This is a genomic window from uncultured Clostridium sp., from assembly GCF_937920395.1.
GTDB lineage: Bacteria > Bacillota > Clostridia > Clostridiales > Clostridiaceae > Clostridium_AD.
Genome location: NZ_CALEVF010000039.1, coordinates 1 through 57,671, shown reverse-complemented (window position 1 = coordinate 57,671; position 57,671 = coordinate 1). Strand labels below are relative to the sequence as shown.

Sequence of the window (57,671 nt, the reverse complement as noted above, 5' to 3'; positions counted from 1 at the left end):
TTTATAATTTGAATCTTTAATTAGCAACTTTAACCATACTATGTCTTAATACTTTATCTTCTTTTTTATATCCCTTTTGTAATACTTCTACAATTTGATTTACCCCATATTGTTCATCTTCTACATGCATTACTGCATTGTGTAAGTTAGGATCAAAGTCACCTGTTGAGGACAATTCTTCAATGCCTAGTTTTTTAAATGCAGCATTAAATAATTTAACTGTATTTTCTACACCGGTTCTTAGCTCATCCCCACCACCTTCAATGGAAAGTGCTCTTTCTAAGTTATCAAGTACTGGTAGAATTTCTTTTAAAACATCCCCACAAGCATCTGTGTATATGTTTTGTTTTTCCTTTGTTGTTCTTTTCCTAAAATTTTCATACTCTGCAGTTGTCCTTAAAAGTTTATCCTTAAAAGAATCAACATTATCTTGTAAAGTTTTGTTTTCGGCTTCTAATTTCTTTTTACTTTTTCTCATATCTTTCTCTTTATCACTTTCTAAAAGTTCTTCAACTTCTTCATCTTCATCTACTATTTCAGGTTGTTCTAATACTTCATTTTCTTCTTGCGTTTCATTTTCTTCTGTTGTTTCATTTGAGTTGTCCTCAGTCTTTTTTTTGTTTTCTTGAACTTCGTTAGTTTCATCAACTGAACTTGGACTTTCATTTGAAACCTCTGTATTTTGTTCGTCTAGCATTTCTTCATTATTCGTATTCACTCAATCATTCCTCCAAATCTTGCTCAAAACAAATTTCTTAATTTAAAATTTTATCTATGGTCATTATAAATTTGAGCTATATTATCATTCAATTCTTTAACTACTCCAGTTAATACTGAGATAACTTTCCCATAGGGAATTCTTGTTGGCCCTATGACACCAATGGATCCAAGTGGAACTCCAGAAGCACTATAAACTGCTGTTATAATACTGCACTCCCTTGCACACTCAACAAAATTTTCACCACCGATTTTAATTGTAATCTTAGAAGTATTATCATTAGTACCTAGTAAACTATTTATGCTTTCTTTATTATCTACCAAGACTAAGAACTCTCGAGCTTTGGTTATATCGTTATACTCAGGGTAATTAAATATATTAGCAGCGCCTTGAATATAAACTTCTGAAGATTCAACGCCAGATAAACTATCATATAAGGCAGGAATAATACCTGCAAATATTTCTTCATAAGAAGCTAAATCACTTTTAAGATTATTGATAACTTCTAAATTTATCTGTTCAATTGTAAGTTTTCCTAATCTAAAATTAAGTATATTGGTAAGTTTTTCTATAGTAGCATTGCCAATTGGCTTACTAACCTTTATAACATTATTTTTGATAATACCACTGTCTGTAATAATTACAAACAAAATACTTATAGAATCCAAATTCATTAGCTGAATATATTTTATACAGCTTTTTTGAACAGAAGGCGCTTTTACTATAGATGTAAGGTTTGTAAGAAGAGAAAGCATTTGTGTTGCTTGCTTAACAATTTTATCAACTTCATACAGTGCGGCATTAATAAGATGATTTTTAATCATATATTCTTCCTCAGAAGATAATTTTGTAAGTTCCATAAGTCTATCAACATATAATCTATAACCTTTATCTGATGGTTTTCTACCAGATGAGGTATGTATATGTTCGATATAACCCATTTCTTCGAGGTCTGACATTTCATTTCTTATTGTAGCTGAACTAATACCTAAATCATACTTTTTAGCTATGGTTCTGGACCCTACAGGCTCACCATTATTTATATAATCTGTTATTATAGCCTGAAGTATTTTAATTTTTCTTTCATCCATTTCCATAATATCACCTCTTTTATTAGCACTCGCTTCCGTTGAGTGCTAACGGGTATACATTTAAAGTATCATTTATTATGGATTTTGTCAATAACCTTGTTTTTTCACTACAGCTATTTTTTATCTTTTATTTCAAACTAAGTCTTAAATACTCTATTTATCTCCCATTTTCTACTTAACACGTTTAAAAGACAAGTTTTGTTTTCAAGATTAATATAATTTATAATAAAAAATCCGCCATAATCACATTTGATACCTCAATACCATCGAAGGTTAAAAAAATACTATCAGGAGTTTCTGTCATAAAACCAGTGTTTGTATATTTATCAATTACATCAGAGTAAACTTCATCCATATCTTTATCAAATCTTTTCTTAAATTCGTTTTTATTAACACCTTCAGTTTTTCTAAGTCCCATGAACATAAACTCTTCCATATTATCTTTAAAAGAATTTTTTGTTTTTTCAACTATAGCACCATTATCATGATTCATTTTTTCAATATATTTTTCTATATTACCTTCATTTCTATACCGATAGCCTCCACTATACGAATGAGAAGAAGAACCGCACCCAATATATTCATCCAATTCCCAATATACTAGATTATGTCTACATTTCTTATTGTTTTTCGAAAAATTAGAGATTTCATATTGTATATATCCCTTTTCGCTTAAAAATTTTATTGTTTTAGCATACATACTTCTATCCATTTCCTCATCTGGGAGATTCAATGTACCTTTTTCAAATCTTTTATAAAACTCTGTACCCTCTTCTACTATTAAATTATAGCAAGATAAATGCTCTGGATTAAGCTTAGTTACATTCTGCAGGGTTTCTTTCCATTGCTTGATAGTTTGAGATGGAAGTCCAAACATCAAATCTACATTTATGTTATCAAAACCTAATTTTCTAGCCATTTCAAAGCTTTGTTTAAAATCTTCTATAGTATGAATTCTTCCGAGTTCTTTTAAAAGTTAATCCTGCCAGGCTTGAAGTCCGATACTAAGTCTATTTACTCCCATTTCTTTTAGGAAGTTCAATTTTTCTTTTGTAAATGTTCCTGGATTACCCTCCACTGTAAACTCTAAATCATCACATATATCTAATGCATCAATACTTTTTTTTATTATTTTCCAGCCCGCTAAAGATAAATAGGTGGGAGTTCCCCCACCTATAAAAATAGTTTTTATTTTTTTATCCTTTATATTATCTATTTCCTTTGCAAGTGCTGCAGAATAATCAAGCATACAATCCTCTTTGCCAGCTAGTGATGGAAAATCACAATATAAACACTTCTGCTTGCAAAAAGGAATATGAATATATAAAGCAACTTTCTTCATATTTTATCCTCACTTTAATTATCTTTTTCAAATCTATATTTTTAATCTACTTTAAGTATAGCCATGAATGCTTCTTGTGGAACTTCTACACTTCCAACTTGTCTCATTCTCTTTTTACCTTCTTTTTGCTTTGATAATAATTTTTTCTTTCTTGAAATATCTCCACCATAACATTTAGCTAAAACATCTTTTCGAAGTGCTTTTACAGTTTCTCTTGCAATTACCTTTGCATTTATAGATGCTTGTATTGGTATTTCAAACATTTGTCTTGGTATATGTTCTTTTAATTTTTCAGCCATAATTCTTCCTCTATGAGCAGCTGATTCCTCTGGAACAATCATAGACAGAGCATCAACTTTTTCTCCCTTAAGTAAAATATCTAACTTTACAAGATTAGCTGTTACATATCCCTTTAATTCATAATCAAAGGATGCATAACCTTTTGTTCTTGATTTTAATGCATCAAAAAAGTCATATACTATTTCATTAAGCGGCAAATTGTAATTTAACACAACTCTAGTAGTTTCTATATATTTCATATCAATGTATACGCCTCTTTTTTGTTGGCATAACTCCATAACCGATCCAAGATACTCCGATGGTGTTATGATAGACGCTTTAACTATTGGTTCTTCCATATAACTAATTTCTGTAGGTTCTGGAAGATTTGTAGGATTTGTTATCTCTATTAATTCTCCACTAGTTTTCATTACTTTATATATAACTGATGGTGCTGTAGTTATGATATCTAAATTAAATTCTCGCTCTATTCTTTCTTGTATTATTTCCATATGAAGAAGACCTAAGAATCCACATCTAAATCCAAAACCTAGCGCAATAGATGTTTCTGGTTCAAACCCTAATGCTGCATCATTTAACTGAAGTCTTTCTAATGCCTCTTTTAATTCTCCATACCTTGCACCATCTATAGGATAAATACCACTAAACACCATTGGAATCGCTGGTTTATATCCCTTAAGTGCATTTAATGCCGGTCTATCCGCTTCTGTTACAGTATCACCAACACGTGCATCCCTAACATTTTTTATAGATGCAGTTATATATCCAACATCACCAGCACTTAACATTGCTACTGGAAGATAATTTGGAACAAACACTCCAACTTCTACTACCTCATATACCTTATTAGTATTCATAAGTTTAATCTTTGTTCCTGGTTTAACTTTACCGTCTTTAATTCTTACATAACATACAACTCCTTTATAACTATCATAAAAAGAGTCAAAAATCAAAGCTTTAAGTGGTGCTTCTTCATCCCCACTAGGTGGTGAAATCTTGTTTACTACTGCTTCTAAAACATCTTCTATATTAAGTCCAGTTTTCGCCGAAATTCGTGGAGCATCAAGGGCTTCAATACCTATTACATCCTCGATTTCCTTAATTACTTCATCTGGCCTTGCACTAGGAAGATCTATTTTATTAATAACTGGTGCAATATCAAGATCATTATCTAGTGCCAAATAACAGTTTGCTAAAGTTTGAGCTTGAATCCCTTGTGACGCATCCACTACAAGTACTGCGCCCTCACAAGCAGCTAAACTCCTTGAAACCTCATAATTAAAATCTACGTGACCTGGAGTATCTATAAGATTGAATATATATTCTTCTCCATCTTCTCTTTTATAAACGAGCCTTGCCGGTTGAGATTTTATGGTGATTCCTCTTTCTCTTTCTAAATCCATATTATCAAGTACTTGCTCTTCCATTTCTCTTTTAGTTAAAGTACCTGTCTTTTCTAGTAATCTATCTGCAAGAGTAGACTTACCGTGATCAATATGTGCAACTATCGCAAAGTTTCTTATGTGTTTTTGTCTATTGCTCTGCATTAATTTTTACCCCCATTGTACTATATGTTAAATATTTTTTTGATTCTAAGCATCTAGTTGAATTATATCATAATTATATCTATTTTTGTCAATGCATTGTGATTTTACACTATACTTTATTTAACTACGTAAATTCCTCTTATATTATATGTTTAAAATTTCTTCAAAACATCATTATAAGTATCAATACATTTTTCTTTCATATTAAAGAACAATTTACCATTTACGTAAAAAACATATCCCTTAGTCTCTATTCTAAAATCTAGAGGGTTTGATTTTATGCTTATTATAAATCTCGACTTTTCCTTTACTAATTCAGACTTATTAATATTAACTTCAATAAATCCATAAATAAATATAGAAAAACAAATAACCAGTATAAATATATGTTTAATAATGTTTTTTTTAAACATAAAAAATGCCCCCTAAGTTTTTCTTAAACAGATAATAATTAATTATTATCTTCTCCTTAGTAAGGATGCACTTTTTATAATAAATTATTCACTTTTTACCATTTAATTGCTCTGCGATTATTCTTGATAGATATTTACCAGTATTTTTTACTTCTTGAATACTATTAGTATATGTGCCTACTTCAATTAAGAGTGCATTATTGCTCCTGTTTTGATTGTAAAATCCCATTCCCCAGTGATAAACCCAAATTGGATTAGTTCTTATAATCCCTGGGTATAATCTATTTGATATTGACATCATAGAATTTATTAGTTTCTTTTGCTGAGTATATCTAGGATTCTTATCTGTTACAACGAACATAAATTGTGCTACATCTTCACCATTTAATTTTGTAAGCACTGCCTTCTTGTTAACTATACTGTCTCTATGTAAATCAATAATTAAATCAAATTTTTCGTATAGCTTTAAGTACTTATCTAATGTAACTCCAGACTTTTTATAAGCGTTATTGTAATCTCCTGTATCATTTACATTTTTATCATGTATAACCGAAATTCCATAGTTTTTTTCTAATTCTTCAGTTATTACATCTCCTACAGCAACAACATTACGTGATTGATCTGGACTGGCAGTAGTTGTTGATGTGTCCTTGTTTGAGGTGCGGTAGGCTTCAGATGTATGAGAATGATATATAAGAACCCGTGGCTTTGCTTTATTTAATATACCTTTCAAACTAGGATTATAAAGTTTTGCTACCACATTAGTAACATTGACCTTAGATTTACTTACCTGCTTATCATCTAAGTTAAAAGGGTTAAGAGTAAATGTTTTTGAATTGTCTACATCTGTACTAACTTCATTTTTATCTAAATAAGCAATTTCTTTTATTACTATTGATATAGGATTCGAAATATCTACTCCTAAAAATGACAAAACTGCTGAACCATCCATATTTTCGCTATTTGTATCTTGCCTCTCTACATTAGAGGACTTAATTACAGATAAAGCATTATTAATAACACTAACGTAAAAATTGTTTCCGTAATTTTCTTCACTATCTGCCTTCGCACTTCTAGGTATCATTACGCCTAATAAAAAAATAATTAGCAATGTGAAGCCGCAAAAAAACACTTTCACATTACTAGTTTTCTTTAAAAAACATATAATAAAATTAATTTTTTTACTTGGCATAATTCTATTTTTGCCTTTAAAATTTTCACCTCTGTATTTCATTTTCATCCCCCCTGTTTATAAAATATATATGAGGGAATTCAAATAGTTATTACTAATTTAAGTACTTATTTATATCCTCTAAATCTAACGCCGGTTGCAATGCTATATTAATTCCATTAGCTATTATTTTAGAAACAGAATTTATTACCATATCTATTTCTTTTGGTGTAACAACAAGATTGCCTACATAAGGATTTAATATCTCAGCAATCATCTTTTGTTTTTCTGCTTTATCAATTGATTTTAACATATTGTAAAATTCTTTGCCTTCGTTTGCAGATTTAATCATCTCGTCAAGTACCAAATCAATAGTATCATTTGCAAGAGTTGCTGCATCTACTACTGTCGGAATACCAATTGCAATAACTGGTACACCTAAGGTCTTCTCACTTATTTCCATTCTTCTGTTTCCAATTCCTGCTCCTGGAGAAATTCCAGATGTCCCTATCTGAATAGTTCTATTCACCCTATTCATTTTTCTAGAAGCTAATGCATCAATACAAATTACTAAATTCGGTTTAATCCGTTCTACAATACCACGAATGATTTCGCCAGTCTCCATACCTGTTATTCCAAGAACTCCTGGAGATATTGCACATACTGGACGTATGCCTTCATCTATTGAATCTGGTACTAATTCTTTTAAATGTCTAGTAACCATTATCTTAGAAACAACCTTTGGTCCTACTGCATCTGGAGTAACATTCCAGTTCCCAAGTCCAACTACTAGGGCCGTCATACTATCATCTAATTTTATTAGTGGTGATAGAACTTCTCCCATTACCATACTTACTCTTTCCATAGCCTCACCATCATAGTGAACAAATTCAGGGATATCAATTGTTATATATGTACCTTTTGGTTTTCCCATCATTTTTTCTCCAATATCACTTACGATCTTTACATTAGTAATTTTAATATCTCCCTCGCTATACTCCTCCACATCAACACCAGGTATTTCACCATTGTTTTTTTCTTTGTATATTTCTTTTGCCTCCACAGCTAAGTCTGTTCTTATACTTATCATAATTTCACCTCAACTACATTTTTATTATTATCCTTTCCTAATAGTCTTTTCTTATTCTTAAAAAAGTTTATTTTAGCCTTTCTACCTCATTTAAATAAGTCTTATACTAAAATTTATGTATCTAGATTAATTTACCCTTGAAGTGCTTATATTTTAATGCTATAATACTAGTTGATTAATTAAATAGACTCGTATGCAGTTTCCCCAAAACTGCTGACACGTTATTAAATACAAAGGGGGGTGAAAATTAATGGCAAATATTAAATCAGCAAAAAAAAGAATTAAAATTACTGCAGTTAAAACAGAAAGAAATACAATGATTAAAACTGCTTTAAAAACTAAGGTTAAAAAATTTGAAACAGCTCTAGTTACTGGTGATGTTGCAGAAGCTAAAGTTACATACGCAAGTGTGGTTAAAGCTTTAGATATGGCTGTAACTAAAGGAATACTTCACATCAATAAAGCAGCAAGAAGAAAGTCAAGACTTGCAGCAAGATTAAACGCTTTAAATTTAGCAGCATAATAAAAAAACCGGTGATTTACACCGGTTTTTTTAATTTTTTGTTTATATTGTAATTTGAATTTAATATTAAAAACATAATTAACCTTACATTACAGTCTTTATCATAAAGACTTCAATATTTATCTTATCATCTGTTGAAGTACTTTTTAAAACTTTCTCTGTTTCAAGACAGAGTCCAATATTCCTTTTCAACCTTTTTATAGTAAATTTATTGCTCTGCGAAATCATTTTTTCACAAACGTATGGATGAAGCCTTAATTCACTCGCCAAAAGCTCCTTTGTTTTTCCACTTTCAGTTCCTAATTTAATATTAAATAAAAGGTTAAACTGCCTTGTTAGCATAAATAATATAAATGGTATTTTCTCTCCCCTGTATATAAGTTCATTCAAAATATCTAGTGCCTTCTTAATATTTTTTTGAGACAAATAATCAACTAAATTAAAAATGTCGTTTTCACTCTTTTGAGGCATCATTGCCAAAATATCTTTTTTAGTAATCTCTCTTCCATTTGCAAATGACACTAGTTTTTCTACTTCATTTAATACGATATTCATGTTATTGTCTACCTGAGAACAAAATAAAACAAGTTCTGATTTCCCAATTATTGCTCCGGCACCTTCAAATAAATTTTTACATATTTTCTGTAGAGATTCACCCTTTAGTTTATCAACTTTTATCACGCATGCTTTTTTATCTAGTTTTTTAATTTTATTACTTGGTTTTTCCCTATCACTTAGAAATGTATAATATATAATCAAAATACATTGAGGTGGTGGATTTTTTAAATATTCATTTAGCATAGCAAAATTTTTATTCTTTAAATCATTAGAATTCTTAGCACCAGGATTATCCTCTAAAAATGTTGCCCTATATACAACCACTACCTTTTTATCACTCATAAATGGCATAGTTTCACAAGCATCACTAATTGTCTCAAAATCTATTTTACTACCATCAAATTTTGAATAATTTAGATCAATAAAATTTTTGTCAAGCACACTATTAATTATATATTCAACATGATCTTTTATTAATTTTTCATCTGAACCACAAAATATATAGCAATTATCTAATTCATTTTTTTTAATTTTTTTTTCAAGCTCTGCATAATTAATCAATTATTTCCTCCAACCCTTGTGAAAATTTTAAAACTTTGTTTCCTATGATTATGTATTTATTAATAATTGTTCCTGATGGCACATACGTTTCATCATTTTTTAATTTTACTGTATCTTTAAACGGTGTAATTTTCTCAGTTTTATTTTCAAGTAATAACATGTTCTGCTTTTTACTTGTCTTTTGCGTAAAACATGCTAAAGCTTCTAATTCATCACCATTCCGTGTCAATTTAACAGCATAACTTTGAGAAATGTTTATAATTGACTCACCAGTATAATTCTCAAAAATTCTATCTACTTTAACAGGCACTTTTAAATCTTTCCCCTTAATATTTCCAGTGGTAACTGCAACTGTTGTCCTTTTATATTGTATTAAAACGACGTCATTCTTATTAGCACTTATATAACTAATCTCTGGAAAAACTTTATAACTTTGAAACATTAAAACAAAAATAATACATATTGGAACATACTTAAATTGCATATAGCCCTTTTTAATTGCAAGATAACATAGATATAATCCGAATACAACTAGACTTTCAATATAAGAAAAGTAAAGCATTTCTGGTAATAATGCTACAAGCACCTTTTGAATAAATTCTATTATCATTAAGACAGTAAACATTCCATAATTTATCAAATCAAATAATTGGTAAACTGTACTAAATATAAGAGACATATTTCCAAGTACCACAACTACTGTATATAGTGGTAATAACAATAAATTACTAAGAAATGCCCCTAAACTAAAAGTCTTAAGAGCTACAACTGCATAAGGTGTAGAAAATATTTGAGAACTTATACTTAAACTGAAAGATTCATTTAAAGCAGAAGGTAATTTATATAGCACCTTCCTGATTTTTTTATTAAATACTATAATACCAAGAACACAAAGAAAAGAAAGCATAAATCCTATATCAAGAATGTAAAAAGGTCTAAACACTAATATTATAATTGCAGCCAAACTAACCGATGAAAGACTATCATATTTTTTATATACTTTGCTTGCCACTTTCAATATGAAAATCATTATAAAAGCTCTTATTGTTGATGATTGCCCTCCTGTAAATATCATGTATCCAAAAGAGAATAATAAAGCTATTTTATAACCTACAACAGTTTCTAAAACCTGATACACTATTGACATATGAAGACCTGATACACTTATAACATGACTTATACCCAGTTTTTTAAAATCTTCCTTTTGTTCTTTTTCTATGTATCCACTATCCCCAAAACATACGCCCATAACTAAGGCTGCTTTTTCTTTTCCTAAACCTTCTGAAAATTTTTCATATAAACCTTTTCTAAAAGCTTCAATTTTTGATATTATATCTTCATCACAAATCTCATAACTTTTAACTGTATATGTTCCAACCGTACCCTTTTCATATACTGCTTCCTTTTTAAAATTACCTTTTATCCACACGTTTCTTCCTTCGCTGAATTCAAATATATTGCCTTTCAAATCAATCTTCTTATCATTATATCTTGCCGAGCAATAATATGTACTTTTATCTGATATTCTCACTTTAATCTTTACATCACTTGGTAAATTAACATTAAAATAAGAATAATAATTGATATTACTAATAATAAAAAAACAAAATACTAGATAAAAAAACTTTTTATCTATAGTAAAATACATAATAGACAAAAAAAGTGCAGTTATAATTGCTCCTACAATAGGGTTGTTTGTTAAAATTAGACAAGTGATACATCCCATAAATATCGTTACTGCATAATACACTAAAGGTCTAGCCATAATAAAATATTATACTTGGAAAATCATTTATGCAAAAGAACATATAAATTTGCTATCTTTTACTATTATAACATAATCATTGTTTTAAATATATTTTCAAGTATTATATACCTCCATAGCCTTATTTTATCCAATAAATATTTAAAATAATCAGCATGTCTTATTTACTTATGATTCTTATTTTAAATATTATTATAACATTTGTATGTTAGTTATTTTAATTTAATCAACATAAACTGTACTAATATATTAAAAGCCACTAAAGTATACGCTACTTTATTTTCCAGAAAATGTTTCTCATATAAAAGAGATAAACAAAATACACTTTCAAGCATTACAAACATAATAAATATAACATCGTCAACATTTATAATAACAAATTTATGACCAAGAGCAATAATGAAAATATATATGATGCCAATAATACATGAGTTTCTTATACAAATACTTTTTATATAATCATAATTAATATTTTTTAATATTATATCAGTATTTGTATTTTGTAATAGTATTGCAAAACAACAAAAAGGTAACAATATAAAATTCAAAGACAAACTACATATAATCGTAAATGGCATTGTGCCTCTAATAATTATGCTTAATAATATTACTAATATTTCACTTATCGCTAAGGTGTTTATAAACAAAACTACTCTGCTTATATAACTTATGATTTTTTTACTATGCTGTATTAAATTTACTATTTCTCCAAAATCATTTTCCTTCAAGAATATATTTGAAAGTTTTTTTACTACATTACTACATTCAACCCCCACTGAAATAGATATATCAGAATTATTAAGATACTCTAAATCAGTCAATGTATCTCCTACTGATGCAATAGAATATCCTTTATCATTTAAGACATTAACAATTTTGCTTTTATGTTTGGGTGAAATTTTAGAAAAAACACTAATGTTCTCAATGCCTTTTTCAATTTCTTCTTCGCTCATATAATCCATCTCTATCCCTGATAGAATTTGCTCCTTTTTGCTAGTAATTCCTATTGATTTTCCAAATGCAAAAGAAGCTAATTTATTGTCTTCTTGATCTATGATAACTCTAATATTGATTTTTCTACATGTATTCACAGCTATGTATGAACTTTCTTTTATTGGATTTTCAAAACCTATTAACCCTACAAATACTAAATTACTTTCAATATTTTCATCTATACTAGGTTTATAGCTAAAATTTCTATAACCATAACCTATAACATTATATGATTTATTAGACATATCTATATGAACATTTATAATATTCGCAATATCATCCTCATTAATTTCTTTCTCTATACCATTAACTAAAATATGAGTACATCTACTTAATATACTATCAAGCACACCTTTTACATTAGCTCTATATTTATCCTCTATTCTATTTACAACTGTTTTAATCCTTTTATCAGCGTCATATGCAATCTTAAATATTCTCCTGTATTTTGTCTCAAAATGACTATTTTTCGCAAAATTTTCATCCCAAAACTCAATTATTTCACGTTCTTCCAAACTTTCAATAGAATTACGGTCTCTTAAATGAGTAGAATTCTCATTGAAAAATTTAGCATCATTACAAATTAGTGCTATGCTAATTATTCTTTCTATAACATCTTCAATATCAAAATTATGAATTTTCATATTTATAAGTCTTCCGTCACAATAAATTTCACTAAGAATAAGTTTATTCTCCGAAACAGCCCCAATTTTTTTCATAAATATTGTAGAAATATTCGTAAGTGCATAAATGGTGGCAATACTTTTAACATATATATTTTTCTCGTTGAATTTTCTAAATATAATATAAAAAAATAAATACAATATTATAATAAACATTGAAGAATTAAACGTCATAGAAATATAAATAAGTGAATTTATAGCCTCATGAAGTCCATTACTTTTGAAACTTATAAAAATTAAAGTAATTATACCCGATATTAGTGTAATTACAGTACTTCTATTTGCAATATCTATCAAATCATTACTAAAAGAACTGCTCTCATTTTTAGACTCAAGTAATACTTTTATAATTCTTCCAATTTGTGTATTCATGCCAGTAGCAATAATTATTCCCATGCCTGAACCCTCAGTAATAAGTGAAGATTTATAAACAATGTTTTTTATCTCAGATAGATTTATAACTTCTTCCTCTATCTTCATAGAGTATTTTTCAACTTCATACTTTTCACCCGTTACTGAAACTTCTACTACCTTTAAGTCTTCACATTCGAGTATTCTAATATCCGCCTGGGCATATCTACCTTTTTCGAGAAAAACGATATCGCCAACTACCATTTCTTCACAACTTATTCTAATTATCTTTCCACAGCGCTTTACATTGGAATACTGTGTATTTAGATTATCAATTGCAATTAAACTTTTCTTTCCTTTATAATCTTCATTTATTAAAAGCATTACACTAAATACCATTATCAGTGTTACAAAACAACCTATAGTAAAAAACCTATTATAAAATAGCATAGCGATGCAACCTATAGCTACAAGAATCCATAACTGTTTTATTTGATTAACCACAACAGTTAAAAGACTTTCAGTTTTAGGTTTCAATATGGTATTTTCACCATATTTTTCTCTCATATATTTAATTTTCTCTTCATCTAACCCCAAATTAATGTCAGAATTCAGCATCCCCACTACTCTTATCATCGTTTTCCCATACCATTTCTTCATATAGCCCAACCTATCCTTTTCGTTTAGTTCCTATTATAATAATCGTATAATAAATAGGAGACTTTAGCCTAAGCAGCTAAAGTCTCCCTAATTCTAAAGACTTAATTATATATTTATATAATTAATAATCTAATTATATTAATCTTCATAATTACATTTATGACATTTCTTTTTATTACATTTCTTTTTTCTATTTATGATTATAGTATTTGTACAACCACAATCATTACTACGACAGCCATTGTTGCCACCAAATCCATCATCTTCAACTAGTAGCAATAATACTAACCACCAACACCACATACATATTCCCCTCCTTTCTGAAGGCAAATATTTCTTATATCTTTTATCATAAGTTTGTCCCTCTTTTACTTTCTTTTGTTGGTATATATTATTACACTTAGTAAGAAAATGTTACCACTAAGTAAGAAAATGTTACCACTAAGAATTTGGCATAAAAAAATAACAGAATTATTCATCTGCTATTTTAATAAAACAATTTTTTATTTTTTCATTTCAATCCTTCCATCTAAATAAACATACATACCTTGCCCTACTCTTTGATCATTTTCCCACTGTCCTATATATCTCTCACCGCTACAATAAGTATGAACGCCAATACCATGACTGAGTCCATCTTTAAAGTCTCCTACATATACATCTCCAGCAGGCCAAATACATATACCTTGTCCACTTTTTTCACCATTATCCCACTGCCCTATATATTTTTCACCGTCCGGCCAAGTATATATTCCATATCCATTTTTTTCATCATTAGCCCATTCGCCTATATATTCCTCTCCACTCGCAAAAGTAATAGTCCCTTGGCCATTCATTTCGTCATTACTCCAATGTCCCACATATTTACTTCCATCCCCATAAAGGAACGTTCCAATCCCTTGTTTCATACCGTCCGTTCTTTCCCCTACATATTTACCACCATGAACATGATGTGTTATAGGATCTATATCATTGTTTTTAATAAAATTAGCATTATTCAGTTTGATTTTATTAAAGATAGATTTACTTATTTTTATATTCTTCATATTAATCCCTCCCATTACTTAATTTTACAGCTTATTCATTTTATTCCTAAGTATACTATAACACATTTTCTAGAAATATGTTGTAAATTTGGACAAAATAAAACCCATAGGAATAAATTCCTATGGGTAATTTTTCTAAATTATATTATCTTTGAAATCCTCTGTTGTTCTGTTGTTTCTTAGCTCTTCTACAATCAGGACATCTTTGTGGTTCATTTTCGAATCCTTTTTCTTTATAAAATTCCTGTTCACCCTCAGTGAATACGAATTCTTGTGAACAATCTTTACATACTATAGTCTTATCAGCCATTTTAAACATTTCTCCTTTTTATTTATATTAAGATTTAAGATCTGATTTACTTTATATGCCTAAAAAGGTAATGTTTTAATCATATCAAATCTTGTTGTTGTTGATTTTGCAATCCCAACTCACTTAGAATAACATAGATAGTGTTATTATGCAATACCTTATTCAAAATACTTTCGGAGGGAACCAACGATCTATTGTTTACACTGCCTTGCTATCTGTAAGTTTATAGTCCCTTTAACAAGATCAATAGCTTGTAGTTTACTATATCCCTTGTGTTTTATCTGTTCTTCCTCCTTTCTTGCAATTGCTTTATATGGATATTGTTTCTCATTATTCTCTACAACTTCTATTACGTAACCCCTGTATTCTTCCATACTCCACCTCTTATTATTTATTTAAAATTTTGTTCATAATTATATATTCTACATATATTATTTAAAACCAAACTGTAATTTAACCTAAATTTTACATACATCATCGTCTTGTTTACTACCTCTAAAACTAAACATCTTTTTCTTTCTTATCCTCCTCTATTAAAGCCATTATATCACGTTTATAATAGTTTGAATATTCTTTTATCAAAATTAAGCAGAAAAATTAATCGTTTTCATTTTTTTTAATATAATATGATTTTACATATGATTTTTATATTTATTCTATACCACTTTTTTCTGAAATTTATAGAATAAATATTTACCTTTTTATTCACTAATGCATGTAGTATAATTGTATATTATGATGAAATATACTAATGAAGGAGGATATTTATGAAAGATAATATAATAGAAACTGAACATAATGTATTAAAATATCTTTATGAAAATAAAACATTATCACCACAAAGTATATCAAAAATAAAGCTTGCAATTAACTTAGGTAATGGTAAAGGCAATATTCGAGTATTAAAAGCTTCTCTTGAATCTTTAATGAAGAAAAGGTTCATAACAAAACAAGCAGTAAGAGGTAATTATAAAATTGAGACAAGTGGAATAGAGCATATTGAAAAAGACTCTTCCGATACTACTAATGAGAGTACCCAAGAAAATGCTTTAAATGATATTCAAGAAGACTAAAAAAAGAGCTAAAAGCTCTTTTTTTATGAAATAAAATAAAAAGCGGCTCAGATAACATAAAACTATGTATCTAAGCCGCAATATGTCTATTTAATTATCATAAATACGAGTGAATTAAAGTAACTACTTACCCCTTAATCACTATGTTCAGTGTAACATATAAAACATTTGTATTCAATAGCAATATGCAGAATTTTGTCGAATTATTCAGTTCTATCCAAAATTATTTTATTTTTTCTTACTCATTTGTATATTCTATCCTATAATCATATAAAAATACAACTATTCCACATAATTTAAAATAAATTATTTTATATCTATCTTATCCACAAATTTAGCTAGTGTCTTTTCTCCAATGCCACCTACTTTGGTAAGTTCATCGACTGACTTAAATCCTCCATTTTGCTCTCTATATTCAATTATAACATCTGCTTTAGCCTCGCCTATACCTGTAAGCGTCATTAATTCTTCTTTACTTGCAGTATTTATATTGATGATAGCATCTTTCCCTTTATTATCAGAACTTGAAACAGGAGAATTTTGAGTACTATTCTGAGTCATTTGTGTTTTATTAGCCTCGCCCTTTTTACTAATTATAATACAATCTTCATCATTCAACTTTTTGGATAGATTTGTAGCCTCAAGGTCTGCCTCTTTCGTACCCCCACCTGCAAGTTTTATAAGATCAGTTACCCTACTTTCCTTTTTTATTTCATAAACGCCAGGGCTTTTTACAGCGCCCTTTATATCCACTTTAATAATAGTATCTTCAGATTTTACATTACTACCTCCTACTTTATTTGATAAAGTTGAATTAACTTCTCCAGAATCGGTTTTCTGTGAAGTTTTATCTGTTTCAACAAATACATCTTTATAATCCGAAGTAGTTGTATTTGTTTTTGGTCCTGACAGAACATAACCAATAATTATAAAAACAATGCTTATGCATAAAATAGCTATTGAACCAATTATCTTGTCTTTCTTTTTCATAATTCCTCCTTGTAATCGTCCCCTTTAATTAGAAATGTTTATTTCCTGTTTTTCCCTTACATATAGAATTATTGACAACTTTACGCAAATACTATCGCTAAGACAAGATTTTTTTGATATACTGTAAATATTGAAAACTTGGAGGTACCTATGAAGAAGTTAATTGCAACGCTACTTACGTCACTTTTTTTATTCTTAAATATATCAACAACAGTACAAGCAATAGTAAAATCTCCCCCAGCAGGAATTTCCGCCGACAGCGTAGTTTTACTTGATGCCACTACGGGTAAGCTACTATATGAGAAAAACAAAGATACTGCTTACCCTCCGGCATCCACTACTAAGATAATGACTATACTTTTAGTCTTAGAAAACTGTAATTTAAACGATGTTGTAACAGTAAGTAAAAATGCATCACTTACCGATGGTTCTAGGATATACCTAGTTGCTGGTGAGAAACTAACTGTAAAAGAATTGTTATATGGATTAATATTAGCTTCAGCCAATGACTGCGCCGTAGCTCTAGCTGAACATGTAAGTGGTACAACAGAAAAATTTGCTAAACTTATGAACTCTAGAGCTGATGCTTTAGGTTGCAAAAATACGAATTTTGTAAATCCTAATGGATTATATAATGTTAAACATAAAACTTCAGCCTACGCTTTATCATTGATTATGCAAGAACTTACGAAACATCCTGAGTTCAAGGTTATTGCAACAACTCCATCCTATAAAATGTTGGCGACAAATAAATCAAAGATAAGACGTCCTCTTTGGAATGAAAATAGATTAATACATAAAAATGACCCTAACTATTATTCAGGTTTAGAAGGTGGAAAAACTGGTTATACTACTGAATCTAAACATTCTTATATTGCCGTAGCTACAAGAAACGGTCAAAAACTTATAGTCGCTCTTGTACACGATTCCAAAAAAACTTTTTTCCCAGATAGCCGTAAACTGCTGGATTATGGATTTAATAATTTTGAACTAGTAAAACAATTCAGTAAAAACGATGTTGTATCAAAATTAACATTAGATGATGGAACAGTGCTTCCACTACTTGCCTCAAAGGATTTATATATTGTTAAAGCCAAAAACTCAACTTTAACAGCAACTACTAAAATTGTGCAAAATAAAATAGATCCTTCATCTATAAAGATAGGCGAATTAGTAAATACAGCCGTAATTTCTTTTGGTGAGAATACCTATACTCTAAATTTAATTAGTGGAATTAACTATACTAAAAGAGATGTGTCTCCTAAGGATAATATTTTAAATATTGTTTCACCAAGTCCTAAAACACTTTCGGTTTTTATAAACATATCAAAATATGTTTTTGTTACCTTAATAGCATTAATATTTTTTTTAAGAATAAGGGTTGTTAATTTAAGAAAAAGAAGGAAAAGAATAAATAAATTTATGTATAATCGAAGAAAAAGAAAGTGGTAAAAAAAGCATCAGATGTAAACTAACTTAATAGTTCTCATCTGGTGCTTTTTTATATCTTAATTTCAACTTTATATTTCAGATTTTAGTTTATCTATTAAGTTGCTTATATCTTCTGGTATCTTTGACTCAATTGTAAGTCTCTCACCAGTTCTAGGATGTGGTATAATTAACTTATAAGCATGTAATGCCTGCCTGTCAATATACTCGCTTTCAGCTGTTCCATAAAGGCTATCCCCATAAAGTGGATGACCAATATGACTTAGATGAACACGAATTTGATGTGTTCTACCAGTTTCCAAAGTAACTTTTAATAAATCACCATTTTTAAAAGATTCAATAACTTCATAGTGGGTTATACTTCTTTGTCCCTCATCACAAACTTCTCTCCTTGCACTATCCTGATTAGGATTTCCAATAGGCAAATCAATAGTTCCAGACTTGTTTTCCATATTCCCATGTACTACAGCTATATAACTCTTCTCAAAAGTTTTTTTATTTAACTCTTTATCATTTGAATCTTTACTATTAACATCTTTGCTCTGCATATCTCTCGCAAGCGCCATATGTGAATATTGGTTTTTTGCAATTATTATAAGACCTGAAGTATCCATATCTAGTCTACTAACTAGTCTAACAATACATTTTTCATTTCTTTCTTTAAAATAATATAGTACTCCATTAGCAAGCGTTCCATAAGGATACCCACGAGTTGGATGAACAACTATACCTGGCCTCTTATTTACAATAATAAGATCTATATCCTCATATGCTACATCTATATCCATCTTCTCTGGTTCAATGTTCTGATGCTCATCTGTCTTCATATCAATATCTATTACATCATTCGTACTTATTCTATGATTTAACCTTGCCACGTTATTGTTAACCCTTATTTTTCCGGTGAGACCTGAACTTTTTACAAACCTACCTGATAGTTTCTCCGTATGCTTTAAATAATCCCTCAGCTTTGCATCTTTGACATTTTCGCGAACTATATAAGTTAACTTATTATCAAGCAATTGCAATTACTTCTATTTCTACTAACGCATCTTTAGGAAGTTTTCCTGCTTGAACGCAAGATCTAGCTGGCGGATTTGTTATAAAGTATTTTGAATATATCTCATTCATTGAATCAAAGTCATTCATATCTTTTAAGAAAACTAAAGTTTTTACTACTTTGTCTAAACTAGACCCTGCTTGTTCTAATATAGCTTTTATATTATCTAAAGATTGTGCTGTAGCCTTTTTTATATCATCGTTTATAAATTCGCCAGTAGCTACATTTATTGCTAATTGCCCTGAAGTATACAAGATATTGCCTACCTTAACTGCCTGAGAATATGGTCCAAGGGCTGCTGGTGCTTTTTTTGTGTTAATTATAAGTTTTTCCATCTTTTCTCCTCCTAATAATAATTTCATAATATTAATGCATTAGTTCGTGGTCATCCCCTAAAATAACTACTACATCAAAAGTTTTATCACTTGACGTTAAAAATTCAATATTATCTATTTTAAAATCTGTTTGTAAATCAGCCTTCATATCTTCGCTACCATTGTACACGGTGATCTTACTTTTAGAAGTAGCTTCACCTGTTTCTGTTTTTGCTTCATTATAACCTTTTTCGGTAAGATAAGTGGAAAAATCCTTGGCTAAGCCTGTTTTTTTGGTGCCATTTATCACCTTTATCTTAAGCTTTGACTTATCAACAGCTGAGGCTTTATTGTCACTTAACTCTGAAATAACCTTTTGATTCATTGCTTCTTCATAAACTACATATGATATATTATTTACATACTTTTCAGCGCCTTGAAGAGTTTCCATAGAAATTTTTTCACTATTAATTGTTGCAAATATAAATCCATACTTAAATAACTCATTCGCATCCATATTAGTTTCTATAGCACTCTTAACTGCTGTCAAAATACTTGAAATCTTAAATATTACAAGTGGGCTTTTTACTTTTTCCATAACTTTTGTGATAAATATATGTTGATTCTCTATTCTTCCTAAATCACCATTTGCAAGACCTGAACCATCAGAATTTTTTCTCCACCTAAAAAACTCTTCAGCTTTTTTACCATCCAAATGAACTAGCCCTTTATTGAAATGAATACTCAAATCTTGCGTAGGGTCATCATAATCCATTTTTCTCGTTATGTTAATGTCAACACCGCCGATAGCATCAATCAATTCATCAAAGCCTTTATAGTTGATTTTAGCGTAGTAGTCAATTTTAACACCTACTAGCTTTTCTACAGCAGCTACTGCATAATTCACTCCGCCAATAGCATGTGCAGCATTAATCTTCTGATTTCTACCATTTACAACTGCTAAAGTATCTCTAGGAACAGAAATCAAGCTTACCTTTTTATCAACTGCATTATAATGTACTAATATCATTGTATCTGTTCTCTTAGGATCATTGACATTTGTAGAACCAGCGGTCCCTACATCTACACCCATAATCAATATATTACGTGATTTGCTATCTGATTGAATCTTTACATCATCACTACTTAGACCTGATGATAATGATACTGCAGTATTATTAAACCCAGTTAGATATAAATAAATTCCTCCAAAAACTAAAACAATAATTGCCACCAAAAAAGCAGCTATTTTAATGGCAAATTTCTTATAATTAATTATTTTTCTTTGTTTTTTATTATTACTCATTTTTTCTCCTACTATTTTCACTTAACAAATAATTTCTTGCGTAAATTGTATCTATATGCAATAACTGTTTTTTGCATATAACATATCTTATAGTATTCTCCAAACACATCATTACCGCACCATCCAAATTTACTCTGCTTAAATCTCTTACTTCTTCTTTACCTTTAAATGTTCTTAATGGCTCAATATAATCTGATATAAATATTATCTTTTCTAAAATACTCATATTTTTTCTGCCAGTAGTATGGTACCTAATAGAATTTAAAATATCCTCATCATCAATTTTCATTACATCTCTCGCTATTATACTTCCTACTAACCCATGAATAATTTGTGGACTTTCTTTGCTTACATCATCAAGTTCTATTTTATGTTCTGTCGTTATTTTTATAAGTTGATCATTTGTCAAATTCTTAGCACAATCATGAACTAATCCTGCAATTCGTGCTTTTTCTATGTTTTGTCCATATACCGTTGCGAGTTTTATTGCAGTTTCACTAACACTTACACTATGCTTAAATCTACTTTCTTTTAAATTTTTCTTTATATAATCAAACATTTCCTTTTCATTCCACATTTAAGCCCCACCCCCTAGTATTACTTTAACACAGAAAATAAAATTATGTACCTATTTTATTTGTATAATTTACTTTTTTTGTAAAATAAAAATTCATTTATACAACTTAAGTTTCTCAACAATCTTTCCCACACCTCTAGGTAGCAGATAATTAATATTTCTACCTTCTTTTATACTTTTTCTAATCCCTGTTGAGGATATATCTATAATTGGCATATCAAGGAAAATTATTTTGTTATTATATTTACACTCTAGATATTTTTTCTGTTCAAGTATTTTTTTTAAAGCAAATCCTGACCTATTATAAACCACTAATCTACAACTATTCAAAATTCTATCTACATTCTTCCAATTATCTAGATCTATTAAACTATCAGCTCCAAGCAAGAAATACCATTCAGTGTTAGATTGTACCTTACTAAATAATTCGATAGTTTCATATGTATAACTATTTTCTTTTTTATTTATTTCATAATCACTTATTTCAAAGCTTTCTTCACCCTCTATTGCCTTGTTAACTAAATCATATCTTATTTTAGCATCTGTAATTTGTTTGTTCAGCTTATTTGGTGGATTTCCTGCTGGCATAAATAAAATCTTGTCTAGCTTTAAATTGTATAATGCTTCATAGGCAATATGAATGTGACCTATGTGAATTGGATCAAAAGTACCTCCAAAAATGGCCTTTTTCACTGTAACACCTTCTTTATATTATAATAGGTCTATTTAAATAAAAAAATAAAAAGGTTCCAACTTTGTATAGAAGAAAAAGCATGTAACATTACACGCTTTTATGGTAATTCTATTATAGGTTTTTTTATAGATCTTTTGTATAATACACATTTGCTACCGATACTTTGAACTGCCTCAGCACCTATCGATTCGCAAATTATATCTGAAGCTTCTCTAGCAGTTATTCCACTATTATTTAAAACTTTAATTTTAATGATTTCCCTAGCTTCTAATGCTTCTTCTACTTGCTTTAAAAAATTTTGTTCTACTCCTGCTTTTCCAAGCTGAAATAAAGGTTGCAATTTATTACCAAAAGTTCTTAAATAACTTCTTTGCTTACTTGTGATCATAATATCCTCCTACATGCCTTCTTAAAAAATAATAACTATCTTTTATACTAAATATTCAAATTCAAAATTTTGTAATCTTACTGTATCGCCATCTTTAATTCCTTTTTCAACTAATGTATCAAAAACGCCCTTATTCTTTAAAACCTTATGGAAATATCTAAGAGAATCCGGCTCATTTACATTAACTGCACTAAGTAATCTATCAACAAAACTTCCTTCAACAACAAAAGTACCTTGAGAATCCACTTCAACAGTGTACGTAAATCTCTTTTCTTCTATTACGAATTTTTCCTCATCATTTATTACTAGTTCTGTAACTGGAATAGTAGATAACATCCTAGCGGCTTCTTTCATCAAAGCTTCTACACCTTGATTTGTAGCTGCAGATATTTTGAATATCTTACTATCATCATAACCTAATTCATTTAATCTTTTCTTAAAGTTTTCAAACACTTCATCATCGAAGAGTAAATCACTTTTATTTGCAGCTATTATTTGAGGTCTATCCCACAATTTAACACTATATTTACGAAGTTCTTCATTTATTTTTATAAAGTCTTCTACTGGATCTCTACCTTCTATTCCTGAAATATCAACCACATGGATAAGCATTCTAGTCCTCTCAATATGTCTTAAGAATCCTATTCCAAGACCTACTCCTTCAGCTGCACCTTCAATTATACCTGGAATATCTGCCATAACAAAATGTTGTGCACCCTTAACACTTACAACTCCTAAATTTGGTTTTAAAGTTGTAAAATGATAGTTAGCAATTTTAGGTCTTGCTTTTGAGACTACTGATAATAACGTAGATTTCCCTACATTGGGGAATCCTAATAACCCAACATCAGCTAAAATCTTAAGTTCAAGTTTAATCCATCGTTCTTCCCCTGGCATTCCTGGTTCAGCAAAATTAGGTGCTTGCCTTGTAGGTGTACAAAACTTAACATTACCTTTTCCGCCTTTTCCAGCTTTACAAACTCGATAAGTTTCACCATCATGAGCTAAATCATACATTATTTTATTTGTTTCCATATCACGTACAATAGTTCCCATTGGAACTTTAACAAACAGATCTTCTCCAGCTTTTCCATAACACTTAGAGCCAGAACCGCCCATTCCATTTTTAGCTACAAATTTTCTTGCATACGAGAAATCTAATAAAGTAGTCATATTTGCATCAACTACAAATGTTACATCTCCACCATCTCCACCGTCTCCACCATCTGGTCCACCGAGAGGTATATATTTCTCTGTTCTAAACGAAACAGATCCGTTACCACCATTTCCTGATTTTACAAAAATCCTTGCTGTATCAATAAACATATATTTCACCTTACCTTAGCGCATTTTCTATTTTTTAAATCTTTTTAAATCTTAATTAAAGTTTTATTATATAAAATTTATTATTATCAAAATAGCATATATAAATTCCAACATTTTATATTTATATATTGCCATTTATCTCTGTTTTCTATGTAAAATTATATTTATACTTCATTAATTTATATTCTCCAAAAGAGAATTTTAAAAAAGCACCCTTTAAGGGTGCCTTAAATTACTCAGCAATAGATATTTCTTCATCAACAGGATAAACGCTTGCTTTTTTCTTCATCTTTCCCATTCTTTCGAATTTTACTATTCCACTAATTTTAGCGAAAAGAGTATCATCTCCACCTATTCCAACATTGTTTCCTGGATGGATTTTTGTTCCTCTTTGTCTTACTAAAATATTACCTGCAAGAACGAATTGTCCATCTGCACGTTTAGCTCCAAGTCTCTTAGATTCACTGTCTCTACCATTTCTTGTACTACCTACTCCTTTTTTATGAGCAAATAACTGTAGATTCATAACTAACATAGTCTTACACCTCCTCTATTTCCACTTCTATATATTTTCCATAAGTAATTTCTACGCTTTTAAGTCCAAGTATCATTGTTTCAAGTAAAACTTGACATCTTTCGATATCTTCTAGAGTTTGATTTTCTAAATTTAAATTTAAAAATCCATCATCTATATCATACTTTGCTTTAATTTTTAAAACTTCCTCAATCCCAATAATCGTAGTTTGAGAAATTGCTGAAATAGCACTACAAATTAAATCCACATCCAACTGTTTTTCTTTAGGCTCTGCATGACCTTTTATTTTAAAAGAAACTATATTACCTAGACTTCGAACAAATCCAACTTTAACCATAACTAAGCTTCTATCTTCTCGATTTGAATTTTAGTATATGATTGTCTATGTCCTTGTTTCTTTCTATAATCTAACTTTCTCTTAAATTTGAAAACTATAATCTTTTTAGCTTTTCCTTGTGCTAATACTTTAGCAACAACTTTAGCTCCTTCAACTACAGGTTTTCCAACTACCAATCCATCTTCCTTGCCTACTGCAAGAACTTCATTTAACTCAATTGTTGTTTCAACTTCAGCATTCAATTTTTCAACGAATAAAACGTCTCCTTCTTGAACTCTGTATTGTTTTCCACCAGTTACTACAACTGCGTACATAAAATACACCTCCTTGATCCAGTCTCGCCATCCCAGGTACACGCTTTATATAGTTCTTAATAATAAGCATGTTTATAACCTTACGTGTGCGGTCTACAAATGACATTTTAACATACACAGACATGTTTGTAAAGCATATTTACTCATATATCTTATATGCTTGCAAATTTCTTATTTGATTTGCAAAAATTAGCGATTCTACTTTGAATTTCTCTAAATGAGGAATAAAATTGACATAAACTTTATTATCTATAGCCCCTATTTGACGTACAAATTCTAAAACATTGTCCATGATATCCTTTTTATAAACTTCACCAATTTCTATATAGATATCTAATAAAACCTGTTCACTGTTAATCTTAAAAATTTCACTTCTAATTAAAAATTGGATATAAGACAATTTAACCCTACTACTCTTACCACCGCATAACGTACAAGGTTCCTCAATATATTCATATATTGACTTACCTCGCCTTCTCCTTGCAATTTGAACTAAATTAAGCTGTGTAAATGGATAAATCACGGTCTTATTTTTATCGTCCTCAAATCCTTCTTTTAGAGCATTTAATATGCTTTTTCTAACGCCCAGATCCTCAACATCAATAAAATCTATTATAATGATTCCGCTTAAATTTCGAAGTCTTATCTGCCTAGCTATTTCTGTTGCTGCTTCAATATTAGTAGTTTGTGCAGTCTTTTGAAGTGAACGGCTTTTTATATTCTTCCCAGAATTTATATCAATTACGTACATTGCCTCCGTTTTATCAATGACAATATTCCCACCACATTTTAACGTAATTCTGTGATTACGTAGACTTAGTAACTCTTTTTCAATCCCATAATAATCAAATAACATCCTACTCTCATTATGAAGTTCAACTTTAACGTCAATATCAGACCTTGTTTGCGTGTTTTTTTTAGTATACTCAAAATCGCTTTCATTATTCAATACTATTTTGAAAGTATTTTTATCTAAAATATCTCGTAAGGTTCTATTTAAAGCACCAGCATTACTAAATAACAAAATGGGATTTCTTGAATATTCACCTCGGTTAATAACATTCTTATATATCTCATACAGTGCTTCAACCTCATCATTCAGAGTATTAATATCAACCTGAACAGCATTAGTCCTAATCATTACCCCAATATCCTTTGGTTTAATTAATGATCTCTCAACCAAAGTCTCAAAAGCTTTGTTGTTTATTTTTTTTGAAAAGCTAATATTTTTATTCATATTAACAACCACGCAATAAGTACCTGGAATACCAAAAGCGCTAGTAACTTTTGCCCCTTTTTTATCTATTGCCTCTTTTAAAACTTCAACAATAAGTTCATCGCCTTTTTTTACCTTGGTATTATGAAACTTTTCATCAAGATACATATAACAATCTTTATTATGACCAATATCTATAAAAGCACACTTAATCGCTGGAACAATATTTTTTACAACACCTTTATATATTTCTCCTGGAACTGGTCCGCTATTCTCTTCTTCTATAAAACATTCCTTTAGTTTGTTATTTTCCTTTATTGCTATTCTAAGTATTTCTTCTTGCCTTTCAATATATATTTCTTTCATTTCAACCCACTCCTATTTTACTATTTTAGAAAAACTCGCTAAGAGTGACTAATTTTTCATCTTTATATGCATACATTTCCTCGCGAGTTATATCAATAAAAGTCTCTTTATTAATAAACTCTAAGTTTTGCTCCATATATTCACATAGTAGACTAGCAGATAAATTATCACGACTACCACAAGAAATAAGGACTTTAATACACATAACAAAATCATCTACGCTATAATCGAACTCATGAATAAATTGTTTTATATTAATCAACTTTTCTCCACTTTTTTTACTGGTTTTAATAATATTCCATTTGTCTATTGCATCTAGTTCATCCATTTTTTCTTTAATACCTTCTATATTAGTACATTTAAATTTAATAGTGTATCTAGCTGCATCAATAATTGCCATAGCCTGTTTTATCTTTGTTCCCTCAACAGGAATTACTTTAACAACATCTAAAATTTCAATTCCACGTGGTGTGTTCTCGTTCATTTTATTCATAATATATTCTTCGTTAATATCTTCATTAAGTACCACATCCATATATTCACCATTTGAATGTACCCCCACTGACAATGGTTGCGCAATTGATACTGCCATGTGAGGATTAAATCCTTTTGAATACCCTATTGGAAGTTCTGACCTTTTAATTATCTTTTGGATAGTTCTCATTAAATCTAAGTGAGCAACAAATTTAATCTCACTTTTCTTACTATACTTGATTAAATAACGCACCTTTAAAACACGTCCCTTCTTTAAAGTTAACATTAACTCCACAATGTGTGCAGCCCTCTTTACAGTTTTGAGTTAATTCTACTTTTTTAGCCTTTTCATTTTCATTTATTAAATACTCTTTATTAACACCAATATCTATGAAATCCCAAGGAAGTACTTCATCGTAACTTCTTTCCCTATAAGCATAGAAATCTCCTGAAACATTACATTCCTCCATTGCTTCCTTCCATATTTGAAAATTAAAATATTCGCCCCAACCATCAAATTTTGCACCTTTTTCAAATGCCCTTATTATAACATCACAAATTCTTCTGTCTCCTCTAGCCATAACTGCCTCTAAATATGAAACTATCGATTCATGATAATTGTATGTAACTGCCTTACTTTTGATTGCATACTTAACTGCTTTTATTTTTTCTACTACATCCTCCATTCTGCTTTGAGGTACCCATTGAAATGGAGTAAATGGTTTAGGTACAAATATAGCTGTACTTGTAGTAACTCTTAATCCTCTTTTTCGTGTTTCCTTTGGAATTTTAAAGTATTCACCTGCAACTTTATCTGAAAGCTCTGCAATGCCTTGTACATCCTCTAATGTCTCATAAGGAAGCCCCACCATAAAGTAAAGTTTTATAGTTGACCAACCTGAAGCAAATACACTACTAACTGCTTCTAATACTTGTTCTACTGTTACGCCTTTATTTATAATATCTCGCATTCTTTGTGTTCCTGCTTCAGGTGCAAAAGTTATACCAGTTTTTTTCACCTTTTGTATTTCCTTAATTAAGTCCACTGAGAAAGAATTTATCCTAATAGATGGCAAAGATACACTAACATGATCTGCCTTGTTTTTCTCTATAAGTGTAGTTACAAGGTTTTTAATATCAGAATAATCACAAATGCTCAGTGAACTTAAAGATATTTCTCTATATCCAGTACTCTTTAATAATTTATCTGCTTCATCAATAAGAGTCGCAGTGCTTTTTTCTCTAACAGGTCTATATATCATACCTGCTTGGCAAAATCTGCATCCATTTGTACATCCTCTAAATGTCTCAAGGATTACCCTATCATGTACTATTTCAGTATATGGAACTACTATTTTCTCTGGGTAAGCAACTTTATCAAAATCTACTACAAATCTTTTCTTAACACTACTTGGAACATCATCATATTTAGGTTTAAATTCGCAAATTGTGTTATCATCATTATAAGATACGTCATATAATGAAGGAACATATACTCCCCTTATTTTAGATATTTCTCTTAAAAATTCTTTTTTTGTGCCTTTATGATTTTTATAAACATCCAATACTTCATTCATTATTTCCTCACCATCACCAAGTTCAAAGAAATCAACTATATCGTATAAAGGTTCAGGGTTATAGGCGCAGGGACCACCAGCCATAATTATAGGCTCATCCTCGCCTCTCTTAGATGCTCTTATAGTAATGCCTGACATATCAAGCATATTAAGAATATTTGTGTAACTCATCTCATACTGAAGCGTAAATCCTAAAAAATCAAATTTGTTTAAAGGATCCTTACTCTCTAGTGCATACAAAGCTATATCGTTATCTCTCATTTGTTTTTCCATATCTGGCCAAGGTGCAAAAGCTCTTTCACAATAAGTATCAACTCTTTCATTCAATACATGATAAAGTATTCTACTTCCTAAATGTGACATGCCCACTTCGTACACATCTGGAAAACAAAAAGCAAATCTTATATCAATTTTATCTATATCTTTATAACAACAATTTAGTTCTCCACCTATATATCTAGCGGGTTTTTCAACCTTAAATAAGATATCATCGGAAATTTTATTCATAGAAACCACTCCTCGTTTTTTCATCTAAAGTAAATAATAGTTTACGTTCATTACATTATTTTATTTTAACACATGAGTCTTAAATCTCAAAACTAAAAATTTTATCATTTAAAATAAAATAATCAACCTAATAATAGGTTGACCATTTTGATATAAGAAATATCATAAAATATGTTTTAATTTTTTAATATCAATGTACTCCCTTAAACTTATATTACCATAGACTTTTATTGCCTCGATTATTTCTTCCTCACACAATGTCTCGATTAAACACATATTTCTATCAAGTATAGTAAACAAATTATATTTGTTTTTATCAATTATTCCTAAAACATATAATAAACTTCTCTCACAAAAAATAGATATACTTCTATTCTCTACATATCCTCGTTTTATGAATCTATATTTTTTCTTAATAATGTAGCCCATAATCAAATATACTATCCTTTCCTTCTCTTTAATTGAAGATATTAAAATAAATATTGAAATTAATCCCAAATTAAAATTACCCCTATTTGCAGACACACTTACAAAATATACAAACATAAAAACACTTCCAAGAATCATGCTAACCCTAATAGTTGCCTCATTAGCCTTTCTATATATATTATTAAAACTAAGTATATCACGAAGCACCCTTCCCCCATCTAATGGGAAAGCCGGTATAAGATTAAATATACCTATCGCTAAATTACTATTACAAATCAAATCAAAATAAGGCCTTTTAAATATTATAAATAGAATATAAAAAATGAGTGCAAGTAATAAGTTTAGTAATGGTCCTGATAAAGAAATCATTAAATCTTCTTTTGCATTTGCTTCATCTAAATCTTTAAGTTTAAGTACTGCACCTACAGGAAGTATTTCTATATCAAAACCAGAAAAGCCTAAAATTCTTGCAGTTATATAATGCATTAACTCATGGAGGAATACGAAAAGAAAAGATATTACTAGTTTACCTTTAAATCCCAACACTATTAGCAAAATAATATACGGTATAAATAACTTACTTATTTTTATCAATTTATCCCCCAAAGCAATTACTAATGATGTTGTAAATCACTCCATTTTACTAAAAATTAATATTATTGTTTATTCCATTTTCATTAGGTATTATGCTTTTAACTTTATCTAAAAACTTTATCGTAATTGTTTCTACATTTTTAAATCTAATATCCTTAGCTTTTCCAATTAATGTACTATAATTATATTTCTTATTTATCGCTTCCTTAGAATAATTATATACAATTTGTGTTTTTGGTGTAATAACTACTTTGAGAAGCAAAACAAAAATAAATAATATAAGTACTCCAATTAACTCTCTTGTTAATCTCTTTAAATATAAATTTGATATTGTGTCTTGTTTGTTTTTTCCACTATGGAATTTATTTTTTTCACTATGAAATTTATTTGTGCCCCTTTGCTTTCTAGCTAAATTATTATAATAGCTTTGATACTGCGTATTATAATTCCCCATTTGCTCCTCCTTATACAATCTTTTACTCTTTATATATATTTAATTTTCATCATTTATATTACAAATTATAATAAAAATATATATTAATCATCTAAAATAAAAAAAGTACTGCAAAATTGCAGCACTCACCTAACATATGTTATTAATATTCTCTATCTTTTAAACTTCTCATTAAAACTTCAGCTGTACCTAGATTTGTAGCAAGCGGAATACAATGTACATCACATAATCTAAGAAGTGCTGAAATATCTGGTTCATGGGGTTGAGGTGTTAGTGGATCTCGAAGGAAAATTATCATATCCATTTCACCCTGAGCAAGCTTAGCACCTATTTGCTGATCGCCTCCAAGTGGTCCTGATAAAAATCTAGTGACTGGAAGACCAACCTCTTCATTTATTAATTTTCCTGTTGTACCAGTCCCATATAACTCATGTTTAGCTAAAATATCCTTATATCTTTTTGCAAAATCAATCATATCTTCCTTCTTTTTATCATGTGCTACTAATGCTATTCTCATATTTTTCCCCCTTAATATAATTTTCACTAAAATATATTAACTCATCGCATATTGTGATGAAATATCATCAAAAGTTTATTTTCTTTCTTCTCATCCCTACATTTAAAACAAGTCCTAATGCTATAAAGCTTGTTAGGAGTGAACTTCCGCCATAACTCATAAATGGAAGTGTTATTCCTGTAATAGGCATAAGCCCCATAGTCATACCAATATTTTGCATTATTGAAAACAACAAATTAGATATAAACCCTATACACAATACAGTTCCAAAAATATCTTTAGAACCTTTCGCAATTTTTATTAATCTATATATAAGAATACCATATAATAATAGCAATACAAAAGCACCAATAAATCCCCACTCTTCTGCTAAAACAGCAAAAATAAAATCAGTATGATTTTCTGGAACAGAATTAAATTGCACGCCTTTTCCAAATCCACGTCCCAAAAATCCGCCTGAACCTATTGCAAGTTTTGATTGGATAAGCTGAAGTCCAGAACCACTTGCATTTTTCTCTGGATGTAAAAAAGATGTAAGTCTCCCTTTCCAATAACTTTGAAAAATTGGTGAATTCCATGCACCTACAACTAAGATAAAAATTGATGTTATTCCTCCAATTATTATTTTTTTATCAAGACCTATACAAAAGAATATTCCAAGTACTATGAAAAAACTAACCATAGTCATTCCCATATCTGGTTGAATAACAATTAAAATCATTGGCACGGCAGCATAACCTATTAGTATAAGCAAATTTTTAAGATTGTTAATTTTACCTTCCATTTCATCTAATTGCTTTGCAATCATTATTATCATGCCTATTTTTGCAAATTCTGATGGTTGTAAATTAATCGGACCAAAATTTATCCAAGAATTAGCACCATTGGTAACTTTTCCAAATATATCACCAATTATTAATAATAAAACGCCAGCCCAATATATTATAACAGCGTAATTTTCTATTATCATATAATCAAATACTAAAAGGAAATATACTACAATAAGACCTAATAACATAGATGCAATTTGCTTTTCAAGATAATAATTTCCAGTACCACTCTTGTATTTAGCACTATAAATATTTATACATCCAAAAATCACGATGCAAGTCGCACTTATAATTGTAATATAATCTAATTCTCTTAAAAGCTTTTTATTAAGTCTTAAGTTTTGTAAAAATTTCATGATTTAACCAACCTCCATCTTCGTGCTGCTTCTCAGCTCGTAACAAATATGATTATATCATATAAAAATAAAATAGCTATGCATAAGTTGTTAATTATACATAGCTTAGGACTCTTATCTTTTTATCTTTTTTATTGGAATATTTGCAATTAGCGCCGGTGAATTTCCTTCATACTCATCCGTTGTTGTTAATCTAACCTCAATATCTCCAGTTTCTATTTCAGCGTATTTTGAAATAACCTGTAATATATCACTTTTGATCATTTCCAAAAAATCAGGTGAAATATCTGCTCTATCATGTATTAAAATTAGTTTTAATCTATCACTTGCAATATCCTTTGAGAAAATTTTGTTAGAAAATATTTTAAATAAATTCATCTATGTCCCCCCTTTATATTGCTTTAAACATCCTTTTTATAGCAGCAAAAAATCCTGCCTCACTTGACGCTCCATTTAATGAAGCATAGGTTACTTCCTCTCCCATTATTCTCCTTGCTATGTTTTTAAAAGCGAGTCCAGCAATTGACTTCTCATCAAGAACAATCGGCTCACCCTTATTAGTAGAAATTGTAACCTTCCTATCATCTGGCACAACTCCAATTAATTTAATTGCAAGGCACTCTATAATATCATCTACAGACAACATGTCCCCATTCTTTGTCATCTCATAGTTCATTCTGTTAATTATAACCTCATGTCTATCAATTCCTTTGGAATCCAATTTCCCTATTACCCTATCAGCATCTCTTACAGAAGTAAGTTCCGGATTTACAACTATAATAGCTCTATCTGCTCCAACTATAGCATTTTCAAATCCTTGCTCAATCCCAGCAGGACAGTCTATAATAACATAATCAAACTCTTCCTTTAACTCATTTACAACCATAAGCATATCTTTTATATTAATATCATTTTTATCTCTTGTTTGAGCTGTTGGCAATAAAAATAAGTTATTAAATCTTTTGTCTTTTATTAGGGCTTGTTTTAGTCTACATCTTTTTTCAATAACATCTACCAATGTAAATACCACTCTATTCTCAAGTCCCATCAAAACATCAAGGTTTCTAAGTCCTGTATCTCCATCAATTACTACAACCTTCTTATCCATTGATGCAATAGCTGTTCCAATATTCGCTGTGGTCGTCGTTTTACCTACGCCACCCTTACCCGAAGTTATAACTATAGATTCTCCCATGTGAATTCCTCCATTAAATATATTTATTAGGTAAATACGGTTCTACAATAATATTTCCATTTTTAATTTTTGCAACCTCAGGATATTTAGGTTTAACTTCGTCTTCAGGAGACCTCGTTACAACGCCACCGATCTGGAGTATTTGAGGTTCTAACCTAAATGCAGCAATTATAGCTTTTTCATTTCCGTTAGAACCTGCATGAACAACTCCTCTTAAAGTACCAAATACAATTATATTTCCTGCTGCATAAATTTCAGCTCCTGGATTTACATCACCAATTATAATTATGTTGCCAGGATAATTTATGCTTTGTCCACTTCTTATTGTTTTCCTTAAAAATTTAGTTCTTCCTTCATATATGCCAGTAAACACATTTCCAATAGGTTCATCTTGATTCTGAAAAATACAATCACTGATTAAAAATTCATCAAATAAGATTTCCTTTAATTTTCTACTTTCCCTCTCATTTATGTATTTTAGTTCAGTAGTTATTTTTAAAGTACTACCTTTGTAAAATTTCCTTCCCTGCGCAAGCTTAGCAATTAAAGCTTCTAGCATATCATCAAAATCACTAAAATGGTTCATATTTATAACTACATTTAGTCCTTCTTTATTTCCTTTAATAACAATTTTATCTGTAACCATAATTTTAACCTCCTAGCTCTCATCTGGTGTATATGGGACACTAAAATAAATAAAAAGCCCCTAAATCAGTTATTAATTATTTTACCCCATAATTGAACTGTTACATAACTTAGCTTATCTTATTATTTCAACATAATGCAAGTAAATTCCTGCTTAATTTTAATATTAATATTTATATATATATATTTATCCTTATAAATTTAAATAAACTCCAACAAACAAATTTGTCAGAGTTTATTTATTAAGTATTCTATCGACCTTTTAATAATAATTTAGAAATACTTTTGTTAAAACTTCCACTCCCGCTTCATATATTGCTTCTGGGATAGTTTGTATGCAAATTTATACATAAAAATAGAAACTACCAAATTGTATATTGCTTGATATATTATTACTCCCATATACATATTTTGTTTTATAAAAAACAATAGAGAAAATACTATTAAACCCTTTACTAAACTTAACACAAAAGATGATATTATTGGGAAAAAAGATTTTTCAAGAAATATACTTTTACCTATATATGCAGCTACAAAACACATAAGCATATTGCTTAACATATTGATTCCAAACGCATTAAAAAAATACACATCCTGAAGTGCACCAGTGAAAACTCCAATTATTATTGCGTCCCTTGGAGAACTAACAATAGAGTAGCACAATGCAAATACAAATAATAGGCTTGGATATGCACCATTTATCTTAAGTAAAGGCATTAAAGTATTATCTAATATTAGAAATAGAATACATAAAAGCACTATTGTTAATATCCTCTTCATAATCCAACCCCTAATATTTTATTTCTCCAGCTGTTGTATCTTTTGGTACGACAATAAAAACTTCTTCTATTTTCGAAAAATCTACATATGGTTTTATTATGGCACTCTTCATTACTTCACCCTTATCCTCATGCACACTTAGGACACTTCCAATTCTTATTCCGGCTGGATATATTCGTCCAAGTCCAGATGTCATTATTACATCACCTTTCTTTATTTTTGAATCTAAAGAAAGACGTTGTATTTGTGCAAGCGATTTATTTTTAGCATCTGTATATCCTTTGACAATACCATTATTATCTCTTGTTTTATCAACAAGCCCAGCCACTGCGATATTTTCATTAGATAAACACTGTACTATTGACCAATTATCACCCACTGATGTAACTTGTCCTACAAGTCCATCCCCGGTTATAGCAACCATTCCTTTTTTTATGCCTTTATTTTCACCCTTGTTTATTGTAAATCCATCTGAAAAACTATTACCACATAACCCATTTATATCAGCACCTACATAATTATATTGAGCATTTTTAGTTGAAAATTTATACATTTGCCTTAATCTCTCATTTTCCTTTATTGAGGCAGTATATTCTAGTGCTTTGGATTGTAACTCACTGTTAGTCTTCTTAAGTTCTTCATTTTCCTTCTTAACATTTGAAATGTTAGTTATAAACTTAAAAGAATTTTTTATTTTAAAAAAGCCATTAAAAAACACACCTTGTACTGAATTTATTGTTACCCCAACACCATTTTCCACAAAAGACATTTTCTCTCGGTTTACACTATAACCTATTAGTGATAAAAAGGTAACTGACAGTAATATAATAACTACTGCCAGTTTATTTTTTAAAAATCTCATATTTACCTTCTTTTACTCATAACATCTATATTATCGAGAGCTTTTCCTGCTCCTATAGCAACACAATCAAGTGGGTTTTCAGCTATGTGTACAGGCATATGTGTTTCCCTGTTGATAAGTGCATCTATTCCTTTTAGAAGCGCTCCTCCACCAGTTAACATAATTCCTTTTTCCATTATATCTGATGCAAGCTCTGGTGGGGTTTTTTCAAGGGTTGTTATTATTGCTTCAATTATCGATTGAACTGGCTCACTTAGTGCTTCTCTTACTTCCTTTTGTGTTACCTCTATAACTTTTGGAAGTCCTGTTATTAGATCTCTTCCTGTTATCTCCATACTCATATCATCATCTTCTTGTTCATATACTGACCCAAGTTCCATTTTAATATTTTCTGCAGTTCTCTCACCTATCATAAGACTATATTGTTTCTTAACAAAAGCTATTATAGATTGATCGAATTCATCACCTGCAACTCTTAACGATTTGCACGTTACAATTCCACCAAGTGATATTATGGCAACCTCTGTAGTTCCTCCACCAATATCCACTATCATACTTCCAGTTGGCTCATTTACAGGAAGTCCTGCTCCAATGGCTGCTGCAAATGGTTCTTCCATTAAATATGCATCTCTTGCTCCGGCACTTTTAGTTGCTCCCTCTATTGCTCTTTTTTCAACCTCAGTTACGCCAGATGGATATCCAACTACAATTCTTGGACTTGTAAATCCTTTTGGACTAACTTTACTTATAAAATGTCTAAGCATTTTTTCAGTAATATCAAAATCTGCAATTACTCCATCTTTCATAGGACGTATAGCAACTATGTTACCTGGAGTTCTACCTATCATTTGTTTAGCTTCTTCACCAACGGCTAGAACTTTATTAGTATTTATATTTATAGCTACAACCGAAGGTTCTCTTAATACAATTCCTTTCCCCTTCAAGTAAACTAATGTATTTGCTGTTCCTAAATCTATTCCCATATCACGAGACGTTCCGAATATTCCCATTATAATTTCTCCTCTCATATCTAAAGCATTCCTTTTTCTTTTAAACTCGTATAAACTCCGTTACCAATAATTATATGATCAAGCAGCTCTATTCCCAATAATTTGCCACATTCTTTAAGTCTTATAGTAATGTTTATGTCTTCTTTACTAGGAGTTGGGTCTCCTGACGGGTGATTGTGACAAATAACAACGGACGCACTACACTTTTTAATAGCTTCGTAAAAAACTTCTCTTGGATGAACTATTGAAGTATTCAAATTACCAATTGAGATATCTTTTATACTAATAATTACATTTTTTGTGTTTAGCATTACCAATTTAAGATATTCCTTTTTTAGGTATCTCATTTCCTCCATAAGGTACTGTGCAACATCTTTTGGTGATGTAATTTTATATTCTTCTCCTGATTTATAGCTTCTAAATCTTTTTGAAATTTCTATAAGTGCTAAAAGTTGTGTAGCTTTGGCTTTACCAACACCTTTTAAATTCATAAATTCCTCTGCACTTGAACTGAAAAGTCCATTTAGTCCGCCACACTCAGCTATTATTCTACTACAAAGACTTATAATATTTTCATTTTTTGATCCTATTCTAAGTATTATAGCTAATAGTTCATTGTTTGATAAATTTTCAGCACCATATCTTAACAATTTTTCCCTTGGTCTTTCATTTTGAGGCAAATCCATGATTTTGAACGTCATACCCATAAACAACTCCCTTATAGATTGACCCCCATTTCCCTTAACATATAATATAATTTATTCACTGGCAACCCCACTACACTATAGTAACAGCCCTCTATTTCTTGAACAAATAAAGATGCTCCTCCTTGTATTGCATAAGCTCCAGCCATGTCTAATGGCTCTTTTGATTCTATGTAATTATTTATTTCTTTGTCTGATAACTTTGAAAATTTTACTTTTGTACAAACATAATCAGTATTAATTTCCTGAGTCTGAGCATTTATTACCGCAATGCCTGTATATACCTCATGTGTATTGTTACTTAAATCGCTAAGCATTTTAAAAGCCTCATAAATATCTTTAGGTTTTCCAAGCACTTTACCCTTAAAGTAAACAACAGTATCGCAACCTATTATAATAGCAGGTTTTTTCACGCTATTACAAATAGCTATAGCCTTACCTTTTGCTAAGGTCATAACGTAGTCCCCACAATTTCCAGAAAATAATATGTCACTTTCTTCAAAGTCGCTTTCCATTATCTCAAAATTACTAGTTATTTTTTTTAAAAGTTCAGCCCTTCGCGGCGAGGCAGAAGCTAAAATAATATCCACTACATCACTCCTAATATTTTCTATATAATATTATTGCCAAAATAATGCCTATAATAGTCATAATACTTATATTAAAATTTATACCGAAAGTTACTGCAAAGACTTTAAAATCTATAAGCATAGGATTACTTGTACCTATGGTGTATGTACTCTTCAAAAATTTAAGTGCCACCACGTTGTCTCCTAATAGCTCACCTATGCAACTTCCAGAAATAGCTCCTATCATTATAAAAAAAACAAAATATGGATTTTTTCTTTCTGCGCTTTTCAAATTGTACCTCCCACCTTACTTATATATCTTATACATTTTAACATTTAATAAATTCATACACAAGTGCATTAAATTATTATTCAAAAAAAATTTATATTTATTTTAATATAATCAATACATTTTACACCATTAATCCAACGTAAAAAAATACAAATAGATTTAATACTCTATTTGTATTTTCACTGTTTTTACCATTTCTAATCATTTTAATGATATATAATCTAATTAGTATGTAAAATAAACATATAAATTTGCAATTATATCTGTTTCTTTATAAATTTATATATATATATATATCCATCCTCTGCTTTGTCTTTTTCTAATACTTTTGGAAGTGTCGTTAAATATGATTTTATCGTAGTCATTGAGGCGTAACTTTTATTTGTCTTATCTGCACCGCCTAATGCACCCACCCATTTTTTTAATTCTGCAGTTGTATATGCCTTAGTATTTTTCTCCGAAAGCTTATTTAATATTTTAATATCCGCACTAATCATTTCATTAGTTTGCGCGCTTGTTAAATCATTACCCTGTAGCTTAAAATTAATTTTTGCATAAATTATTTTTTTTGCCGTAAGCTGCTTAATAATGTTATCAGCTCCACCTTTAGGATATACACCAAGTATAACTTTATTTAACTTATCTTCCACAACAATAAATGGTGTACCATAGTCAGCTAAACTATTTTTTAGTGCCAATGCAGTTGCCATTTTGGTAAACACGCCACATTGTAATGCTACATACTCTTTACTACTATCTTGAGTTGTATCTTTAGAAACATCCACACTAACTTTATTTGTTTTTGTATCCTTTAACAAACTTACCTTAGTGCTTTTATTATCTGCGCTCGCTATTTTACTATTATTAGGTAGAAGTTTTGAAAAAACAGTGCCCAAAGCAATAGCAACTATTAATGTTAATGTAATAACAATTATAAAATTGTTATTTTTCTTAGGTGGTTTGTAATTGTACCTTGTATATCTCACTTTAACATCCCCTAACTTAATAAGTCCTTATTTATAATATTATTATTCAAAAGTTTATTTTAGAATAAAAAAACAAATATACATAATATAATTACAATAACCCTATAAATTTATAGGGTTATTGTAAAAATGAATTTTGTTTTTATGTTAAATAAGGATTATTTTCTATTCATCCTTGTACATAAGAGATACTTTAACAATTTTTGTAACTATTTCTCTTGCTTCTACATAAGGATTTCCGTTCCTAGTCAAACGCCTTAAAATTGCAGGATTATACCTTTCAATTTTCTCAACGATAGAATCTACCTCACTTACTTGAAGATTAGGTGAAGAGGTCATACTAGGTCTATCATATTGATTTGAATCCTGATACTTATCACTATAACCCAGTTCACTATTTTCGTCCCTATCATCTTCCATATTTTCATTTCTATACATTCTACAGGATTGATTAAATTCATTCATTGACCTAGCATAATTAAATTGACCTGTACCCATCCATGGATTTATTCCCCTGTATTGATTCATTCCCATATTAAAATTTACATCCGGAATAGATCCCATGGGCATTCCCACATTTGACATCATATTCATTTGGTCATATCCGTACATCATAGATTGTAATGGAACCATTTCATATTCTTCAATCATGTCTATATCTTCACTATTGTTGTCTTCTATATTCATAATTACCCTCCCATTCAATATTATTAATACATTAACAATTTATGCTAAATGTAAGAGTTTGATACTAGTTTTACAAAAAAAATAAAGAGGATGTACTTACATCCTCTTTATGCCACTATTTACTTAATCCTCGTACAGGCTTTCTCATATTAGTATCACCATTAATAACTACAGGGTTCTCTTCTTTACTTTTATTAGATTTATCTTGATTTTTATTAACATTACTATTTTTATTTTTCATAAACAACACCTCTTTCAGATGTTAGTTTTTCCTTATTTCATTTTATAATTCATTCTTTTATACTTTAAGTTTACCAAATTAAAACTTACAACACGTCTACTAGAATAAACTCCTAATAGACGTGTTGTAAGTTTTGGCATTTCTTGTTCAAATAAAAAAATATCAACACTCTTAAAGTGCTGATACTAATTAATTTAACTTGGTGCGACAGATGGGACTTGAACCCATATGGTCTCCCACACGTCCCTTAAACGTGCGCGTCTGCCATTCCGCCACTATCGCAAACAATATTCCATTGTAAAGGATTAAATCTTGTAGCATCGCTAGACCAATAACTACAAGATTTATTATATATTATTTCTGTACAATTTGTCAATAGTTTTTATATACTTTTACTTAATCTCATTATTATACAGCTTTGAATAAATGCGATAATTTATTTTTACTTTTTTAACATATTTATCAGTTTCTCCAAATGGTATATTATTAAGTGTTTTACCATCAGTAGAATACTTTTTATTTTGAAGCCACTTTTTAACATTTCCACGTCCACCATTGTAAGCAGCAAGCACCAATTCTAAATCTCCATTAAATTCGCTATTTAGATCATCAAGATACCAACATCCCATAGCAATATTAATTTCGGAATCAAATGATTTTTCAGTATTAAAATTTTTCAATTTCATATTTCCAGCAATCCACAGTGCAGTATCAGGCATTATCTGCATTAATCCATAAGCTCCAGTATGAGAAATAGCCTTTTCATCGAAATTGCTCTCTGTTCTTATTACAGCAGCTACCAAATATGGATCTACATTATATCGCTTCGAATATGTAACTATTTGATTTTCATACTTTATTGGGTAAAAATTTTTTAAAATACTTTTTATATTTAATACTATGATAACCAATAAAATTAATATTAATAATTTTACAATTTTTGAAATTTTCATAACTTCACATCTAACCTTTCGAGCTGTGCGATAATTAAATCTAGCTGCAACTTTGTGTCTTCAACGCTTCTTCCATTATCAATAATAAAATCAGCATATTTTCTCTTTTCGTCTATTGGCATTTGAGCTTTTAATCTATCCATTGTGTTCTCTAAATTTAACTCATCACGAAGCATAACCCTTTGTATTTGAACATCACTACATACCCATACTAAAATAGTTATATCCATACTGGTATTGAGATTATTCTCTATTAAAGTAGGTGCATCTAGAAAACATAACTTACAGTTATCTTCTTCACACATCTTTATTCTGTGATGTATTTCTTTTGTTATAAAAGGTATCATTATACTTTCAAGTTTTTTTCTACGTAACTCACTTTTAAATATATAATTTCCGAATTTTTTTCTGTTAAGTTTACCTTCATTATCGAAATAACCATATCCAAATTCACTTTTGATTTTACCCATTATCTCCGGATATATTATAAAAACCTCTCTAGCTACAATATCTGCATCGATAATGGTAAACCCATCATCTTTTAACATATTGGTTACAGTACTCTTACCACTACCAATACCACCTGTTATTCCAACCTTTAGCATTATCTTCTCCCCTACTTTTTTATAACTAAAAATTGAATACATTAGATTATAGGCTTAAATATCGCCTAATAATCTCAACTACTTAGCCTCATACCATGTTTCCCCGATGCTAATTTCCACTTCTAGTGGAACTAAAAGTTTAACAACATTCTCCATCTGATCCTTAACTAAAAATTCAACTTGCTTTTGTTCATCCCTATATACATTTAATATCAATTCATCATGTACCTGTAGAATTAAAGTACTTTTTAATCCCTCTTCCTTTAATTTATCAAATACATTAACCATAGCAAGTTTTATAATATCCGCAGCACTTCCTTGTATAGGTGTATTCATCGCAAGTCTTATACCTGCAGCCTTTACAATTTTGTTTGCTGAATTTATTTCTGGTATAAATCTACGTCTATTCATAATTGTAGTTACACTATTATTTTCCTGCGCCTCAATAACTATATCCTTCATGTATTTTTTAACATTCGGGTATCTTTCAAAATAAGTTTCTATATATGTTTTAGCTTCTTTCCTTGATATATTTAAATCATTAGCCAAACTAAATTCACCAATACCATATACTATACCAAAATTTACGGCTTTTGCATTACTTCTCATAAGTTTTGTAACCTCATTCATAGGAACGTTGAATACCTCAGATGCTGTTTTAGTATGAATATCACTATGATCAATGAACGCTTGAATTAAATTATCATCTCCAGCAATATGTGCGAGTACTCGAAGCTCTATTTGTGAATAATCTGCAGATAATATAACACACTGATCATTGTGTGGTATAAATGCTTTCCTAATTGCCCTACCCATTTCATGTCTTATAGGAATATTTTGCAAATTAGGTTCTGTACTAGATAACCTTCCCGTCGTTGTGACTGTTTGCATAAAGTTTGAATGTATTCTAGAATCTGTGTCAATTACTGCTTTTAAACCCTCAATGTATGTAGAAAAAATTTTTGTTACTTGTCTATACTTTGTAACTTCTGCAATAATAGGGTGCTTTTCTACTAGTGCCTCTAAAACCTCTGCATTAGTTGAATATCCTGTTTTTGTCTTTTTTATAACAGGCAAATCTAATTTTTCAAATAATATTTTCCCTAATTGTTTTGGTGATTTTATATTAAATTCTTCTCCAGCTAAAACAAAAATAGTACTTTCAAGTTTCGCTATATCTGCAGAAAATTTAACTCCTAGTTCTTCTAAATTTGCTCTATCTACTGTGAATCCTTCAGCCTCCATATATGATATAGCCTCTGTTAATGGTTGCTCAACCTCATATAGCAGTTTTTCCATTTCATACTCTTTAATTTTAGGCTCTAATATCTCATAAAGCCCCTTTAGTAATGCTACTTTATTAATTTCCTTTTCATGTCCAGCTCCGGTAATACTAATTCTAAGATTGGTATCCATAAGTGTTTCTAGGCTATATTCTTTTTTTGCAGAGTCTAACAGATACGCCGCAAGTTCTGTATCAAATTTTATGCCATGTAGTTTTATACCTTTTTTATTAAGTGCAGTATATGCATTTTTTACAGCATGGCTGACCTTTTTAATATCATTACTCTCAAGTATAGTTTTTAAACAACTTATAGTTTCTTCCTCATCTTCTTTAAATAAATCATCAAGCTTAATAAGATAATTTTTTTCTTTATAATTAATGTATATGTTATTAAGACACATTTTAGAAAAAATATTTGTATCCGCTATATCAAAAATTATATATATGGTATCTTTAATTTCAAAGGTAAGCTCTGAAAGTTCCTTCAACTTATCTATTACTTCATAATCTGCAGAGAATATTTCCTCGGCAGAGTCATCATCTACAGATATTCTGTCTATTAATGACTTAAACTGTAATTTATAAAATAAATCTTTTACAGCACGAACATCATAATTTTCTTTTGATTTAATTGAATTTAGATCCATTTCCATAGGCACACAAGTAATAATTGTGGCTAACTTTTTACTGAAAATTGCCTGTTCACTATAGGTATTTAAATTTTCAACAAGCTTTTTGCCACTAACCTTATCAATATTCATAAGAAGATTTTCTATACTCTTATATTCTTTGATAAGCTTATATGCAGTTTTTTCACCTATTCCTGGAACACCTGGTATATTATCAGAAGCATCTCCCATTAGTCCTTTTACATCTATAAATTCTGTTGGAGTTACTCCGAAGTCCGTGATTATACGGTTTCTATCATATATCTCTTTTTCAGACATTCCTTTTTTATTTATTACTATCTTTACATTATCCGTTGCAAGCTGGAGTGCATCCCGGTCTCCTGTTATTATAAAGACTTCAAGTCCTTGTTTCTCTGCAAATACTGATAATGTACCTATTAAATCATCCGCTTCAAAACCATCTAATTCAAAAATATCTATAGCCATTTTCTCTAAAAGTTCCCTAACTAGAGCAAACTGTCCCTGTAGTTCATCAGGCATTTTTTTTCTACCTGCCTTATAATCTTTATATTCTTCATGACGAAAAGTAGGTGCCTTCCTATCAAATGTTGTAACAATATAATCAGGCTCAAACTCCTCTTTCATCTTTAAAAGCATAGATGTAAAGCCATAAACTGCATTAGTGTATATCCCATCTGAATTTGTTAGGGCTGGTAATGCATAAAAAGCTCTATACATAAGACTATGACCATCTAAAATTAACAGTCTTTCCTTAGACATTTTAAATCCCTTCTTTCTACTATGATAATAACCTTATAAGTAACACTATATTCGTTTTATAATATACTTTCCAAATAAAAATATCAACTTGTTAATACGAACATCTCTTCTATTATAACATTAAGATGACTTCTTAAAATAAACTTTTCCTTAACATAAGTAAAACAATTTCTATTGTATTATAACAATAATATACCCTAAAAGTAACTAACTTTATTATAATTAAAAAAACAAAAAGAGCATCTGAAATATATTAATACCTCAATATATGTTACTTTATGCTTAATTTATACTAAATATACAAATACCTATTGCATTGTTCATAAATATATGGTAAAATATTTTTTGTCAGACATGCCGAAGTGGTGGAACTGGCAGACGCGCTGGACTCAAAATCCAGTGGTAGCAATACCGTGCGGGTTCGATTCCCGCCTCCGGCACCATACATTTTAAAGAAAGACTGTATCACTTAGTTTTAAAGCTAATTGATACAGTCTTTTTATTGTTTTGCAACAATATTTGCAACAACTAAATCAAATTTTTATGACTACAGCCTATCAATATTAAAGTAACTTTTCCTGTAAATATTCTCCTAACAAAGCGATTGGAATTATATGTAGCCAGATATCTCTATGCGAATAAGATATAGTAGCAGTTTATAATACTTAAACTGCTAAGAGATTCTAGTATTGTATAAATATGAAAATATACTTTACTAAGTTAGGAAGTTTATTTATGAGTGAATTTAATAATCTTTTATCTATAATATTGGACAAGTTTAAACTAAAATCAAGGAGGTCGTCTTCATTGAATGAACCAAATAATAATTTTGTAATAAATACAACAGCAACTGGTGGTACTGGAGTAACGGGTGTAACTGGAAATACAGGATTTTTAAATGCTGTAATAACAACAAATAAAGAATCAATTCCAGTTGGTGGTATTATTTATTATGATACTATAAATATTTTAGGACCTGATTACAGTTACGATTCAGAAACAGGTTTGTTTACAATTAAAACAACAGGAATTTATACAATAGACTGGAAATTTTCGGTCACTCCAAATCCATCCACAACATCTATACAAATTGATTTAGTAAAATTTCCTGCTGAGACATTTATTGCAGGTATATCCATCACAGCAACAAACCCAACGTTAAATGGTTCTCTTATTTCTTATCCCGCAACAGCAGGGGACACTTTCGGATTTGTTAATAATTCAAACGGTCTCATTAGTATATTATTGGTAGGTATAACTGGACCTATTGGTACTGCAACTATATTCAGAATTGATTCTACAGGAGCTACTGGAGTAACTGGTGTAACAGGAACTACTGGTGCAACCGGCAATACCGGAGTAACTGGTGCAACTGGAGGAGGTTTGTCTGCTGCAGCATATATTTACTCAGCTAGTGCTCAGTCTGTAGCTAATACTTCAGCAGTGATTTTTGATGGCCCTGCAACATCAGGAGCACCTATATCATTTACTGCACCTGGTTCTAAAATCACTTTAAATGCAGGTGTTTATCTTATTAGCTTTGAAGTATCAGTAGGTACAGGTGGTGGAAGTACCTGGTCAATAGCAGTAAATAGTGCAGTAACTAAGCAATTAAGCTACACTGGAAGAAGTTCTAATTCCCAAATTTTTGGTGAAGCGGTTATAACACTCGCAGCATCCTCAACCATTTCTATTGTAAATAATAGCGGTGGATCAGTTAATCTTGAGAATAGGCTTGCACCATCACCTAACACTTCAGTAAGTGCTTCAATTACTATATTAAAGTTAAACTAATCTTATGTTGAATGCATAATAATAGGCATAAAATAGTAATTCCATTTTTACTTTATTGTATTAAAATGGGATTTACTGTCTTGTGCCTACTTTTTTCTTTTTATATGAATTAAAAAAACTCATAATTAGTATTGGTATCTGAATAAAATCCCTTATCCTTACTAAATGCTTTAGCATATCTAAGTCCAATATTTATTAAATCCAAAACACCACATCCTCTACATTCAAAATTCACTTCTTCCTCAGTCATGCCTAATTCGTAAAGTATTTTTCTATTTTTATTATTATCATATGTAAAAGCAAATGCTTTTTCGTTAAACCCATCTGCACATTTTAAAACCTCAATGCTGTTTATTAATTCTAATTTTTCATTATTTGTTAAATCCATCGATACACCCTCTTTATATAGAAAGTATGTACCATATTGTTATATTCTAAACTTATTTAGACATAAGAAAGGACACAAATAAATTAGATATCCTAATCTTTGTATCCTTTTTTATATTAAAATATTTCTAGAACCATTGTTTCACAAATAACATCACTACTTAAATTCATTCATAAACCCACTAATTTTATCTAAATCAATGTCTTTATCTACTAGTGGTTTACCATCTCTTAAAAAATCTAATTTATCAGTAAAATGAGGTTTTTCTTCTTTATATAATATTCCAACTGGAATTTTATCTCCCCACTCCATGGCCTTCTCCATTGCTTTTAATTTATTGGTTGGATCATAGGTGTCATCAAGCATATATATCCGATCTTTATACCACTTATGCGTATTAATTTTATTAAAACTTACACAAGGTTGAAGAATGTCTACAAGTGCATATCCTTTATGATTTATTGCTTGCAGCATTATTTCTTTTAGTGATTCCTTATCATTACTAAATGCCCTTGCTACAAAGCCTGCTCCAAGTGTAATTGCAAGTAAAACAGGGTTCAGTGGTATATTATTGGAACCGAAGGGTTGCACGTTAGTTACATGTCCTATGTCTGAAGTTGGTGAAGCCTGGCCTTTTGTTAAACCATAAATTTGATTATTATGAACAAAATGAGTTATATCTACATTACGCCTGACATTATGAATAAAATGATTTCCACCTTCACCATAAGCGTCGCCTTCTCCTGTATTTACAATTACAGTCATTGCCTTATTAACAATTTTAGCAGCAATTGCTGGCGGTAGAGCCCTTCCATGAAGTCCACAGAAACCATTTGTATTTATATACTGAGCAGTTTTCGCTGCTTGCCCAATTCCTCCTACGATTAATACCTCATGAGGTTTCTTCCCAAGTTCAATAAGTGTTTCCTTTAATGTTAAAAGTATGTTTCTATCTCCACATCCTGGACACCATGCTGTTTCTGAGGTAATAATACTGCAATCAACCATATTATAAAACCCCCTTTATATTTTTAACTATATCTTCGGAGGCTATTGGTCTTCCATCATATCTTAAATAACTATCATCCATTTGTATTCCGGTATTTTCTCTTATAAGTAATGCAAGTTGTCCTGTTGCATTTTGCTCTACATTTATTACTCTTTTAGCCTTTAGAGTTTTCTGTTTAAGCAAACTATCAGGTAATGGCCATACATCTCCAAACACTAAAGCACCATATTTTTCTTTGCCCTTATCATTTAAAAGTTTAATTGCCTCCTTAATTGGTCCATATAATGATCCCCACCCAATTAATAGAGTATCTATATCCTCTTGCCCAATATATTCAGGTTCTAATAAGTCTTCCTTTATAGATTCCATTTTTCTTAATCTTTTATCATTCATAATAACTCTTACCTCTGCTGATTCTGTTATATGACCAGTTTCATCATGCTCATCACTATCCACTAAAACAGTTTTACCTGCTATTCTACCTGGAGTTATTCTAGGCGAGACTCCAGATTTTGTTACTTCATACCTATTATATATCTTGTCTCCATTGTACTCATCCTCACTCAGGTGTCTTTCAATTTTAATTTTCTTAAAATCAAATGGACTTATTGTTTTAAGACTATCAGCTAAAAACTGATCACCTAGAATTATTACTGGAATTTGGTATTTATCTGCTAAATTAAAGGCTCTCATAGTCTGATAAAAACAGTCCTGCGGATCTCTTAAACCTATTACCATTTTGGGAAGTTCTCCCGGAGTTCCTGATATAACAAACTTAAGATCTGCTTGCTCAGTTCTTGTTGGTAACCCTGTTGTAGGACCAGGTCTTTGTATTTCAGCAACAACCAATGGTACTTCTAACATACTTGACAAACCTATAGCTTCTACCATCAAAGCATATCCGCCACCAGATGTGCCTGTCATTGCTCGTACTCCAGCATAAGAAGCCCCAATAGCCATATTTATTGCAGCTATTTCATCTTCAGCCTGTTCAACAACTATTTCTGCTTCCTTCATTTTTGAAGCAAGATAATCCATTATAGTAGTTGACGGTGTCATAGGGTAAGCTGAGTAAAACGTGCATCCTGCAGCTAAAGCTCCTAAAGCAATAGCATCATTACCATTAATTAATATACTTTGATCCTTTTCGTTTGCCTTTAAATCATATTTAGATGAAACCTCTTTATATCCAGCTTCAAAAGCAACAAAATTTTGGACTGCAACCTCATCCTTAAATATTTCTTTTAATAGACCTTCTACAAAACTTAAATCTAAATTAAAAAGTTTAAGTAGTGCCCCCAACGCCACATTTCCAAAAACTTTAGGATTCCCTATGTTTTTCGCAAGTGATTTTAATGGTAGATTATACAATCTATCATCTTTATAGTCTAGAGCTTCATCGGCAATAATAAAACCTGTGTCTTTTAGTTCATCTACATGAATTTCAATGGTTTCTTTATTTAAAGCAATAATGCCATCTATCTCATTACAGTGTGAGCTTATTTCTTCATCTCCAAAACGAATCTGAAAAAAATTATGCCCCCCTCTAACCCTGGACATATAATCCTGCAAAGTAAAAATTTTAAATCCTTTCTTTTTCAAAAGTTTTTCAAGTATTATTGCAAGAGTTTCCATCCCCTGACCTGCTGCTCCACCAATCAGTATATTGTAAATCATATGTTCAGCTCCTTTATATTCTTATTTAATAAAATTTGAAAATTAATAGAAAACAATAAATAAAAGATAGAAAGAAGAATAGACACCTTTATCATGTGTTTCATATCCTTACCTCTTTCTATCCCTCATCTAATATTATAGTTTTACTACAAATATACTAATTTTATCTTTATTCTGAAAGTCTATGGATCAAATTTTCATTTACTATTCGTATCCACTGTTGATTTAATTGATCACTCTTACCAAAACCCTGCATAAACTCTGATTGCAAGCTTAATGCCGAATCTTCCTCTTCAATCTGCTCTTGTATCAATGATAAACCACCTTCAGATACTGGCATAGTATATAACCAGCCTATTGTACCTTGATCATCTTCTGCTCTCGCTTGTTCTACAATTGCATAAAGCATCTTAGTCGTTATTAACTCCGTAGCATAATATTTTTCAAGTATTTCTTTAATATCTTTGAATTGGTAATCTGAATAAGGTAATACATTTATTTCATAAGGAGCATTCTTATCATCTAAATAACTTATAATATGTTTATAGTGATCATACTCACCTTCTGCCTGAACACCAAAAAATGATGCCCAACCCTCCAAATCTAAGTTAGAAAAATACGCTTGTATGTTCCTATAAATAGTATGGTTATTAAATTCATGAGATATTTGTTCATTTAACAAATTTAATGTTGCTTTGGTTAAAAACATTTAATCGCCTTCTTTCAATTTAATATATTCAATATACTTATAATAAGAACAATTATTCTGATATTTATTGTTATCATGTTAAGTCATTAAAATAAGAATCTTTCTTTCTAAAACATAGTTATTCCATTTACAATAGCATTCGCTATGTTTTCTGCATTATATCTTTCCATATCATCTTTAGAATCTACGAATCCAGCTTCCACAAGTATTGCAGGCATTTGGGTGTTTTTTAATAAATACAAAAAGCTTCCATCCTTTACTCCCCTATTTACATATCCTAGTTCTGCAATCTCATCTACAACTCTTTTAGCTATTTTTTTCCCAGACTCTGATATTGCAAATACCTCTGCTCCGTGTCCACTTCCTCCATTAAAATGAATAGACACATATAAATCTACATTTTCTTCATTTGCCTTATTTACTCTTAGGTAAAGTGAATTACTTAGACTAGAATCAGGACTAGGAGTGCAGTACACCACCTCATGATTAAGTTCTTTAAGCTTTATCATTACCTTAATGCCAACCTCTTTGTTTAAATCATCTTCTTTTCTTATACCAACATACCCCATATCTGATGGTGGGCAATTATGCCCAATATCAATGCCATATTTCAAAGTGATATCCCCCTCTACTTTTTTATTTGATTTTAGGGTAATTTTTAAATCATATTCTAGGATATGCTTATGTATCCATTTTGTGTACTAAAACATAATTATCCAACATATTTTATTTATAAGGCTATAAACAATGTGTTTTCATAATGTCTTTAATAAAGATAATTAAGCAATGTATTTATTGGATATAATTGAAGGATGTGATTATTTGAAATTTAATATAAAGAAATGTATTTTATTAATAGTGTGTATTTCCTTTTCCTTAACCCTCTTCGGATGTAAATATAATTTTAATAAAAATATTTTCACCAAAAATAAACCAAGTAATTATTATTATACTAAGTTATTAATGAAAGACTTATCTCTAGAACCACCTAAGGAACTTTATGCTCTATATATGAATTTTTATAAGAAAAAAGATTTTTCAAAAGATGAATTAAAAACATTCATCAATTTCTTTAATTCATTAACTAATGCTAGCTTCATAAATAAACCGACAAACTTACCAGCTAAACCATTGTATAAAATATTTTTAACCTTTAGTAAAAATAAATACGTATTAAATATCTATAACGAAAGGTATATTTCCATATATCCTTGGGATGGTGATTACAATATGGATTACATTGATACAAGTAAAATGTTCAAAGCTTATAACCTTTATGGTCTATGCAAATACCTTATACCTAAATAAAGTATTTGCTCCTTTATAAAAATTGTATGTACTACTTAAAGAGTTTATAATGATGATATATGACTAAGTAATTAGCTGTTAAATTTTTCTACTAATCAAAAAGAGGTAATTTACATGTTTTATTATATTTTAAGAGAAAAGTTATTAATATCTAAGGTCAAATATTACAATTTAAATTCTACAACCCAGCGTGAAGCAGAAAAATATAAGGGAATGATTTTTGCTCTTAACAAACTTAACCCTGAATATTCTAGGCGAAGTTTTTCTGTCTCACATGAGAATTTTTTATTTTTAAAAGATGAAAATCTTGATTTACTTGTAAAACCTACAACTTCTATTATTAACGTGCCACACTGGCTAAAACTTGCTATTAACGATAATCGTGTTACTTCTCTTAACACAAAATATCCCAGTTGGCAAGATGTATTAACATATAACCCTCCTAAAAAATAGAGAATAAATGTGATTGGTCTAGGCGATGTTGGTGGCACCTTGCTTACAGGTTTACGGCTTTTAGGTGTCAAAAACATTTGTAGTTTAGGACTTTATGATAGTGATCAAAATCGCATTAAACGTTACAATTATGAACTTAACCAAATTCTCTCACCTGATATGAAAGAAAGTTCTATTAAAGTAATCTCTTTAAAAGAGAGTGAGATCTTTGACTGCGATATGTTTGTATTTTGTGTCTCCGTTGGTAATTATGCGGTACAAAAGGAAGTTAATGATGTTATCCTTGCACAGTTTGAAGGTAACGCTAAAATCATTGGACACTTCGCTACACTTGCGCGTAATAATAACTTTAAGGGTATATTTGCTGTAGTATCTGATCCCGTAGATTTGCTTTGCAAAAAAGCATTTGTAGAAAGCAATAAAGATAATTATGGAAATGTTGACTATAATGGTTTGGCACCTGAACAAATTAGAGGTTATGGCCTTGGTGTCATGAATGCAAGAGCTTGCTACTATGCTTCACAGCAAGATTCCACAAAGCACTATATTCATGAAGGCAGAGCTTTTGGACCACATGGAGAGGGTCTTATCATCGCTGATAGCATCACACACTACAATGAATTGCTTTCTGACGCATTAACCCATAGTACTAAAACCGCCACCGCTCAAGTGCACTCTACAGGTTTTAAACCATACATTGTACCGGCTCTTTCTTCTGGTACCTTGTCACTACTTGCTACTATTAATTTTCAGTGGCATTATAGTGCTACATTTATTGGAGGTACTTTTATGGGCTGTAGAAATAGGCTTCTACCTTCTGGTATTCAGCTTGAGACTCTAGATTTAAATGAAACACTCCTAAACAAACTAAAGCTTACCTATAAACTTCTTAGTGAATTTAAATAATTTAATTTGAATAAGTATTAAAAATAATTTTAAAGAGGAAATAAAAGACTACTAGGCTTTTATTTCCTCTTTAATTTGAATCATAGTTCTATTCAAAACTGGATGCATAACATATGGTGCTATATCACACATTGGCTCTATTACAAACATTCTCTCATGCATTCTTGGATGAGGCAATATTATTTCTTCTGTTGAACTAATTACATCATCAAATAATAACACATCTAGATCAACTGTTCTAGGACCCCATCTTATAACTCTTTCTCTTTTTAGTTTCTTTTCAATAGATAACAAAAATCTTATAAGCTCAAGTGGAGTTAAAAGTGTTTTCACTTCAATAGCACAATTTAAGAAGTCTTCTTGATCTACATATCCCACAGCTCTCGTATTATAAAATTTAGATGTTTTTGTTATTTGTGTATAACAAGAATTGTTTATAAACTCTAAAGCATCTTTTACATTTTTCTCCCTATCACCCATATTTCCACCTACACCAATATATGCAGTATGCCATTTTCTGTCTATTTCTACCGCTGCATAAAGAAGTGGACGTCCAATCGGAGCCCAAGGTTTCTTTATCTTAACCTTTACTCTTTGAACTAATTCATAATTTAATAGTATGAATTCAGCTACTTTCTCTGTAGCTTTCTCTATTAAATCATAGTTTTCTTTTTTAAATTCCTCTTCAACTTTATGACAAAGCTCTCCATAATGAACAGTTTTTGTTATGTCATCAGATATTCCTGCCTCTCTTAAACTTAAAAACAACTCTATAGAAATTAAAAACCGTTGTCCTAACACCTTTTCCTCTTGAAAAACTCCATGATGAGCGTAGACTTCTAAATCTTTTATGTACATTTTGTCCATAATATTATCCCCTTTATTTATCTCGCAAACAAATTCTTATCTAACTTTTACATATCGCATCTGTTAAAACACAAACCCTTTTATTATCTTTTATATCATGCACTCTTATAAATTTGCAGCCCTTCATTATCCCTATAGCTGTAGTTGCGAGTGTTCCCTCAAGCCTCTCACTAGTGTCCAATCCTTGTGCAATTCCTAGCATAGATTTTCTTGATGTTCCAAGAAGCACGGGAAACCCTAATCTATTTAGCTCTTCTAGATTATTCATAGTTTTTAAATTATCCTCATAACTTTTTGCAAAACCAATACCTGGGTCTAAAATAATATTTTCTCTCTTTACACCTGCATCTAAAGCAATAATTATACTTTCGCCTAAATCCTTCAATATATCTTCCATTAAATTGTCGTAGATTCTATTTTCTCTATTATGCATCAAGCAGCAAGGCACATTATACTTAGCTGCAACTACTGCAATATAGGGGTCCTTCTTAAACCCCCATATATCATTTATCATGTCTGCCCCAGCCTTTATTGCAAGTTCTGCAACTTTCCCCTTGTATGTGTCCACAGAAATAGGAATATCCAGTTGCTTTTTTAATTCTCTTATAATAGGGATTACTCTTTTAATTTCTTCATCGCAACTAATATTTTCATGACCTGGCCTAGTCGATTCTCCACCAATATCAATAATATCTACTCCCTCTGCAACCATTACCTTAGCACGCTCTATAGCTGAGCTGATATCATTAAATTTGCCCCCATCTGAAAATGAATCCGGCGTAACATTTAAAATCCCCATTATGTAAGTCCTTTTGCCTAGTTCAAACTCTTTGTTTCCTATTATCATAAATTTCCCCCTGAAAAATATTATTTACTATTTATTTGATTTTAATAATTCATCCTCAAATTTCTCTTATCTAAAGGCCATTTACAGCCGACACTTGCCTCGCAATTGACACAATCCCTTGAAAGTTTATCACATTTATATAATAAATTACTCAAACTTTCAAAATTCTCAGTATCTTTCCTATGGTTTCCTATAGCTTCTAAAATCTCATCTATTTCTTTGTCACCATATTCACATTGCTTTAATATTTTTTTAGCAATTAGCACACTCGCGATATTATGGGCAATACCATTTTCATATTGTTCCCCTCTACCTATATCATGCAAAAGTGCAGTTGCATAAATTATGTATTTCGGTATATTAAAATTATTTTCCAAACTAATTATATACATAAGTCTTGCCACATCTAAAAAGTGTTTCATATTATGTTTGCAGTATTTCCTGTTTATTTCTGATTTTTCGATTTTGCTTAAGTTATACCGAAAAATATTATTTTTCATAATAAGATTTACTTTGTCATCTGTTAAATTGTTATTTATGATTTCCACCCCTTTAGAGTAGCACTACCCTTTATATTTCTGTATGTATCTATCATCAAAAACATAACCTCTCTCCTATTCGCTTATAATTACCTATTATATCAAATAATTTGTACAAAATCATTAGTATTAAAATATTGAAAATGGCTATAATATTTTATAATAATACAAACACTGTATCTTATATAACTAATAATAATTATTATTTATCATAAACCCCTTTTCATATACATAAAGATTAGGTAAAATGGTACTATGTTAAACAATACATTCGAGGTGATTATATGTACAACAGAGGTGATTTCCATCTTCATACAAATGCATCTGATGGAAAACTGAGTCCTAAGGAATTAATTCATGAAGCTTCTTTAAATGGTTTAGATATTATTGCAATAACCGATCATGACACTACTTTAAATGTCGAGGAAGGAATTAAAGAAGGTATAAATAATAATATAAGGGTAATACCTGGTATAGAATTATCTACAGTTCATAATAATGAAAGCATCCACGTTCTAGGATATTTTAAAGACGATGAATATAAAAATTTAGAATTTCAAAATTTTTTAAAAAATATAGATGATTTTAGAGTATTTAGAGGTAGAAAAATAGTGGAAAATCTAGATACGTTTTTCAATATAAAGTTAGATTACCAGAAGGTTCTAGATCAAGCAAAAGGTGTAATAGCAAGGCCACATATAGCTAAGGCAATTATAGATGCTGGATACAAATATGATTGGAAATATATATTTGACACTTTTCTTTCAAATGATAGTCCTGCATATGTGCACATTAAAAAAGTTCCAACTGCTGATGGTATAAGTTTATTAAAGAAAGTTAACGCATTGGTTGTACTTGCACACCCAGTTTTAATCAAAAAAACTTCTATAGATGAAATGCTAGGCTTTGATTTCGATGGCATCGAAGCAATTTATCCGGTAAACACAAAAAAACAGAAATCGCTTCTAAAAGTAAAAGCTAAAGAATACAACAAATTTGTTACTGCTGGTTCAGATTTTCATGGAATTTCAACATCTGACACAGGTCATGGCCTTGTTGGCTCAGTTTCATTAAGTCATGAAGAACTAGCTATCTTTGTAAATGCATTAGACTCATAAAAGGAGATGTTTTCACATCTCCTTTTTTCATTTAGAAAGGCAAAGAAAGTATATATTACGTAAACTACATTTGATCAAGCGTTAGTAATTCTTAGATGATTTTATGGAAAATACGTTAAGAAAAGTACATGTTTGAGCGCTAGCGAGTTTATACTTTTTAGTATTTTTTAATAAAATCAACTTAGAATTACTAAGCGAAGTGAATGCAGTTCTAATAATATATACTTTCTTATTTTATGCTTCTATTAAAAATGCTTCATAAGCTCTGCAAGCTTCATAGATATCTGCTTTACTTGCAATTTCCCATGGTGCATGCATATTATGAAGAGCAACTCCTGAATCTATAACCTGCATACCATACTCTGCTAGTATATAAGCTATAGTACCTCCACCACCTTGATCCACTTTTCCAAGTTCTGATGTCTGCCATGTTATATTATGCTTTTCCATAATACCCCTAAGCTCAGCAATAAACTCTGGATTTGCATCATTGCATCCACTTTTCCCACGAGCTCCAGTATATTTATTTAAAACTATACCTTTTCCAAAATATGCAGAATTACGTTTTTCCATAACCGATGGGAATGTTGGATCATATGCAGCCGTTACATCTGAAGATAACATTTTTGAATTTGCAAGTGCCCTTCGTACTTTTAACTCACTATATTCCCCCAGTAAATTAACAACTTCAGCTACTGTATTTTCAAAGAATTTAGATTGCATTCCAGTTGCACCAATACTTCCAACTTCTTCTTTATCAACAAGCAAAACTATACATGTTTTGTCTGTTTGATTCATATTCATTAGCGCTTCATATGAAGTATAAGCACAAACTCTATCATCATGTCCATAAGCCATAACCATACTACTATCTAAACCATAATTTCTAGCACGTCCTGCAGGTACTACCTCTAATTCTGATGATACAAAATCTTCTTCATCTATACCATATTTATTATTCAAAAGTTTTAATATATTTAACTTTACTCTATTTTTAGCATCTTTATCTTTTATTGGTATACTTCCCA

63 protein-coding genes, 2 tRNA genes and 2 pseudogenes are annotated in these 57,671 nt (G+C 30.1%); 9 read left to right on the top strand and 58 right to left on the bottom strand.

Annotated features, from left to right (window positions below):
• Positions 1 to 16 precede the first annotated feature (16 nt).
• From grpE to gpr, 7 genes and pseudogenes are all read right to left on the bottom strand, one after another.
• A complete protein-coding gene (gene grpE, locus Q0649_RS04210; RefSeq protein WP_298837903.1) occupies positions 17 to 697 on the bottom strand; it encodes a nucleotide exchange factor GrpE in 681 nt (226 codons plus the stop codon).
• Between the two features lie 71 nt (positions 698 to 768).
• Positions 769 to 1,815: a heat-inducible transcriptional repressor HrcA gene (gene hrcA / locus Q0649_RS04205; RefSeq protein ID WP_298837822.1), complete on the bottom strand. Its 1,047-nt coding sequence runs from the start codon at positions 1,813 to 1,815 to the stop codon at positions 769 to 771.
• A 214-nt stretch (positions 1,816 to 2,029) separates the two neighbouring features.
• Positions 2,030 to 3,151 (bottom strand): annotated as a pseudogene (gene hemW, locus Q0649_RS04200) (radical SAM family heme chaperone HemW).
• A gap of 41 nt (positions 3,152 to 3,192) precedes the next feature.
• Positions 3,193 to 4,998 carry a translation elongation factor 4 gene (lepA, locus tag Q0649_RS04195; RefSeq protein ID WP_298837819.1) on the bottom strand — a complete coding sequence of 602 codons (1,806 nt, stop codon included), beginning with the start codon at positions 4,996 to 4,998 and terminating at the stop codon, positions 3,193 to 3,195.
• 152 nt (positions 4,999 to 5,150) lie between these two features.
• Complete coding sequence (locus tag Q0649_RS04190) at positions 5,151 to 5,411, bottom strand: hypothetical protein (protein WP_298837816.1); 261 nt, start codon at positions 5,409 to 5,411, stop codon at positions 5,151 to 5,153.
• An 88-nt stretch (positions 5,412 to 5,499) separates the two neighbouring features.
• Positions 5,500 to 6,645, bottom strand: coding sequence for a stage II sporulation protein P (locus tag Q0649_RS04185; RefSeq protein WP_298837813.1), 1,146 nt, complete (start codon positions 6,643 to 6,645; stop codon positions 5,500 to 5,502).
• 52 nt (positions 6,646 to 6,697) lie between these two features.
• Entirely contained in the window at positions 6,698 to 7,672 is a 975-nt protein-coding gene (gpr, locus tag Q0649_RS04180) for a GPR endopeptidase (RefSeq protein ID WP_298837810.1), read from the bottom strand.
• A 250-nt stretch (positions 7,673 to 7,922) separates the two neighbouring features.
• Between gpr and rpsT the strand changes: the two genes are divergently transcribed.
• Positions 7,923 to 8,195: a 30S ribosomal protein S20 gene (rpsT, locus tag Q0649_RS04175; RefSeq protein ID WP_298837807.1), complete on the top strand. Its 273-nt coding sequence runs from the start codon at positions 7,923 to 7,925 to the stop codon at positions 8,193 to 8,195.
• Between the two features lie 84 nt (positions 8,196 to 8,279).
• Here the strand turns inward: rpsT and holA are convergent, their stop codons facing one another.
• The 7 genes from holA to Q0649_RS04140 form a co-directional block, all read right to left on the bottom strand.
• Positions 8,280 to 9,314 carry a DNA polymerase III subunit delta gene (gene holA / locus Q0649_RS04170; RefSeq protein ID WP_298837805.1) on the bottom strand — a complete coding sequence of 345 codons (1,035 nt, stop codon included), beginning with the start codon at positions 9,312 to 9,314 and terminating at the stop codon, positions 8,280 to 8,282.
• Complete coding sequence (locus Q0649_RS04165) at positions 9,307 to 11,079, bottom strand: ComEC/Rec2 family competence protein (RefSeq protein WP_298837802.1); 1,773 nt, start codon at positions 11,077 to 11,079, stop codon at positions 9,307 to 9,309. Before Q0649_RS04165 ends, holA begins: the two co-directional genes overlap by 8 nt.
• Before the next feature lie 212 nt (positions 11,080 to 11,291).
• The gene (locus Q0649_RS04160; RefSeq protein WP_298837800.1) at positions 11,292 to 13,766 is read right to left on the bottom strand and encodes a cation-transporting P-type ATPase; all 2,475 of its coding nucleotides are present in this window, start codon (positions 13,764 to 13,766) and stop codon (positions 11,292 to 11,294) included.
• A gap of 138 nt (positions 13,767 to 13,904) precedes the next feature.
• On the bottom strand, positions 13,905 to 14,069 hold the full coding sequence (locus Q0649_RS04155; RefSeq protein WP_298837797.1) for a hypothetical protein: 165 nt from the start codon (positions 14,067 to 14,069) through the stop codon (positions 13,905 to 13,907).
• A 200-nt stretch (positions 14,070 to 14,269) separates the two neighbouring features.
• Positions 14,270 to 14,812 (bottom strand): MORN repeat-containing protein, encoded by a 543-nt coding sequence (locus tag Q0649_RS04150; RefSeq protein WP_298837794.1) that lies wholly within the window; start codon positions 14,810 to 14,812, stop codon positions 14,270 to 14,272.
• Positions 14,813 to 14,957: 145 nt separating this feature from the next.
• A complete protein-coding gene (locus Q0649_RS04145; RefSeq protein ID WP_165413721.1) occupies positions 14,958 to 15,122 on the bottom strand; it encodes a zinc-ribbon domain-containing protein in 165 nt (54 codons plus the stop codon).
• Between the two features lie 191 nt (positions 15,123 to 15,313).
• Complete coding sequence (locus Q0649_RS04140) at positions 15,314 to 15,496, bottom strand: hypothetical protein (protein ID WP_298837776.1); 183 nt, start codon at positions 15,494 to 15,496, stop codon at positions 15,314 to 15,316.
• 393 nt (positions 15,497 to 15,889) lie between these two features.
• Here Q0649_RS04140 and Q0649_RS04135 point away from each other — a divergent pair, with 393 nt between their 5' ends.
• Positions 15,890 to 16,195: a hypothetical protein gene (locus Q0649_RS04135; RefSeq protein WP_298837773.1), complete on the top strand. Its 306-nt coding sequence runs from the start codon at positions 15,890 to 15,892 to the stop codon at positions 16,193 to 16,195.
• 306 nt (positions 16,196 to 16,501) lie between these two features.
• Here Q0649_RS04135 and Q0649_RS04130 read toward each other — a convergent pair whose 3' ends face one another.
• Entirely contained in the window at positions 16,502 to 17,185 is a 684-nt protein-coding gene (locus tag Q0649_RS04130; protein WP_298837770.1) for a helix-hairpin-helix domain-containing protein, read from the bottom strand.
• 150 nt (positions 17,186 to 17,335) lie between these two features.
• On the opposite strand from Q0649_RS04130, the gene Q0649_RS04125 reads away from it, so the two are divergent.
• Positions 17,336 to 18,637 carry a D-alanyl-D-alanine carboxypeptidase family protein gene (locus Q0649_RS04125; RefSeq protein ID WP_298837768.1) on the top strand — a complete coding sequence of 434 codons (1,302 nt, stop codon included), beginning with the start codon at positions 17,336 to 17,338 and terminating at the stop codon, positions 18,635 to 18,637.
• Between the two features lie 68 nt (positions 18,638 to 18,705).
• Here the strand turns inward: Q0649_RS04125 and Q0649_RS04120 are convergent, their stop codons facing one another.
• From Q0649_RS04120 to polA, 34 genes are all read right to left on the bottom strand, one after another.
• Complete coding sequence (locus Q0649_RS04120; protein WP_298837765.1) at positions 18,706 to 19,656, bottom strand: RluA family pseudouridine synthase; 951 nt, start codon at positions 19,654 to 19,656, stop codon at positions 18,706 to 18,708.
• Positions 19,649 to 20,029, bottom strand: a complete 381-nt coding sequence (locus Q0649_RS04115) for a RidA family protein (RefSeq protein WP_298837763.1) — start codon at positions 20,027 to 20,029, stop codon at positions 19,649 to 19,651. The genes Q0649_RS04120 and Q0649_RS04115 overlap by 8 nt, the downstream gene beginning before the upstream one ends.
• Positions 20,030 to 20,060: 31 nt before the next feature.
• Positions 20,061 to 21,314: an LCP family protein gene (locus Q0649_RS04110; RefSeq protein WP_298837760.1), complete on the bottom strand. Its 1,254-nt coding sequence runs from the start codon at positions 21,312 to 21,314 to the stop codon at positions 20,061 to 20,063.
• Positions 21,307 to 21,891 carry a bis(5'-nucleosyl)-tetraphosphatase (symmetrical) YqeK gene (gene yqeK / locus Q0649_RS04105; RefSeq protein ID WP_298837757.1) on the bottom strand — a complete coding sequence of 195 codons (585 nt, stop codon included), beginning with the start codon at positions 21,889 to 21,891 and terminating at the stop codon, positions 21,307 to 21,309. Before yqeK ends, Q0649_RS04110 begins: the two co-directional genes overlap by 8 nt.
• A 93-nt stretch (positions 21,892 to 21,984) precedes the next feature.
• A complete protein-coding gene (nadD, locus tag Q0649_RS04100) occupies positions 21,985 to 22,584 on the bottom strand; it encodes a nicotinate-nucleotide adenylyltransferase (RefSeq protein WP_298837754.1) in 600 nt (199 codons plus the stop codon).
• 98 nt (positions 22,585 to 22,682) lie between these two features.
• Positions 22,683 to 22,973, bottom strand: coding sequence for a YhbY family RNA-binding protein (locus Q0649_RS04095; RefSeq protein WP_298837751.1), 291 nt, complete (start codon positions 22,971 to 22,973; stop codon positions 22,683 to 22,685).
• Between the two features lie 42 nt (positions 22,974 to 23,015).
• The gene (obgE, locus tag Q0649_RS04090) at positions 23,016 to 24,299 is read right to left on the bottom strand and encodes a GTPase ObgE (protein WP_298837747.1); all 1,284 of its coding nucleotides are present in this window, start codon (positions 24,297 to 24,299) and stop codon (positions 23,016 to 23,018) included.
• Between the two features lie 232 nt (positions 24,300 to 24,531).
• On the bottom strand, positions 24,532 to 24,834 hold the full coding sequence (rpmA, locus tag Q0649_RS04085) for a 50S ribosomal protein L27 (protein WP_298837743.1): 303 nt from the start codon (positions 24,832 to 24,834) through the stop codon (positions 24,532 to 24,534).
• 4 nt (positions 24,835 to 24,838) lie between these two features.
• Positions 24,839 to 25,171: a ribosomal-processing cysteine protease Prp gene (locus tag Q0649_RS04080; protein WP_298837740.1), complete on the bottom strand. Its 333-nt coding sequence runs from the start codon at positions 25,169 to 25,171 to the stop codon at positions 24,839 to 24,841.
• A 2-nt stretch (positions 25,172 to 25,173) separates the two neighbouring features.
• Positions 25,174 to 25,485 carry a 50S ribosomal protein L21 gene (gene rplU / locus Q0649_RS04075; RefSeq protein WP_171296599.1) on the bottom strand — a complete coding sequence of 104 codons (312 nt, stop codon included), beginning with the start codon at positions 25,483 to 25,485 and terminating at the stop codon, positions 25,174 to 25,176.
• Positions 25,486 to 25,624: 139 nt separating this feature from the next.
• Positions 25,625 to 27,067, bottom strand: coding sequence for an Rne/Rng family ribonuclease (locus tag Q0649_RS04070; protein WP_298837725.1), 1,443 nt, complete (start codon positions 27,065 to 27,067; stop codon positions 25,625 to 25,627).
• Between the two features lie 25 nt (positions 27,068 to 27,092).
• Positions 27,093 to 27,827, bottom strand: a complete 735-nt coding sequence (locus Q0649_RS04065; protein ID WP_298837722.1) for a TIGR03936 family radical SAM-associated protein — start codon at positions 27,825 to 27,827, stop codon at positions 27,093 to 27,095.
• Complete coding sequence (locus Q0649_RS04060; protein WP_298837720.1) at positions 27,772 to 29,625, bottom strand: TIGR03960 family B12-binding radical SAM protein; 1,854 nt, start codon at positions 29,623 to 29,625, stop codon at positions 27,772 to 27,774. The genes Q0649_RS04065 and Q0649_RS04060 overlap by 56 nt, the downstream gene beginning before the upstream one ends.
• A gap of 162 nt (positions 29,626 to 29,787) precedes the next feature.
• Complete coding sequence (locus Q0649_RS04055; protein ID WP_298837718.1) at positions 29,788 to 30,648, bottom strand: M50 family metallopeptidase; 861 nt, start codon at positions 30,646 to 30,648, stop codon at positions 29,788 to 29,790.
• Between the two features lie 49 nt (positions 30,649 to 30,697).
• Entirely contained in the window at positions 30,698 to 31,102 is a 405-nt protein-coding gene (locus tag Q0649_RS04050) for a hypothetical protein (RefSeq protein ID WP_298837716.1), read from the bottom strand.
• Positions 31,103 to 31,244: 142 nt separating this feature from the next.
• A complete protein-coding gene (locus Q0649_RS04045; protein ID WP_071613636.1) occupies positions 31,245 to 31,619 on the bottom strand; it encodes a methylglyoxal synthase in 375 nt (124 codons plus the stop codon).
• Between the two features lie 67 nt (positions 31,620 to 31,686).
• Complete coding sequence (gene rodA, locus Q0649_RS04040; protein WP_298837691.1) at positions 31,687 to 32,805, bottom strand: rod shape-determining protein RodA; 1,119 nt, start codon at positions 32,803 to 32,805, stop codon at positions 31,687 to 31,689.
• Between the two features lie 114 nt (positions 32,806 to 32,919).
• Positions 32,920 to 33,183, bottom strand: a complete 264-nt coding sequence (gene minE, locus Q0649_RS04035) for a cell division topological specificity factor MinE (RefSeq protein ID WP_298837689.1) — start codon at positions 33,181 to 33,183, stop codon at positions 32,920 to 32,922.
• Positions 33,184 to 33,196: 13 nt separating this feature from the next.
• Positions 33,197 to 34,000 (bottom strand): septum site-determining protein MinD, encoded by an 804-nt coding sequence (minD, locus tag Q0649_RS04030; RefSeq protein WP_298837686.1) that lies wholly within the window; start codon positions 33,998 to 34,000, stop codon positions 33,197 to 33,199.
• Positions 34,001 to 34,013: 13 nt separating this feature from the next.
• Positions 34,014 to 34,646 carry a septum site-determining protein MinC gene (gene minC, locus Q0649_RS04025; protein WP_298837684.1) on the bottom strand — a complete coding sequence of 211 codons (633 nt, stop codon included), beginning with the start codon at positions 34,644 to 34,646 and terminating at the stop codon, positions 34,014 to 34,016.
• A 287-nt stretch (positions 34,647 to 34,933) separates the two neighbouring features.
• Complete coding sequence (gene mreD / locus Q0649_RS04020; protein ID WP_298837682.1) at positions 34,934 to 35,425, bottom strand: rod shape-determining protein MreD; 492 nt, start codon at positions 35,423 to 35,425, stop codon at positions 34,934 to 34,936.
• A gap of 10 nt (positions 35,426 to 35,435) precedes the next feature.
• Positions 35,436 to 36,287: a rod shape-determining protein MreC gene (gene mreC / locus Q0649_RS04015; RefSeq protein WP_298837679.1), complete on the bottom strand. Its 852-nt coding sequence runs from the start codon at positions 36,285 to 36,287 to the stop codon at positions 35,436 to 35,438.
• Between the two features lie 2 nt (positions 36,288 to 36,289).
• Positions 36,290 to 37,297 carry a rod shape-determining protein gene (locus Q0649_RS04010; RefSeq protein ID WP_298837677.1) on the bottom strand — a complete coding sequence of 336 codons (1,008 nt, stop codon included), beginning with the start codon at positions 37,295 to 37,297 and terminating at the stop codon, positions 36,290 to 36,292.
• A 20-nt stretch (positions 37,298 to 37,317) separates the two neighbouring features.
• Complete coding sequence (radC, locus tag Q0649_RS04005; RefSeq protein ID WP_298837674.1) at positions 37,318 to 38,004, bottom strand: DNA repair protein RadC; 687 nt, start codon at positions 38,002 to 38,004, stop codon at positions 37,318 to 37,320.
• Positions 38,005 to 38,015: 11 nt separating this feature from the next.
• Positions 38,016 to 38,591, bottom strand: coding sequence for a Maf-like protein (locus Q0649_RS04000; RefSeq protein WP_298837671.1), 576 nt, complete (start codon positions 38,589 to 38,591; stop codon positions 38,016 to 38,018).
• A gap of 10 nt (positions 38,592 to 38,601) precedes the next feature.
• Positions 38,602 to 38,817, bottom strand: a complete 216-nt coding sequence (locus tag Q0649_RS03995; protein ID WP_298837900.1) for a DUF4321 domain-containing protein — start codon at positions 38,815 to 38,817, stop codon at positions 38,602 to 38,604.
• Between the two features lie 302 nt (positions 38,818 to 39,119).
• Positions 39,120 to 39,848, bottom strand: a complete 729-nt coding sequence (locus Q0649_RS03990; RefSeq protein ID WP_298837668.1) for a hypothetical protein — start codon at positions 39,846 to 39,848, stop codon at positions 39,120 to 39,122.
• A gap of 165 nt (positions 39,849 to 40,013) precedes the next feature.
• Positions 40,014 to 40,535, bottom strand: a complete 522-nt coding sequence (locus Q0649_RS03985; protein ID WP_298837666.1) for a hypothetical protein — start codon at positions 40,533 to 40,535, stop codon at positions 40,014 to 40,016.
• A 115-nt stretch (positions 40,536 to 40,650) separates the two neighbouring features.
• Positions 40,651 to 40,776 carry a hypothetical protein gene (locus Q0649_RS03980; protein ID WP_298837663.1) on the bottom strand — a complete coding sequence of 42 codons (126 nt, stop codon included), beginning with the start codon at positions 40,774 to 40,776 and terminating at the stop codon, positions 40,651 to 40,653.
• A 200-nt stretch (positions 40,777 to 40,976) separates the two neighbouring features.
• Positions 40,977 to 41,058, bottom strand: a tRNA-Leu gene (locus tag Q0649_RS03975).
• The gene (locus Q0649_RS03970; RefSeq protein WP_298837660.1) at positions 41,024 to 41,152 is read right to left on the bottom strand and encodes a hypothetical protein; all 129 of its coding nucleotides are present in this window, start codon (positions 41,150 to 41,152) and stop codon (positions 41,024 to 41,026) included. The genes Q0649_RS03975 and Q0649_RS03970 overlap by 35 nt, the downstream gene beginning before the upstream one ends.
• Positions 41,153 to 41,168: 16 nt before the next feature.
• Positions 41,169 to 41,729 (bottom strand): lytic transglycosylase domain-containing protein, encoded by a 561-nt coding sequence (locus tag Q0649_RS03965; protein ID WP_298837658.1) that lies wholly within the window; start codon positions 41,727 to 41,729, stop codon positions 41,169 to 41,171.
• Positions 41,726 to 42,334 (bottom strand): dephospho-CoA kinase, encoded by a 609-nt coding sequence (gene coaE, locus Q0649_RS03960; protein WP_298837655.1) that lies wholly within the window; start codon positions 42,332 to 42,334, stop codon positions 41,726 to 41,728. Before coaE ends, Q0649_RS03965 begins: the two co-directional genes overlap by 4 nt.
• Before the next feature lie 78 nt (positions 42,335 to 42,412).
• Complete coding sequence (gene polA / locus Q0649_RS03955) at positions 42,413 to 45,028, bottom strand: DNA polymerase I (RefSeq protein WP_298837652.1); 2,616 nt, start codon at positions 45,026 to 45,028, stop codon at positions 42,413 to 42,415.
• Positions 45,029 to 45,384: 356 nt separating this feature from the next.
• Here polA and Q0649_RS03950 point away from each other — a divergent pair.
• Together Q0649_RS03950 and Q0649_RS03945 are read left to right on the top strand one after the other, a co-directional pair.
• Positions 45,385 to 45,471, top strand: a tRNA-Leu gene (locus tag Q0649_RS03950).
• Between the two features lie 292 nt (positions 45,472 to 45,763).
• On the top strand, positions 45,764 to 46,822 hold the full coding sequence (locus tag Q0649_RS03945; protein ID WP_298837649.1) for a hypothetical protein: 1,059 nt from the start codon (positions 45,764 to 45,766) through the stop codon (positions 46,820 to 46,822).
• Between the two features lie 109 nt (positions 46,823 to 46,931).
• On the opposite strand, the gene Q0649_RS03940 is transcribed toward Q0649_RS03945, so the two are convergent.
• From Q0649_RS03940 to Q0649_RS03920, 5 genes are all read right to left on the bottom strand, one after another.
• A complete protein-coding gene (locus Q0649_RS03940; RefSeq protein ID WP_298837647.1) occupies positions 46,932 to 47,210 on the bottom strand; it encodes a hypothetical protein in 279 nt (92 codons plus the stop codon).
• A 156-nt stretch (positions 47,211 to 47,366) separates the two neighbouring features.
• The gene (locus tag Q0649_RS03935) at positions 47,367 to 48,218 is read right to left on the bottom strand and encodes a thiamine pyrophosphate-dependent enzyme (protein ID WP_298837644.1); all 852 of its coding nucleotides are present in this window, start codon (positions 48,216 to 48,218) and stop codon (positions 47,367 to 47,369) included.
• 1 nt (position 48,219) lies between these two features.
• The gene (locus Q0649_RS03930) at positions 48,220 to 49,896 is read right to left on the bottom strand and encodes a 2-oxoacid:acceptor oxidoreductase subunit alpha (protein ID WP_298837642.1); all 1,677 of its coding nucleotides are present in this window, start codon (positions 49,894 to 49,896) and stop codon (positions 48,220 to 48,222) included.
• Positions 49,897 to 50,065: 169 nt separating this feature from the next.
• Positions 50,066 to 50,605 (bottom strand): ferritin, encoded by a 540-nt coding sequence (locus tag Q0649_RS03925; RefSeq protein WP_298837639.1) that lies wholly within the window; start codon positions 50,603 to 50,605, stop codon positions 50,066 to 50,068.
• 107 nt (positions 50,606 to 50,712) lie between these two features.
• A complete protein-coding gene (locus Q0649_RS03920) occupies positions 50,713 to 51,219 on the bottom strand; it encodes an N-acetylmuramoyl-L-alanine amidase (protein WP_298837637.1) in 507 nt (168 codons plus the stop codon).
• Positions 51,220 to 51,391: 172 nt separating this feature from the next.
• Here Q0649_RS03920 and Q0649_RS03915 point away from each other — a divergent pair, with 172 nt between their 5' ends.
• From Q0649_RS03915 to Q0649_RS03910, 3 genes are all read left to right on the top strand, one after another.
• Positions 51,392 to 51,913 carry a DUF4883 family protein gene (locus Q0649_RS03915; RefSeq protein WP_298837634.1) on the top strand — a complete coding sequence of 174 codons (522 nt, stop codon included), beginning with the start codon at positions 51,392 to 51,394 and terminating at the stop codon, positions 51,911 to 51,913.
• A 114-nt stretch (positions 51,914 to 52,027) separates the two neighbouring features.
• Entirely contained in the window at positions 52,028 to 52,366 is a 339-nt protein-coding gene (locus Q0649_RS23015; protein WP_367179343.1) for a hypothetical protein, read from the top strand.
• A 9-nt stretch (positions 52,367 to 52,375) separates the two neighbouring features.
• The gene (locus Q0649_RS03910; RefSeq protein ID WP_367179342.1) at positions 52,376 to 53,272 is read left to right on the top strand and encodes a lactate dehydrogenase; all 897 of its coding nucleotides are present in this window, start codon (positions 52,376 to 52,378) and stop codon (positions 53,270 to 53,272) included.
• A gap of 51 nt (positions 53,273 to 53,323) precedes the next feature.
• Here Q0649_RS03910 and folK read toward each other — a convergent pair whose 3' ends face one another.
• Genes folK through Q0649_RS03895 form a run of 3 tightly spaced genes read right to left on the bottom strand, consistent with a single transcriptional unit; the run spans position 53,324 to position 55,486 of the window.
• On the bottom strand, positions 53,324 to 54,139 hold the full coding sequence (folK, locus tag Q0649_RS03905; protein WP_298837632.1) for a 2-amino-4-hydroxy-6-hydroxymethyldihydropteridine diphosphokinase: 816 nt from the start codon (positions 54,137 to 54,139) through the stop codon (positions 53,324 to 53,326).
• Between the two features lie 40 nt (positions 54,140 to 54,179).
• The gene (gene folP / locus Q0649_RS03900) at positions 54,180 to 54,986 is read right to left on the bottom strand and encodes a dihydropteroate synthase (RefSeq protein ID WP_298837629.1); all 807 of its coding nucleotides are present in this window, start codon (positions 54,984 to 54,986) and stop codon (positions 54,180 to 54,182) included.
• A gap of 41 nt (positions 54,987 to 55,027) precedes the next feature.
• The gene (locus tag Q0649_RS03895) at positions 55,028 to 55,486 is read right to left on the bottom strand and encodes an HD domain-containing protein (protein WP_298837626.1); all 459 of its coding nucleotides are present in this window, start codon (positions 55,484 to 55,486) and stop codon (positions 55,028 to 55,030) included.
• A gap of 323 nt (positions 55,487 to 55,809) precedes the next feature.
• Between Q0649_RS03895 and Q0649_RS03890 the strand changes: the two genes are divergently transcribed.
• A complete protein-coding gene (locus Q0649_RS03890; protein WP_298837623.1) occupies positions 55,810 to 56,643 on the top strand; it encodes a PHP domain-containing protein in 834 nt (277 codons plus the stop codon).
• 234 nt (positions 56,644 to 56,877) lie between these two features.
• Here Q0649_RS03890 and Q0649_RS03885 read toward each other — a convergent pair.
• A pseudogene (locus Q0649_RS03885) lies at positions 56,878 to 57,671 on the bottom strand (aminopeptidase); the annotation flags it as partial.

Coding starts and splice junctions, on each gene's coding strand:
- Q0649_RS23015 (WP_367179343.1), top strand. CDS start 52,028: ATGTTTTATTATATTTTAAGAGAAAAGTTATTAATATCTAAGGTCAAA.
- Q0649_RS04060 (WP_298837720.1), bottom strand. CDS start 29,625: ATGAATAAAATTTCCGATGATATCTTATTTAAGGTTGAAAAACCCGCT.
- Q0649_RS04095 (WP_298837751.1), bottom strand. CDS start 22,973: ATGATCACAAGTAAGCAAAGAAGTTATTTAAGAACTTTTGGTAATAAA.
- Q0649_RS04115 (WP_298837763.1), bottom strand. CDS start 20,029: ATGGAAAAACTTATAATTAACACAAAAAAAGCACCAGCAGCCCTTGGA.
- radC (WP_298837674.1), bottom strand. CDS start 38,004: ATGGGTATGACGTTCAAAATCATGGATTTGCCTCAAAATGAAAGACCA.
- Q0649_RS04010 (WP_298837677.1), bottom strand. CDS start 37,297: ATGGGAATATTCGGAACGTCTCGTGATATGGGAATAGATTTAGGAACA.
- minE (WP_298837689.1), bottom strand. CDS start 33,183: ATGAATTTATTTAAAATATTTTCTAACAAAATTTTCTCAAAGGATATT.
- Q0649_RS03945 (WP_298837649.1), top strand. CDS start 45,764: ATGAGTGAATTTAATAATCTTTTATCTATAATATTGGACAAGTTTAAA.
- Q0649_RS03965 (WP_298837658.1), bottom strand. CDS start 41,729: ATGAAAATTTCAAAAATTGTAAAATTATTAATATTAATTTTATTGGTT.
- Q0649_RS03935 (WP_298837644.1), bottom strand. CDS start 48,218: ATGGTTGATTGCAGTATTATTACCTCAGAAACAGCATGGTGTCCAGGA.
- rodA (WP_298837691.1), bottom strand. CDS start 32,805: ATGAAATTTTTACAAAACTTAAGACTTAATAAAAAGCTTTTAAGAGAA.
- Q0649_RS04150 (WP_298837794.1), bottom strand. CDS start 14,812: ATGAAGAATATAAAAATAAGTAAATCTATCTTTAATAAAATCAAACTG.
- lepA (WP_298837819.1), bottom strand. CDS start 4,998: ATGCAGAGCAATAGACAAAAACACATAAGAAACTTTGCGATAGTTGCA.
- mreC (WP_298837679.1), bottom strand. CDS start 36,287: ATGAGATTTTTAAAAAATAAACTGGCAGTAGTTATTATATTACTGTCA.
- rplU (WP_171296599.1), bottom strand. CDS start 25,485: ATGTACGCAGTTGTAGTAACTGGTGGAAAACAATACAGAGTTCAAGAA.
- Q0649_RS03890 (WP_298837623.1), top strand. CDS start 55,810: ATGTACAACAGAGGTGATTTCCATCTTCATACAAATGCATCTGATGGA.
- polA (WP_298837652.1), bottom strand. CDS start 45,028: ATGTCTAAGGAAAGACTGTTAATTTTAGATGGTCATAGTCTTATGTAT.
- rpsT (WP_298837807.1), top strand. CDS start 7,923: ATGGCAAATATTAAATCAGCAAAAAAAAGAATTAAAATTACTGCAGTT.
- Q0649_RS04125 (WP_298837768.1), top strand. CDS start 17,336: ATGAAGAAGTTAATTGCAACGCTACTTACGTCACTTTTTTTATTCTTA.
- yqeK (WP_298837757.1), bottom strand. CDS start 21,891: ATGTGGAATGAAAAGGAAATGTTTGATTATATAAAGAAAAATTTAAAA.
- Q0649_RS03925 (WP_298837639.1), bottom strand. CDS start 50,605: ATGTTTTTAACCAAAGCAACATTAAATTTGTTAAATGAACAAATATCT.
- Q0649_RS04045 (WP_071613636.1), bottom strand. CDS start 31,619: ATGAGAATAGCATTAGTAGCACATGATAAAAAGAAGGAAGATATGATT.
- mreD (WP_298837682.1), bottom strand. CDS start 35,425: ATGAAGAGGATATTAACAATAGTGCTTTTATGTATTCTATTTCTAATA.
- Q0649_RS04185 (WP_298837813.1), bottom strand. CDS start 6,645: ATGAAATACAGAGGTGAAAATTTTAAAGGCAAAAATAGAATTATGCCA.
- Q0649_RS04050 (WP_298837716.1), bottom strand. CDS start 31,102: ATGGGGAATTATAATACGCAGTATCAAAGCTATTATAATAATTTAGCT.
- minC (WP_298837684.1), bottom strand. CDS start 34,646: ATGGTTACAGATAAAATTGTTATTAAAGGAAATAAAGAAGGACTAAAT.
- folP (WP_298837629.1), bottom strand. CDS start 54,986: ATGATAATAGGAAACAAAGAGTTTGAACTAGGCAAAAGGACTTACATA.
- Q0649_RS03995 (WP_298837900.1), bottom strand. CDS start 38,817: ATGATAGGAGCTATTTCTGGAAGTTGCATAGGTGAGCTATTAGGAGAC.
- grpE (WP_298837903.1), bottom strand. CDS start 697: ATGCTAGACGAACAAAATACAGAGGTTTCAAATGAAAGTCCAAGTTCA.
- Q0649_RS04155 (WP_298837797.1), bottom strand. CDS start 14,069: ATGTGGTGTTGGTGGTTAGTATTATTGCTACTAGTTGAAGATGATGGA.
- minD (WP_298837686.1), bottom strand. CDS start 34,000: ATGGGAGAATCTATAGTTATAACTTCGGGTAAGGGTGGCGTAGGTAAA.
- Q0649_RS04140 (WP_298837776.1), bottom strand. CDS start 15,496: ATGGAAGAATACAGGGGTTACGTAATAGAAGTTGTAGAGAATAATGAG.
- rpmA (WP_298837743.1), bottom strand. CDS start 24,834: ATGTTAGTTATGAATCTACAGTTATTTGCTCATAAAAAAGGAGTAGGT.
- Q0649_RS03895 (WP_298837626.1), bottom strand. CDS start 55,486: ATGAAAAATAATATTTTTCGGTATAACTTAAGCAAAATCGAAAAATCA.
- Q0649_RS04065 (WP_298837722.1), bottom strand. CDS start 27,827: ATGTTAACTTTAAAGAAGGGACGTGTTTTAAAGGTGCGTTATTTAATC.
- Q0649_RS03930 (WP_298837642.1), bottom strand. CDS start 49,896: ATGATTTACAATATACTGATTGGTGGAGCAGCAGGTCAGGGGATGGAA.
- Q0649_RS04165 (WP_298837802.1), bottom strand. CDS start 11,079: ATGGCTAGACCTTTAGTGTATTATGCAGTAACGATATTTATGGGATGT.
- hrcA (WP_298837822.1), bottom strand. CDS start 1,815: ATGGAAATGGATGAAAGAAAAATTAAAATACTTCAGGCTATAATAACA.
- Q0649_RS04080 (WP_298837740.1), bottom strand. CDS start 25,171: ATGGTTAAAGTTGGATTTGTTCGAAGTCTAGGTAATATAGTTTCTTTT.
- Q0649_RS03940 (WP_298837647.1), bottom strand. CDS start 47,210: ATGGATTTAACAAATAATGAAAAATTAGAATTAATAAACAGCATTGAG.
- coaE (WP_298837655.1), bottom strand. CDS start 42,334: ATGCTAAAGGTTGGAATAACAGGTGGTATTGGTAGTGGTAAGAGTACT.
- Q0649_RS04160 (WP_298837800.1), bottom strand. CDS start 13,766: ATGAAGAAATGGTATGGGAAAACGATGATAAGAGTAGTGGGGATGCTG.
- Q0649_RS03985 (WP_298837666.1), bottom strand. CDS start 40,535: ATGAATATAGAAGACAACAATAGTGAAGATATAGACATGATTGAAGAA.
- Q0649_RS03980 (WP_298837663.1), bottom strand. CDS start 40,776: ATGAAAAATAAAAATAGTAATGTTAATAAAAATCAAGATAAATCTAAT.
- Q0649_RS04145 (WP_165413721.1), bottom strand. CDS start 15,122: ATGGCTGATAAGACTATAGTATGTAAAGATTGTTCACAAGAATTCGTA.
- gpr (WP_298837810.1), bottom strand. CDS start 7,672: ATGATAAGTATAAGAACAGACTTAGCTGTGGAGGCAAAAGAAATATAC.
- Q0649_RS03915 (WP_298837634.1), top strand. CDS start 51,392: ATGTATTTATTGGATATAATTGAAGGATGTGATTATTTGAAATTTAAT.
- Q0649_RS04190 (WP_298837816.1), bottom strand. CDS start 5,411: ATGTTTAAAAAAAACATTATTAAACATATATTTATACTGGTTATTTGT.
- Q0649_RS04135 (WP_298837773.1), top strand. CDS start 15,890: ATGAAAGATAATATAATAGAAACTGAACATAATGTATTAAAATATCTT.
- Q0649_RS04110 (WP_298837760.1), bottom strand. CDS start 21,314: ATGAGTAATAATAAAAAACAAAGAAAAATAATTAATTATAAGAAATTT.
- obgE (WP_298837747.1), bottom strand. CDS start 24,299: ATGTTTATTGATACAGCAAGGATTTTTGTAAAATCAGGAAATGGTGGT.
- Q0649_RS04070 (WP_298837725.1), bottom strand. CDS start 27,067: ATGAAAGAAATATATATTGAAAGGCAAGAAGAAATACTTAGAATAGCA.
- Q0649_RS04130 (WP_298837770.1), bottom strand. CDS start 17,185: ATGAAAAAGAAAGACAAGATAATTGGTTCAATAGCTATTTTATGCATA.
- folK (WP_298837632.1), bottom strand. CDS start 54,139: ATGGACAAAATGTACATAAAAGATTTAGAAGTCTACGCTCATCATGGA.